This window comes from Aneurinibacillus danicus (assembly GCF_007991215.1).
GTDB lineage: Bacteria > Bacillota > Bacilli > Aneurinibacillales > Aneurinibacillaceae > Aneurinibacillus > Aneurinibacillus danicus.
Genome location: NZ_BJXX01000117.1, coordinates 1 through 45,691, shown reverse-complemented (window position 1 = coordinate 45,691; position 45,691 = coordinate 1). Strand labels below are relative to the sequence as shown.

At 45.8% G+C, this 45,691-nt stretch carries 51 protein-coding genes, 1 other RNA gene and 1 pseudogene; 32 read left to right on the top strand and 21 right to left on the bottom strand.

Features of this window, described 5'->3' with window-relative positions; all coding sequences use genetic code 11:
• A partial coding sequence (locus tag ADA01nite_RS12860) for a PAS domain S-box protein (protein ID WP_146810466.1) occupies positions 1 to 1,241 on the top strand: 1,241 nt, incomplete at its 5' end.
• A 99-nt stretch (positions 1,242 to 1,340) separates the two neighbouring features.
• Here the strand turns inward: ADA01nite_RS12860 and ADA01nite_RS12855 are convergent.
• Both ADA01nite_RS12855 and ADA01nite_RS12850 read right to left on the bottom strand, forming a co-directional pair.
• Positions 1,341 to 3,272, bottom strand: coding sequence for a heavy metal translocating P-type ATPase (locus tag ADA01nite_RS12855; RefSeq protein WP_146810464.1), 1,932 nt, complete (start codon positions 3,270 to 3,272; stop codon positions 1,341 to 1,343).
• A 578-nt stretch (positions 3,273 to 3,850) separates the two neighbouring features.
• The gene (locus ADA01nite_RS12850) at positions 3,851 to 4,285 is read right to left on the bottom strand and encodes a Dps family protein (RefSeq protein ID WP_146810461.1); all 435 of its coding nucleotides are present in this window, start codon (positions 4,283 to 4,285) and stop codon (positions 3,851 to 3,853) included.
• A gap of 231 nt (positions 4,286 to 4,516) precedes the next feature.
• Between ADA01nite_RS12850 and ADA01nite_RS12845 the strand changes: the two genes are divergently transcribed.
• Together ADA01nite_RS12845 and ADA01nite_RS12840 are read left to right on the top strand one after the other, a co-directional pair.
• The gene (locus ADA01nite_RS12845) at positions 4,517 to 5,134 is read left to right on the top strand and encodes a TetR/AcrR family transcriptional regulator (protein WP_146810459.1); all 618 of its coding nucleotides are present in this window, start codon (positions 4,517 to 4,519) and stop codon (positions 5,132 to 5,134) included.
• A gap of 109 nt (positions 5,135 to 5,243) precedes the next feature.
• Entirely contained in the window at positions 5,244 to 5,498 is a 255-nt protein-coding gene (locus tag ADA01nite_RS12840; RefSeq protein WP_146810456.1) for a DUF1507 family protein, read from the top strand.
• Between the two features lie 102 nt (positions 5,499 to 5,600).
• Here the strand turns inward: ADA01nite_RS12840 and ADA01nite_RS12835 are convergent, their stop codons facing one another.
• Positions 5,601 to 6,557 (bottom strand): ABC transporter substrate-binding protein, encoded by a 957-nt coding sequence (locus ADA01nite_RS12835; protein ID WP_146810472.1) that lies wholly within the window; start codon positions 6,555 to 6,557, stop codon positions 5,601 to 5,603.
• 246 nt (positions 6,558 to 6,803) lie between these two features.
• Between ADA01nite_RS12835 and ADA01nite_RS12830 the strand changes: the two genes are divergently transcribed.
• The 3 genes from ADA01nite_RS12830 to ADA01nite_RS12820 are packed head-to-tail and all read left to right on the top strand — an operon-like array spanning position 6,804 to position 9,666.
• Positions 6,804 to 7,814 (top strand): FecCD family ABC transporter permease, encoded by a 1,011-nt coding sequence (locus ADA01nite_RS12830; protein ID WP_146810453.1) that lies wholly within the window; start codon positions 6,804 to 6,806, stop codon positions 7,812 to 7,814.
• Complete coding sequence (locus tag ADA01nite_RS12825) at positions 7,811 to 8,848, top strand: FecCD family ABC transporter permease (protein ID WP_146810451.1); 1,038 nt, start codon at positions 7,811 to 7,813, stop codon at positions 8,846 to 8,848. The genes ADA01nite_RS12830 and ADA01nite_RS12825 overlap by 4 nt, the downstream gene beginning before the upstream one ends.
• A gap of 17 nt (positions 8,849 to 8,865) precedes the next feature.
• Positions 8,866 to 9,666 (top strand): ABC transporter ATP-binding protein, encoded by an 801-nt coding sequence (locus ADA01nite_RS12820; protein WP_146810450.1) that lies wholly within the window; start codon positions 8,866 to 8,868, stop codon positions 9,664 to 9,666.
• On the opposite strand, the gene ADA01nite_RS12815 is transcribed toward ADA01nite_RS12820, so the two are convergent.
• The 6 genes from ADA01nite_RS12815 to ADA01nite_RS12790 all read right to left on the bottom strand — a co-directional run bounded on the left by ADA01nite_RS12815 (position 9,645) and on the right by ADA01nite_RS12790 (position 16,103).
• A complete protein-coding gene (locus ADA01nite_RS12815) occupies positions 9,645 to 10,091 on the bottom strand; it encodes an ATP-binding protein (protein WP_170230268.1) in 447 nt (148 codons plus the stop codon). The two genes, ADA01nite_RS12820 and ADA01nite_RS12815, sit on opposite strands and share 22 nt — an antisense overlap.
• Positions 10,082 to 10,540: a LytS/YhcK type 5TM receptor domain-containing protein gene (locus ADA01nite_RS12810; protein ID WP_146810446.1), complete on the bottom strand. Its 459-nt coding sequence runs from the start codon at positions 10,538 to 10,540 to the stop codon at positions 10,082 to 10,084. The genes ADA01nite_RS12815 and ADA01nite_RS12810 overlap by 10 nt, the downstream gene beginning before the upstream one ends.
• Entirely contained in the window at positions 10,507 to 11,292 is a 786-nt protein-coding gene (locus ADA01nite_RS12805) for a class I SAM-dependent methyltransferase (RefSeq protein WP_146810444.1), read from the bottom strand. Before ADA01nite_RS12805 ends, ADA01nite_RS12810 begins: the two co-directional genes overlap by 34 nt.
• Positions 11,293 to 11,324: 32 nt before the next feature.
• A complete protein-coding gene (locus tag ADA01nite_RS12800; protein ID WP_246147327.1) occupies positions 11,325 to 12,743 on the bottom strand; it encodes an amidase in 1,419 nt (472 codons plus the stop codon).
• Positions 12,744 to 12,809: 66 nt separating this feature from the next.
• Complete coding sequence (locus ADA01nite_RS12795; protein WP_146810441.1) at positions 12,810 to 14,129, bottom strand: MFS transporter; 1,320 nt, start codon at positions 14,127 to 14,129, stop codon at positions 12,810 to 12,812.
• A 264-nt stretch (positions 14,130 to 14,393) separates the two neighbouring features.
• Positions 14,394 to 16,103 (bottom strand): sigma 54-interacting transcriptional regulator, encoded by a 1,710-nt coding sequence (locus ADA01nite_RS12790; protein WP_146810439.1) that lies wholly within the window; start codon positions 16,101 to 16,103, stop codon positions 14,394 to 14,396.
• A gap of 281 nt (positions 16,104 to 16,384) precedes the next feature.
• On the opposite strand from ADA01nite_RS12790, the pseudogene ADA01nite_RS12785 reads away from it, so the two are divergent.
• The 4 genes and pseudogenes from ADA01nite_RS12785 to ADA01nite_RS22610 all read left to right on the top strand — a co-directional run bounded on the left by ADA01nite_RS12785 (position 16,385) and on the right by ADA01nite_RS22610 (position 19,895).
• Positions 16,385 to 18,443 (top strand): annotated as a pseudogene (locus ADA01nite_RS12785) (molybdopterin oxidoreductase family protein).
• Positions 18,418 to 18,813: a hypothetical protein gene (locus ADA01nite_RS12780; protein ID WP_146810437.1), complete on the top strand. Its 396-nt coding sequence runs from the start codon at positions 18,418 to 18,420 to the stop codon at positions 18,811 to 18,813. The pseudogene ADA01nite_RS12785 and the gene ADA01nite_RS12780 overlap by 26 nt, the downstream one beginning before the upstream one ends.
• 299 nt (positions 18,814 to 19,112) lie before the next feature.
• On the top strand, positions 19,113 to 19,556 hold the full coding sequence (locus tag ADA01nite_RS12775; RefSeq protein ID WP_146810434.1) for a MarR family winged helix-turn-helix transcriptional regulator: 444 nt from the start codon (positions 19,113 to 19,115) through the stop codon (positions 19,554 to 19,556).
• A gap of 3 nt (positions 19,557 to 19,559) precedes the next feature.
• On the top strand, positions 19,560 to 19,895 hold the full coding sequence (locus tag ADA01nite_RS22610) for an MFS transporter (RefSeq protein ID WP_246147326.1): 336 nt from the start codon (positions 19,560 to 19,562) through the stop codon (positions 19,893 to 19,895).
• Between the two features lie 509 nt (positions 19,896 to 20,404).
• On the opposite strand, the gene ADA01nite_RS12765 is transcribed toward ADA01nite_RS22610, so the two are convergent.
• The gene (locus ADA01nite_RS12765) at positions 20,405 to 21,100 is read right to left on the bottom strand and encodes a helix-turn-helix domain-containing protein (RefSeq protein ID WP_170230267.1); all 696 of its coding nucleotides are present in this window, start codon (positions 21,098 to 21,100) and stop codon (positions 20,405 to 20,407) included.
• Positions 21,101 to 21,285: 185 nt separating this feature from the next.
• Between ADA01nite_RS12765 and ADA01nite_RS12760 the strand changes: the two genes are divergently transcribed.
• From ADA01nite_RS12760 to ADA01nite_RS12700, 14 genes are all read left to right on the top strand, one after another.
• Positions 21,286 to 21,600 carry a hypothetical protein gene (locus ADA01nite_RS12760; protein WP_146810430.1) on the top strand — a complete coding sequence of 105 codons (315 nt, stop codon included), beginning with the start codon at positions 21,286 to 21,288 and terminating at the stop codon, positions 21,598 to 21,600.
• A 145-nt stretch (positions 21,601 to 21,745) separates the two neighbouring features.
• Positions 21,746 to 23,857, top strand: coding sequence for a Mu transposase C-terminal domain-containing protein (locus ADA01nite_RS12755; protein WP_146810428.1), 2,112 nt, complete (start codon positions 21,746 to 21,748; stop codon positions 23,855 to 23,857).
• A gap of 20 nt (positions 23,858 to 23,877) precedes the next feature.
• Complete coding sequence (locus ADA01nite_RS12750) at positions 23,878 to 24,600, top strand: AAA family ATPase (RefSeq protein ID WP_146810426.1); 723 nt, start codon at positions 23,878 to 23,880, stop codon at positions 24,598 to 24,600.
• Positions 24,601 to 24,615: 15 nt separating this feature from the next.
• On the top strand, positions 24,616 to 24,861 hold the full coding sequence (locus tag ADA01nite_RS12745) for a hypothetical protein (protein ID WP_146810424.1): 246 nt from the start codon (positions 24,616 to 24,618) through the stop codon (positions 24,859 to 24,861).
• Positions 24,851 to 25,159: a hypothetical protein gene (locus ADA01nite_RS12740; RefSeq protein WP_146810421.1), complete on the top strand. Its 309-nt coding sequence runs from the start codon at positions 24,851 to 24,853 to the stop codon at positions 25,157 to 25,159. The genes ADA01nite_RS12745 and ADA01nite_RS12740 overlap by 11 nt, the downstream gene beginning before the upstream one ends.
• A gap of 13 nt (positions 25,160 to 25,172) precedes the next feature.
• Positions 25,173 to 25,316 (top strand): hypothetical protein, encoded by a 144-nt coding sequence (locus tag ADA01nite_RS22090; protein ID WP_170230266.1) that lies wholly within the window; start codon positions 25,173 to 25,175, stop codon positions 25,314 to 25,316.
• The gene (locus ADA01nite_RS12735) at positions 25,294 to 25,710 is read left to right on the top strand and encodes a phage protein GemA/Gp16 family protein (protein WP_146810419.1); all 417 of its coding nucleotides are present in this window, start codon (positions 25,294 to 25,296) and stop codon (positions 25,708 to 25,710) included. Before ADA01nite_RS22090 ends, ADA01nite_RS12735 begins: the two co-directional genes overlap by 23 nt.
• 157 nt (positions 25,711 to 25,867) lie before the next feature.
• Positions 25,868 to 26,188 carry a DUF6809 family protein gene (locus tag ADA01nite_RS12730; protein WP_146810417.1) on the top strand — a complete coding sequence of 107 codons (321 nt, stop codon included), beginning with the start codon at positions 25,868 to 25,870 and terminating at the stop codon, positions 26,186 to 26,188.
• A gap of 4 nt (positions 26,189 to 26,192) precedes the next feature.
• Entirely contained in the window at positions 26,193 to 26,777 is a 585-nt protein-coding gene (locus tag ADA01nite_RS12725; protein WP_146810415.1) for a hypothetical protein, read from the top strand.
• A gap of 30 nt (positions 26,778 to 26,807) precedes the next feature.
• Positions 26,808 to 27,140, top strand: coding sequence for a sigma factor-like helix-turn-helix DNA-binding protein (locus ADA01nite_RS12720; RefSeq protein ID WP_146810413.1), 333 nt, complete (start codon positions 26,808 to 26,810; stop codon positions 27,138 to 27,140).
• A gap of 116 nt (positions 27,141 to 27,256) precedes the next feature.
• Positions 27,257 to 27,571 (top strand): Mor transcription activator family protein, encoded by a 315-nt coding sequence (locus ADA01nite_RS12715; RefSeq protein ID WP_170230265.1) that lies wholly within the window; start codon positions 27,257 to 27,259, stop codon positions 27,569 to 27,571.
• 5 nt (positions 27,572 to 27,576) lie between these two features.
• Positions 27,577 to 28,197, top strand: a complete 621-nt coding sequence (locus ADA01nite_RS12710) for a hypothetical protein (RefSeq protein ID WP_146810410.1) — start codon at positions 27,577 to 27,579, stop codon at positions 28,195 to 28,197.
• 127 nt (positions 28,198 to 28,324) lie between these two features.
• Complete coding sequence (locus ADA01nite_RS12705) at positions 28,325 to 29,029, top strand: hypothetical protein (protein ID WP_146810409.1); 705 nt, start codon at positions 28,325 to 28,327, stop codon at positions 29,027 to 29,029.
• Between the two features lie 187 nt (positions 29,030 to 29,216).
• Positions 29,217 to 29,426, top strand: coding sequence for a hypothetical protein (locus ADA01nite_RS12700; protein WP_146810407.1), 210 nt, complete (start codon positions 29,217 to 29,219; stop codon positions 29,424 to 29,426).
• Here ADA01nite_RS12700 and ADA01nite_RS12695 read toward each other — a convergent pair.
• Positions 29,405 to 29,932: a hypothetical protein gene (locus ADA01nite_RS12695; protein WP_146810405.1), complete on the bottom strand. Its 528-nt coding sequence runs from the start codon at positions 29,930 to 29,932 to the stop codon at positions 29,405 to 29,407. The two genes, ADA01nite_RS12700 and ADA01nite_RS12695, sit on opposite strands and share 22 nt — an antisense overlap.
• 171 nt (positions 29,933 to 30,103) lie before the next feature.
• Here ADA01nite_RS12695 and ADA01nite_RS12690 point away from each other — a divergent pair.
• Together ADA01nite_RS12690 and ADA01nite_RS12685 are read left to right on the top strand one after the other, a co-directional pair.
• Positions 30,104 to 30,172, top strand: an RNA gene (locus ADA01nite_RS12690) — hammerhead ribozyme type II.
• A gap of 17 nt (positions 30,173 to 30,189) precedes the next feature.
• Complete coding sequence (locus tag ADA01nite_RS12685) at positions 30,190 to 30,546, top strand: hypothetical protein (protein WP_146810403.1); 357 nt, start codon at positions 30,190 to 30,192, stop codon at positions 30,544 to 30,546.
• 296 nt (positions 30,547 to 30,842) lie between these two features.
• Here ADA01nite_RS12685 and ADA01nite_RS12680 read toward each other — a convergent pair whose 3' ends face one another.
• The gene (locus ADA01nite_RS12680) at positions 30,843 to 32,138 is read right to left on the bottom strand and encodes an IS110 family RNA-guided transposase (protein WP_146810401.1); all 1,296 of its coding nucleotides are present in this window, start codon (positions 32,136 to 32,138) and stop codon (positions 30,843 to 30,845) included.
• A gap of 240 nt (positions 32,139 to 32,378) precedes the next feature.
• Between ADA01nite_RS12680 and ADA01nite_RS12675 the strand changes: the two genes are divergently transcribed.
• The 5 genes from ADA01nite_RS12675 (at position 32,379) to ADA01nite_RS23060 (ending at position 36,009) form a co-directional block, all read left to right on the top strand.
• Complete coding sequence (locus ADA01nite_RS12675; RefSeq protein ID WP_146810400.1) at positions 32,379 to 32,870, top strand: DNA-binding domain-containing protein; 492 nt, start codon at positions 32,379 to 32,381, stop codon at positions 32,868 to 32,870.
• Positions 32,848 to 33,927, top strand: a complete 1,080-nt coding sequence (locus ADA01nite_RS12670) for an MFS transporter (RefSeq protein WP_146810398.1) — start codon at positions 32,848 to 32,850, stop codon at positions 33,925 to 33,927. Before ADA01nite_RS12675 ends, ADA01nite_RS12670 begins: the two co-directional genes overlap by 23 nt.
• 167 nt (positions 33,928 to 34,094) lie before the next feature.
• Positions 34,095 to 34,922 (top strand): pirin family protein, encoded by an 828-nt coding sequence (locus tag ADA01nite_RS12665; RefSeq protein WP_146810396.1) that lies wholly within the window; start codon positions 34,095 to 34,097, stop codon positions 34,920 to 34,922.
• Positions 34,919 to 35,875, top strand: a complete 957-nt coding sequence (locus ADA01nite_RS12660; protein WP_146810394.1) for a bile acid:sodium symporter family protein — start codon at positions 34,919 to 34,921, stop codon at positions 35,873 to 35,875. The genes ADA01nite_RS12665 and ADA01nite_RS12660 overlap by 4 nt, the downstream gene beginning before the upstream one ends.
• Positions 35,876 to 35,892: 17 nt before the next feature.
• A complete protein-coding gene (locus tag ADA01nite_RS23060) occupies positions 35,893 to 36,009 on the top strand; it encodes a transposase (protein WP_371863558.1) in 117 nt (38 codons plus the stop codon).
• Here the strand turns inward: ADA01nite_RS23060 and ADA01nite_RS22085 are convergent.
• The 7 genes from ADA01nite_RS22085 to ADA01nite_RS12625 form a co-directional block, all read right to left on the bottom strand.
• The gene (locus ADA01nite_RS22085) at positions 35,993 to 36,202 is read right to left on the bottom strand and encodes a hypothetical protein (RefSeq protein ID WP_170230261.1); all 210 of its coding nucleotides are present in this window, start codon (positions 36,200 to 36,202) and stop codon (positions 35,993 to 35,995) included. The genes ADA01nite_RS23060 and ADA01nite_RS22085 overlap by 17 nt on opposite strands.
• Before the next feature lie 251 nt (positions 36,203 to 36,453).
• The gene (locus ADA01nite_RS12650; RefSeq protein WP_170230264.1) at positions 36,454 to 37,689 is read right to left on the bottom strand and encodes a methyl-accepting chemotaxis protein; all 1,236 of its coding nucleotides are present in this window, start codon (positions 37,687 to 37,689) and stop codon (positions 36,454 to 36,456) included.
• Between the two features lie 30 nt (positions 37,690 to 37,719).
• A complete protein-coding gene (locus ADA01nite_RS12645; protein ID WP_146810391.1) occupies positions 37,720 to 38,172 on the bottom strand; it encodes a chemotaxis protein CheW in 453 nt (150 codons plus the stop codon).
• 380 nt (positions 38,173 to 38,552) lie between these two features.
• Entirely contained in the window at positions 38,553 to 39,245 is a 693-nt protein-coding gene (locus ADA01nite_RS12640) for a copper amine oxidase N-terminal domain-containing protein (RefSeq protein ID WP_146810389.1), read from the bottom strand.
• A 46-nt stretch (positions 39,246 to 39,291) separates the two neighbouring features.
• A complete protein-coding gene (locus tag ADA01nite_RS12635) occupies positions 39,292 to 39,930 on the bottom strand; it encodes a YcnI family copper-binding membrane protein (RefSeq protein ID WP_146810387.1) in 639 nt (212 codons plus the stop codon).
• Positions 39,931 to 40,090: 160 nt separating this feature from the next.
• The gene (locus ADA01nite_RS12630; RefSeq protein WP_146810385.1) at positions 40,091 to 40,738 is read right to left on the bottom strand and encodes a response regulator; all 648 of its coding nucleotides are present in this window, start codon (positions 40,736 to 40,738) and stop codon (positions 40,091 to 40,093) included.
• A complete protein-coding gene (locus tag ADA01nite_RS12625) occupies positions 40,735 to 41,532 on the bottom strand; it encodes a sensor histidine kinase (RefSeq protein WP_146810383.1) in 798 nt (265 codons plus the stop codon). The genes ADA01nite_RS12630 and ADA01nite_RS12625 overlap by 4 nt, the downstream gene beginning before the upstream one ends.
• A gap of 239 nt (positions 41,533 to 41,771) precedes the next feature.
• Between ADA01nite_RS12625 and ADA01nite_RS12620 the strand changes: the two genes are divergently transcribed.
• Positions 41,772 to 42,314: a copper resistance CopC family protein gene (locus ADA01nite_RS12620; protein ID WP_170230263.1), complete on the top strand. Its 543-nt coding sequence runs from the start codon at positions 41,772 to 41,774 to the stop codon at positions 42,312 to 42,314.
• A gap of 126 nt (positions 42,315 to 42,440) precedes the next feature.
• On the opposite strand, the gene ADA01nite_RS12615 is transcribed toward ADA01nite_RS12620, so the two are convergent.
• Complete coding sequence (locus ADA01nite_RS12615; protein WP_170230262.1) at positions 42,441 to 44,198, bottom strand: CocE/NonD family hydrolase; 1,758 nt, start codon at positions 44,196 to 44,198, stop codon at positions 42,441 to 42,443.
• Between the two features lie 32 nt (positions 44,199 to 44,230).
• On the bottom strand, positions 44,231 to 45,691 hold a 1,461-nt coding region (locus ADA01nite_RS12610; protein ID WP_246147325.1), incomplete at its 5' end, for a sodium:solute symporter family protein.

The window sequence follows — 45,691 nt, the reverse complement described above, 5'->3', positions numbered from 1 at the left end:
TAGTGTCCGACAAATTTATTATGGAAATACTGGATCAGTCTGCGAATACGTATTTGATTAATGTTACCAAAGCACTCATATTTACGTTTATTACCGGAATTGTACTCTACATCGTAATTCGCCGGGATGTCATCTCCTCTCATCTCTCGAAACAGGCCTTAGAGGAGAAAGAAAAACAGTTGCGTGAAAGCGAGCAGCTGTACCGGCGGCTCGTAGAGCTCTCCCCTGACATGATTCTGGTCCATCAAGAAGGAAAATGTCTATTCATTAACACATCCGGTGCCCGCATGCTTGGCTATGATGACCCGCAGGAACTCATTGGTCAGTCGCTCTTCGATTATATCCATCCGGATTATCACGAAGGAGTCAAACAACGCATTCAAAAAATGATGAAAGAGAACATTTCCGCAGAGCCAGTTGAGGAAAAGCTCATTCATCGAGATGGCAGCATTCTTGACGTAGATGTGGCGGTCACACCGATTCAATACAACAAGCAGCCGGCCATAATGGGAGTGATTCGAGACATTACCGATCGCAAAAAGACCGAAGATGCGCTGCGCAAAGCCGACACCTTATCAATCGCCGGAAGCCTGGCGGCAGGGGTTGCGCATGAAATCCGCAACCCGTTAACCGTGCTGAAAGGATTCATCCAGCTGTTTAATCAGGAAGGAGACACACATTTTCCTTATTCGAAGATTATGCTGTCCGAGGTCGATCGTATCGAATTAATTATTAGCGACTTTTTGATGCTGGCCAAACCGCAGCATGTCCGTTTCAGCAAAAATTCTCTGCAGGAGATCGTCCAGCATACAATCAACCTCTTTGAAACGCAGGCCATTATGAAAAACGTCCGGATTATCCCCAATTACGGACCGGACCTGCCGCAGGTGGATTGCGAAGCTAATCAGCTAAAGCAGGTATTCATCAACATTTTAAAGAATGCGCTTGAAGCCATGCCCCAGGGAGGGAACATTCATGTTCGAGTTCTGCGCAAAGACGAAAAGCACATGCTCGTCCGCTTCTCCGATCAGGGTGTGGGGATCTCCCCGGAGAAAATTCAGCGGCTGGGTGAGCCCTTCTATACAACGAAAGAAAAAGGAACCGGGCTCGGTTTAATGGTAAGCTACAACATCATCAAAAACCACAAGGGCTATATTGAAGCATATAGCGAGCCCGGCGTTGGCACGACATTTGATATTATCCTGCCGATCTCTTCACAACAGAAAGCAGCAGAAGAATAAAAAAAGGAAAGAGAAGGAGAGGAAAGAAGAGCCCGGGAAGAAAAAGGCGTTCGCCTTTTTCCACATTGCACTCATCCCCTCATGGCTATTCTTTCTTTTTCATGAACTTTTCAGCAGACGCAGCCCATTTAAAATAACGAGAATGGTGCTTCCTTCATGTCCGATGACGCCGAGCGGGAGCGTCAGCGACTGCGCAAAGTTAGACAGGATAAGCAAAATGATGATGCCGAGCGAGAAGGCGATGTTTTGCTTGATAATCCGGCCCGCCTTTTTTCCCAGGCGAATCGCCACCGGAATTTTCGTCAGGTCATCATTCATCAGTACCAAATCAGCCGTATCAAGCGCTACGTCGCTGCCAGCATTCCCCATTGCGATACCGACCGAGGCGGTGGCCAGTGCAGGCGCATCATTGACCCCGTCACCAATCATCGCCACTTTGCCGTACTTCTCTTTCAACGCTTTCACGCTCTCGACTTTTTGCTGGGGAAGAAGCTCGGCATACACTTCGTCTACGCCTGCCTCGGCAGCCATCGCTTCGGCCGTTGACCGCTTATCCCCGGTAAGCATGACGACCGTAATTCCCAGCTCTCTTAACTGCGCCACTGTTTCTTTCGCTTCCGCGCGAAGCGTATCCTGCACTGCCAGCAGACCGGCAATTCCCCTGTCGTTTTGCGCGAAAATGACCGTCTTGCCTTCCGCTTCCAGACGTGAAAGCAAGCCGAACAGCTCTTTATTTTCGCTTGCCATGTCTACGAACGCTTCTTTTCCGACTTTCCATGTCTGGCCTTCAAATTCCGCCACGACGCCAAATCCTGTCACCGCCTGCAGATTCTGCGGACGTGCCAGCTGCCGGCCCGTATTTTGTGCCTTCTCGGTTATCGCCCGGCCAATCGGATGCTCGGAAAGACTTTCGATGGAACCGGTGATCCACAGCAGTTCTTCTTCACTATAATCCTGCAGCGGCACGATATCGGTCACCTGTGGACGACCCATGGTCAGCGTACCGGTTTTATCAAACGCAATCGCACGAACACCGGCTAAATTCTCTAGATGGGCCCCCCCTTTGAATAGCACCCCCCTGCGGGCACTATTCGAAATAGCAGACAGCATCGCCGGCATAATGGAAGCAACCAGCGCGCACGGAGATGCGACAACCAGAAATACCATCGCCCGGTACAGCGTCTCGGACCATGTCCAGCCCAGCGCATAGTGCGGTATCAGCATCAACAATAATGTGATACCGACGACCGTTTTGGCATACAGCCCTTCAAACCGTTCGATGAATTGCTGTGACGGCGGCATTTCGCTCTGGGCGTCCTGCACCAACTGAATGATTTTTGAAAACAGGCTGGATTCACTTTCGCTCCCGACCTCGATCAGAAGCGACCCTTCCCCGTTCAGTGTACCCGCAAATACGGTATCGTCCTTTTCCTTTTCTACCGGAATGGACTCACCGGTAATGGATGCCTGATTAACGGAAGAGACTCCTTCGCGAATCGTTCCGTCCGCCGGGATACGCTCGCCCGGTTTGACAATGATCAGATCGCCTACGCTCAGCTCTTCGATTTTGATGCGCGTCTCTACTCCGTCTTTATAGCGGAGGGCCGTCTCGGGTCTCAAATCCATCAGCGATTCGATATCACGGTAGCTGCGCGAGAGCGTGTAGCTTTCCAGCGCACCGCTCAGCGAGAAAATAAAGATTAAAATCGCCCCTTCAAACCAGTACCCGATGCTGGCCGCCCCGATGGCCGCCAACAACATGAGAAGGTTAACATCAAGCTCCCGCTCTTTGAACAGCGTGACAAGACCTTCTTTCGCTTTGGCATATCCTCCGATGAAGTATGCCAGCACATACAACACGAAAGACCACACTGTTCCGCTGCTCTGCGTCATCCACGCACCGAATGTCAGCACTCCGCATACGACTGCTGCGATGCCTTCCCCATGTCGTTTCAACGTCTGCTGCCAGTCCGTCCCGTTGTTCGGTTTCACCGATACAGCCGGCGCACATGTCGATTTTATTTCGTTCATTTCCGCTCACCTCTGATAATAAATCTCAATTTTTCTGCAGAAAGCACGAATGCTGCTATCGTAAACGACAGCAGCACACCCGATTTCTAATTAAGAATGATTTTCATTTTTTGTTCTAGGTTAATTTTTTTGCATATAGGCAATTCAATTATAATTATTATAATTTACTTTTACCCTATTGGGAAGTGGAAAAATTAAAAATAGGCGAATTTTCATTGACGCATCTTCTACACCACTTTATAATTGATGATAATAATTATTTTCAATTAAGGGGTGGATACCCGATGGATGTACACGTAATTGAAGCTGCTTTGTTTATGGTTCTGCTGATTTCTTCGCCGTTCTTGCTGTATTCATTCGCCAAGGCCGGGCATGAGGAGAAGCGATGAGAAAATATAAAGCCATCTTCCGTACATAAAAACGCTCTGGAATCCAGCTATGTTCCAGAGCGTTTCTTAACTGTTCTGTGAAAATCCTGAAATAAAGAAAGACGGAAGGAGAGAAAAAAGATCCAGGGAAGAAAAAGGCCGCTGCCTTTTTCTACGTTAAAATCCTCTCCTTATTCATTCCTCTGCATGTTATCCGAGGAATGAAGTAAGCATCCAGATATGTTTCTCAAGCGATGAGTGAATTGCAAGCAGCATATCCCCCGTCACTTCATCGTTCTCCTTGTCGGCTAATTCCATGCCTTCTTTCAGTTCTTTATTGATCTGTTCGAAATCATTGATGAGCGTTTGCACCATCTCACGTGCATCTTCTTTGTTCGTTGCTTCTTTTACCGAAGAGAGTTCAAGCGCCTCGCTCATCGTCGCTACCGGCGCGCCTTTTAAGGCCAGCAGGCGTTCAGCCAGCTCGTCGATATGAAGCGCCGCTTCGTTATAGAATTCTTCGAATTTCGCATGCAGCGTGAAGAACTGGCTTCCCTTCACATACCAGTGATAGTTGTGCAATTTTACGTACAGCACTGTCCAGTTGGCGATTTGTTGGTTCAATACTTCGGTAATGTTTTTCATTTTCCAACCTCCTGATATTGTTAATTTAGATATGTTGTTTATTTAAAATCATTATAATTAATTATACCAATTTTAGCAAATAAGTCAAGACACTAGAAGCAAAAATAACGGTAACAGTCGTAGTCTTACCTTAAAAATCAAAATTATAATCGCCTGTCTATATGGGTTTTCTTTTCTCACTACCCATGATATAACTGACTTACCAGTTATCTAAGTGAAAAGAGGACGATTATGAGCAAAAAACGAGGTCGGACAGAAAAAGGAGAAAAGAGCCGCCATCGTCTTATGGAGGCGGCGGCAGAAGAATTCGCCCGCAGTGGTTATCATGCGACCAAAGTCAGCGATATCGTGAAAGCGGCCGGCCTCACTCAGGCCGCGTTCTATTTGTATTTTCCGAGCAAAGAGGCGATACTTTCCGAGCTTGTAGCCGAATTTAAGCAGCAGTTGCGCGTATTCGGCGACTCCGGCAGCAATGTCACCGCGCTTGCTCCCTCTGACGTTCCTGCGAAGATGCGGCAAAACATTGAAGACGTGCTTACGTTTTTGCTAAAGAACCGCGAGCTTGTTCGTGTGGCACTGTACGAATCACCGGAAGCTACGGTGATTCATGAAGAGATTACAGGACTTATCCGTGAAAACGCCCGGAAGAATTGGCTGGCCGGCCATATCCGTGAAGGCCTTGCGCTTGATGTCGTCGCTGAATGCATATTTGCCACCATACACGCCTCCGCCGAACGCTGGCTGTTCAACGGAGAAAAAAGCGCGAAGCAGCTGGCGTCGGAAATCGCCGAAGTTCTGCAGTACGGCATGCTTGCCCATCGGCCGAAGAATGATCTCCCAAAAGCATAACGAAAGACTGCACATCTTCTCCTTTTTTGCTATACTCAAGATAAATGGCAAAAAAAATGACTTCCTTCTAAACAATGCAAGGATAGACAAGGAGAAGGTGGCTATTCCTATGAACGAAATAAAAGCACAAGCACTGCAACTGCTGAAAGCGGAAGCCGATAAAATCGAACACCTCATTGAGGTACAGCGCAGCAATCTGACAATGCCGAAATGCCCGCTGTATGAAGAAGTGCTCGATACGCAATTGTTCGGCCTTTCGCGCGTAATCGACTTTTTGACTCGCCTCGATTTGTTAAGCAAAGAAGAAGGAAAAGACATTTTGGACGAACTCGAAAAGCGGGTCTCAGCGAAAATCGGACAATAACCAAACAACCCAAACGCTGTACAATGCCGCGCAAAGCGATAAAAAGCGGGGAAACAAGTTGAGTGCTTGTTTCCCCGCTTTTGCTTTTTGCACTATCTAATATTACTGCTTTAAAAAGTATTTCTCCAAATCATCAAGCATCAGGTTGGCTGCTTTTATGCCGCCTGCCGTATTCCAGATAACATCATCCACTTTGTGGGCCTGCCCCTTCTTCACGACACTTAGATTCTTCCACAGCGGATCATTCGTCCACTCTTTCTCGGCTTGCGATGCCTGGCCGTCACCTGTTTCATATGTGAAATAGAATAGAATGTCGCCGTCCATTTCCGGGATACGTTCTTTCGTCACCTCATCGGCAAACTCATCTTTGTCCTGTGCAGCCGGACGGGCAAAGCCAATTTCATTAAGAATGATACCTGAGAATGTATCTTTGTAATAAATACGTGTTTTCCCTGTCATGAAACGGACAACGGATACTTTCGTGGAAAGCTTATCCCCGGCCTTTTGCTTGAAGTCAGCGATGCGCTTATCCCAATCAGCCAGCAATTTGTCACCTTCCGCCTTTTTGTTCAGCGCCTCGGCATACAGCTTGAAATTGTCCTTCCAGGCACCACGCAACTCTTCGCTAAATACAGTCGGTGCAATGGCGGAGAGCTGCTGATAAATTTTCTCTTGACGCATTTTATTGCCCAGAATCAAGTCCGGCTTCAACGCGGCAATTTTCTCCAGGTTCGGTTGATGTTCGTCTCCTACTACCGTTACACCTTCCATGTCTTTGGCGATATGCTTATAGAACGGTTCATCCGTCCCTGTCCACGATTTCACCGCACCGACCGGCTTTACGCCAAGCGCCAGCAACGCTTCCGTACCTTCATTGGTAAGAATAACCACTTTTTGCGGATGCTCCGGCACTTTTGTCTCTCCCATTGCATGTTTTACCGTGCGGGTCGCTTCTTCCTTCTTCGTCTCTTCCCCGCCTTTTTCAGAGACGGTTTGCTGTGAGCCGCATCCGGCGACAAATACTGCAAAAGCGAGCAGCATAGCCAGAAATGTAAACATATTTCTTTTCTTTCGTGCGTATGTAGCAAACACAGTTGTTCTCCCCTTTATTTTCATATTTGATAATGATTATCATTAACTTTTTTTATCCTATCTGCTCTGCTTCTTTTTGTCAATAGAATATGCTAAATAAGTGATAATGAATCTCAAAATCATTGACAGATCCCTTGGATGCCCGTAAACTTTATCAATGAATTGAAAAATAAATATACATCATATTAGATGAAGACGGAAGTAGGAAAAGGGATGAAAGTTTTACTGCCAAACATTCAATTAAAAATTGCAGGGCTTCTCATCGGCGCCATTCTTCTTGTGTCTGCGGTATACGCCAGTATCGTGTTTGGCGTCATCCACACAAGCTGGCGCACGCTGCTGGAAGCCTATACAAATTTTTCGGGAACGAACGAGCATATCGTCATTAGGGAAGCCCGGATTCCCCGGGCGCTGATTGCGGTCGCTGTCGGAATGTGCCTTGGTATCTGCGGGGTGCTCATCCAGGCGCTTACACGTAATCCGATGGCTGATGTCGGCATTCTTGGGATCAATGCCGGAGCATCGCTTGTCATTGTCATTGCCGTTGCCTTCTTTTCTGTCAGCACACTGACCGCGCTGACATGGATTGGCTTTTTCGGAGCGGCGTTAAGCGGAATCGCCGTTTATGCGCTCGGTTCGTTAGGCCGGGAAGGAGCAACGCCGCTTAAGCTTACGCTGGCAGGCGCGGCGATGTATGCGCTCGCTTCTTCGTTTACACAGGGCATTCTATTAATAAGGGAGTCAGCTATGGAAGAAGTGCTGTTCTGGTTGGCCGGATCAGTGGCCGGACGCAAACTGGACGTTCTCGTATCCGTGCTTCCTTATATGGCGGTGGCAATTGCGGCATCGTTCGTTATCGCCGGACCGATGAATACGCTACGGCTCGGAGAAGACGTAGCCAGAGGGGTCGGTCAGCGGACTGCGCTTGTCAAAGTAGCGGCAGGTCTTCTGATTGTCATACTGGCCGGCAGCTCCATCGCAGTCGCCGGACCCATTAGCTTTATTGGACTTATCATTCCGCACATCGCGCGTGCGATCGTTGGTATTGATATGCGCTGGATGGTAGCGTACAGCGCGCTGCTCGGTGCGATTTTGTTATTGCTTGCGGACATTGCGGCCCGTTTCGTGGCTATGCCGAAAGAGCTGCCGATCGGAGTTATGACCGCACTGCTCGGGGCGCCGTTCTTTATTTATGCGGCACGGAAAGGAGCGGCGCAGTCATGAGAAAGTATGTATATGTACGAGGCAAGAGGTGGCCGTTCTCTTTCCTGATCGACAAACGCGCCGTGATCATCACTCTACTATTTTTGCTGCTTACACTGGCATTATTTCTCCTGAGCGTAGGAATAGGAGATTTCTTTATTCAACCGACGGATGTAATGAAGACACTGCTCGGCATCGGAGCGGCTGAACATGCATTGATTATCCAGACGTTCCGCCTGCCGCGCGTGCTCACAGCCATACTGGTGGGGGCCTGCCTGGCAGTATCGGGAGCCATTCTTCAAGGAATGGTACGCAATCCGCTTGCCTCTCCCGACCTGCTCGGCATTACAGGCGGAGCATCTGTTGCAGCCATTGGATTCATCATGCTATTTCCTACAGCTTCTATTCAATGGCTCCCGGTATCGGCGCTGTTCGGCGCGGGAATCGTGACCGTACTTATCTATATGCTAGCCTGGAAAAAAGGCGTAAGCGCCCTGCGGCTTGTCCTTATTGGAGTAGGCATCCAATCGTGCATGTCGGCACTCACTACCCTGCTGCTGGTTACCAGTCCGATTTATCTGACAAGCAAAGCTATGGTGTGGCTAACAGGAAGCGTATACGGAACGAATTGGAACGATGTTCTTACCCTTCTGCCGTGGACGCTGGTGTTTATCCCAATGGCATTCCTTCTCGGACGGAACATCAACATCCAGCAATTGGGGGACGAGGTAGCCCAGGGCGTCGGACACCATGTGGAACGGCAGAGAGCTCTGCTGCTGTTCCTCTGTGTAGCGCTTGCGGGGGCAGCAGTTGCCATCGGCGGTGCGATCGGTTTTGTTGCCCTGCTTGCGCCGCAAATCGCGCGCAAGCTGGTCGGTCCTTCATTCGGTGCTTTGCTGCCGGTAGCGGCTCTGTCCGGTTCCTTTATCGTTGTCTGTGCCGACCTGATTGCCCGCGTCGCGCTCCCGCCGCTCGATTTGCCTGTCGGCATTTTCACATCGGCCATTGGCGCACCGTTCTTTATGTACTTACTGTATAAATACCGCAACCAATAGAAAGGGGTTATTGATATATGAAAACATTAGCGGCAGAAAAGCTGACCCTCGCTTATGGAAACCGTACCATTATCCGGGAACTGGATATAACGATTCCAGAGGGAAAAATCACCGTTTTTATCGGAAGCAATGGATGCGGCAAATCCACGCTGCTTCGTTCACTGGCCCGCCTGCTAAAGCCGTCTGCAGGCTCAATCATTCTGGACGGCCAAAGCATTTCCCGGCTGTCAACCAAGGAAGTGGCGCGACGTCTTGCGATTCTGCCGCAAACGACCGGTGCTCCCGAAGGACTGACCGTGCTGCAGCTTGTTAAACAGGGACGCTATCCTTATCAATCGTGGCTTCAACAATGGTCGAAAGAAGACGAAAAGACAGTCCAATGGGCGCTTGAAGTAACACGATTGACTGAACTTGCGGAACGCCCGGTTGACTCCCTGTCCGGCGGTCAGCGCCAGCGCGCCTGGATCGCGATGGTGCTGGCCCAGGGTACAAATGCGCTGTTGCTTGATGAGCCAACCACCTATCTGGATATGACGCACCAGATTGAAGTGCTCGATATCCTGGCCGATTTGAACCGCAGCGAAAAACGCACCATTGTCATGGTGCTGCACGACATCAACCTCGCCTGCCGGTATGCCGATCATATCGTCGCACTGCAGGATCAGAATGTGTATGCGGAAGGAAGACCGGAAGACATTATTACGGAACAGCTCGTTCGCTCCGTCTTCCATCTCGATTGCCGTATTATCAACGACCCGATTTACGGTACGCCGATGTGCGTCCCATACAGCAAACATCATAACCACCACGTTTTATAAGTACAGGCAAAAAGACGGAGCATCACGAAATGCGCTCCGTCTTTCTTTCCTTCTATTCGTAAACAAGGAAAACTCGCGAGCATCGGAAGAATAATAGAAAAATGAGTGCCCTTTCCCTTCTCGCTTCTCACTTCTACTCTGCCATTCCACGCCTCTACAATCCGATAGCACACCATTAAACCTAAGCCGGTCCCCTTTTCTTTCGTCGAATAGAAAGGATTGCCCAACCGCCTGACTTCTTCCGGGGTCATTCCTTTGCCTGTATCAATGATATCAATGACGATATGTTCTGCCCGGCGGAAAACCCGCACCGTCAGAACGCCTCCTTCAGTCATCGCTTCCACACCGTTTTTCATCATGTTAATCATGCACTGGGAGAACTTTGAACGGTTCAGTATAAGACACAGGTCCTCTTCTATTTCCATATTATTTCTACATTTTTCAGCAGCGCATACGATGTCATTACACCGGCCAGCTGAATCAGTGAATACTCGAACGAAAAGTGGAGAAATTTCATTTGCGTCTTCGCCTCTTCCTGCATGCTCAGCAGGCTTCCGAAAATAACAAGCGAGGAAGAAAGCAGCGCAAGCCACATAGCGATCTTGTGCCGTTTTTCCCTGTCCGATTTTTGAAAGCATGAAAACATAAAGACGACGAAGCATGTAACCACCGGATATATATACAATGTCGTGTAAAAACCGTCTCCCCCCAGATAGTACCTGTATAGAAGAAGGACCGCGAGCGCAAACAATCCTGCTTCATACCCACAGTATAATATAGTAATTATCAATGGGATGGAGCGCATATCAAAAAGTTTAATGTAGAAAAAGGCGCCTGACATCAGGCGCCCGATTTTTCCAGAAGAACCATCCACTCGTCTACCTGCAGCGACACGACCTTTCCATCCTGCATGTGTACGGAGAAGTACTCTTTTATTTCTTTTTCCGCTTCCGTCAGCAGCTTCTCCACCTTTTCGACCTGCTGCCCATCGCTTGCCGTACGCGCCGCCCATACTGGAAAGTCGTATGTCTTCCTGCGGAACGATGAACGGCGCTCCGTTAATCCCGATGCGGCAAACAGCGCGCCCCACTCCTCGATTGACAGGCAGCGCACATGGCTTTCATCTCTCATTTTTTCTACCTTGTTCATAAACAGCGCCAGTTTCTTATCCACCGGCGCAACATTGTCGATCATCAGGAACCGGCCACCCGGTTTGAGTACGCGGGCCACTTCCTGTACAAACCGCTCCGGTGCCGGGAAATGGTGCGGCGCAATCCGACATGTTACCGCATCGAATGTTGCGTCCAGAAACGGCAGCGCCTCCGCATCAGCCACCACATACCAGATGTTCGAATGTTTTGTCTTCAAATGCCCGGCTGCCTGTGCCAGCATCTGCGGCGTAAGATCGGTGGAGAATACATGCGCTACATGAGGAGCCAGCGTCCCGGCTACATGTCCTCCGCCTGTGGCCACATCAAGCGCCACCCAATCCGGTCGCGGCGCAAGCCACTCCACAAGCATAGCCAGATCACTGCCCTTTGCGTGCGACGCGCTCGTTACGTATTTCTCCGCGTTTTTTCCGAACTGCCGCTTCACCGTTTCTTTCCTATTGTCCTGCTCGTACATCCTATCCCTCCGCTTTTCAATTTATATCTGTCTTATCCTTCTTCAATCTCCCATTTTAGAGAAAAAATGCCCGCCGCATCTTCAAAAGCAGCACCGAACTGGTATAGTACCGCTTCGTCAAAAGACCGTCCGATTAACTGCAACCCAATCGGCAAACCTGTATCCGAAAAACCGCATGGAACAGACAGGCTAGGCAGACCAGTCAAACTGGTCGGACCTGTCAGGCGCAGTAAAGCAGAGCGCACCTGCTCCTTCCGTTTCTCCACTTGAATCTCCCGCTGTCCGATTTCAGGAGGCAGAATAGGAAGCGTTGGGGCTGCCAACACATCCACACGTTTAAAAATCTTGTTAAGCGATTCTGAAATATTCTGACGAATCTGCTGAGCTTTTACATATTCGTATCCTTTTGCTTCAGAGCTTAATACGAGGCGCTCCAGCACTTCCGGATGAAAATTCTCCGCTTCTTGTTCTATATGTTCTTCATGAACGGCATATGCCTCACTTTGCAGCGTCTTTAACTGCGCCCATGAAGCATGGGAAAGCGCAGGAATATCAACCGTCTCAAGCTCTGCCCCCATTCTCTGAAAGATGGTCAACGCTTCTTCCATTCGCTTTCTCACCTCATCAGAGAGAGAGTCAAAATAGAAAGTCGAAGGCACCCCTATCACTTTCCCTCTTACACTTTCTCCGATATGGCGTGTAAAATCTTCTTCTCCACGTTGAGCCGAGTATGAATCCTGCCGATCATATCCTGCTAACACATTTAATAGAAGGGCATTGTCTCTTATCGTTCTTGTCATTGGTCCAACATGATCCAGCGTGAATCCTAACGGATACACTCCATGCTTACTTACCCGCCCAAAAGTAGGCTTCATCCCTACGATTCCGCAGGCTGAAGAAGGAATCCGAATTGAGCCGCCGGTATCGGTACCTAGAGCGCCGAAACAAAGAGCGGACGCGACGGCTGCTGCAGAACCACTGCTTGAGCCGCCTGACATTTTATTTAAATCGTATGGATTTCGAACCGGTCCGAAATGAGAGACATCCCCTGTAGGACCATAGGCAAATTCATGTGTATTCAGCTTCCCGATAATAATAGCTCCTGTATCTTTCAATTTATGCACAACCGTTGCGTCAAAATCCGGAACAAAACGTTCATAGATTTTCGAACCCATGGTGGTTCTAATTCCCTTTGTATAAATTAAATCTTTCAGCCCGATTGGGACCCCGTGAAGAGGCCCTCTCCATTTCCCATTTGCGATTTCTGATTCTGCTTTTTTGGCGGAGTCCATTGCTTCTTCATAAGTTACCGTTATAAATGCATTGATTGCAGGATTTACCCTTTCAATTCGCTTCAAAAGCTGCTCCACAATCTCTACAGGCGATATTTCTCTGTGGCGAATTTTCGTTGATAAGGCTGAAATATCCAGCTTCAGAACATCCTGATTCAATACTCCATCTCTCCTCCCGTTTTTACCTCTAAAATCCTGAGTCTCCATGGAATTTGTACACATCTACTATGTTATCGGCTTCTCTCCGACTACTTTGTTTGTTCTTCCCGGATTTACAAATAACATAGCAATCATACCGACGGCAGAGGCTACAGCCGCAGCAATGAACATCGCTTTATATCCGCTGCTTGCTACAAGCGCTCCTGTTAACGTAGGTGCAACAATGGTAGCAATATTCGTAAAAAAGTGGGTAACTCCACCGAAGGTTCCGGCTTTGGAGGGCTCGGTATCAATAATAACCGTCCAATATACAGAATTCGGTAGAAAGTTAAAAGCATTGCCGATAGCCATAAGCGCAAGAACCGCTCCCACGCTATCCACGACAGGAATTAACATGAAACAAACGGCTGTAAAAAACAGGGACACTACAGCCAAACCGGATCTGGCAATTCGGAGATTTCCAGTTTTGCGGCGAAGGGCATCAGAGATTCTTCCACCAAGCAGTACCGTAACACAGGCACCAATCCAGGGAACCATTCCCAAATACCACAAAGAAGCCAGCTTAAAATTAAATGTATCCTGCAAATATTTCGGAGTCCACGTTAAAATCAAGAAATTTACGTATTGAAAAGCGAAATAGCCTATCGCGTTCATTACAAGCGTTGGATTCTTAAAAAAATGATACCAAGGGACAGGGACTTGCTTGGCTTCTGCCAAACTCGTCTCCGATTCCAATAAGTCCTCCTTTGAACGAATCTCGGCCAGCTCTGCCTTTGATACCCGAGGATGATCTTCCGGAAGATCCGTAAACATTTTGGACCAGACAATGACCCAGATTAATCCGATAATACCGAGAATCAAAAACATCGTTTTCCAATCTGTTACCGATAATAGTGCGACAGCAATCGGGGCGGTTAGCATGGCTCCAAGAGGAGTTCCCAGCAATCCGAGTGCGGTAGCAAACCCTTTTTCTTTCGGAGCAGCCCAGTTTGCCATCGTCTTGTTAATTGTTGAAAAGGTTGGTCCTTCAGCCAATCCAAACAGTATGCGGAATACCGCAAACCCTGTTAAAGCGGATCCACCGAACAGCGCCATCCCTATGTCTCCTGCATAAGCCGTTCCAATTTCGAAGAGGGACCAAGCTGTACCCGCCAACAGCCAAACGTATCTTGGTCCCTTCTTATCGGCAAGCATACCGCCGAACAATGCACCAAACATATATCCGTAGCCGAAATAGCCCAAAATCTCTCCCCATGATTTAGGATCTAATCCGAACTCATCGATAATGGATTTCTGTGCATAAGAAATCGCTCCCCGGTCCACATAATTAACGACGGTCATAAATACAATCATTGCCATAATCAAATAACGATACTTTCCATTCATGTTGCTTTTCACCAGCCTTTTATTTTTAGATAATTGGCAGCGGTTCCGTAAAAATGATAGCTTAAAATTCCAATAAACCTATGCCCTTGTCTTTATATAACATAGTGGTTTGAAATCTAACAATAGTAGATATATTAAAAATATATGCAATTATGCATAATTTTTACCTAGGGCAACATGATATCTTTACTTTTTTCTATGTCTAAATCCCAAAACAAGATCTTATGCATAAAAAAATAAAACCTATGCAATATTGCATAGGTTTTATTTTTTTATCACTTTGTTTAATTTTCTGCTTATCGTCGACTGATTTACTTCCAGAACTGCAGCGATTCTCGTTGTAGACTTATATTGCTTTTGTGCCAATGTTAACAGTTCCTTCTCCAGCAACTCTACCGCTTCTTTTAAAGGAATAATCGCGTTTACTTGTATGGCTTTTTGATTGTTCGTATTTCTATATACGTAATCAGGTATATACTCTCCGCTAATCCAATCGTCTTCAGCTGTCACCAGCAGCCTTTCCGTAAGATTCTGCAACTCGCGAACGTTACCAGGCCATTCATACTCCTGTAGAACCTTCAAAAGCTCTGGCTTAAACTTTTTTTCCATCCCGTATTTCTGATTCAATTTCTTCATGAAATGAACAACTAAGGGAATAATGTCTTCTTTTCGTTCACGAAGAGGTGGAATAGAAATTGGTACTACATTCAGTTGGTAATAGAAATCTTGTCTAAACTTTCCTGATTGAACTCTCTCTTCCAGATCATGCATCGTAGCGGCAATCACCCTTGGATTTACTTCAATTGGCTTTTTGCCGCCGACCCGCGTTATTCTTTTTTCCTGAATGGCGCGAAGCAACTTTACCTGCAAAGCTAGAGGAATTTCTTCAATTTCTTCTAAAAACAATGTTCCTTCATTCGCCATTTCAATAGAACCCAATTTCACTTCCTTTCCGTCTTCCCAGCCAAACAGCTCCGTTTCCAGAAACGTCTGGGGAATGGCGCCGCAATGAACCGTAATAAACGGCCCCTCATTTCGCCCGCTCCATTTATGGATATAAGAAGCAATCATTTCTTTTCCTGTTCCCGATTCCCCTACTAGAAGAACAGTAGAATCCACCTTGGCCACTTTCTGAGCAAGAGAAATCACCTTCTCCATCCTCTCACTTCGATAAATCATTTCTCCGTCAAACTCTTTTTTAGTGCGAAGGTCCATAATTTCCTTTCGGTACCCTTCAGTCAATTGTTTTAACATCTCGATTTCGGATTGAAGCTGGCTTACCTCTGTAATATCCCGGGATGCATTCACTACGCGAATAATGCGGTTCTCTTCGTCCTTTATAGGAGTGCCGACAACTTTTAACCGACGACCCGTCTTTGTCGTCTGTATCATTGAAACTTGTTCCTGCCTCTCCAGCACAAGACGGGTGACGGATGGATAGAAAACTCCCTCTCTCTCCAATTGGTACGTGCTTTTTCCGATTAACTCCTCTTCCTTATACCCCCATAACCTCTCACACGCCGAGCTTACCCGGAGTGTAATTCCGTTTCCGTCCGAAACGTAAATAACATCATACGAGATATCGAAAATGGCTTTTAAATCCAGACTTAAATTTTTGTATAAATCAAGTTCTTTGACTGTTTTCTCCAGAGTCGAAATATGTTGAAAGACCAAGACACTGCCTTCTGTGTTTTCCTGCTCGTAAAGTGGCAACCTCTGAGCTAAAAACGTCTCCTCTCCAATCGAGAAGTGAAAATTCTCTTCCATTTCCATTGGTGATTTTCCAGAAATAGATGAAAAAACATCTCCCAAGAATGAAAATCTCTTTTCTTCCGGTTCCAGCATAGAATATAAACGTTCAGAGGCAAAGCGATTCATGTAAAGAATTCGGTCACCCCCACTCAAGAATATAATCCCCAATGGAATCGAATCGAATAAATGGAAATGGGAAGGCTTCCTGGTTTCATTCCCCATAGTATCTCTCCTTCATAGCTGGTGAACTCATAGCAAGGTAACGATATTCAAAATTATCATATATCACCTTACACCTCATCCTATCTCTTTTCAAGATATCCTGTTTTTATGTATAAAAATGTACTAACAGGAAACCCTCTAACTAATTCTTATGATTATAGCTATTATTCTTTAGATACGATTTTAAAAAAGCGAAAATAATGGACATAGTAAGCGGGGTGTAGGTAAACGTGGGCCATGATACCTTTTCCTTTCATATCAATAATAAGGAATGCAAGGCGATTGCCGGGCAAAATATTCTGGATACTGCCAAAGCGCACGATTGTTACATACCGGACATTTGCTATCATTCTCAGTTAGGTGCCATTCAAACGTGCGATACATGTCTTGTCGAAGTAGACGGTGAGCTGGTACGGTCGTGTGCTACGCATGTATCACCGGGAATGCGTGTTACGACTGATTCAAATGCAGTAAAAGAAGCGCAATTAGAAGCGATGTCCCGTATCTTACGAAATCATGAATTGTACTGTACGGTTTGCGATAACAACAACGGGATCTGCACGTATTGCGGCGTAGGATGCAGTTTCGAAGTATGGACAAAGGATCGGCATATTTTAAGAATTGAACCGCAGGAGCATGCGCCGGTCAACGGCGTTTCCACATGCGTAAAAGGAAAATGGGGGTGGGATTTTGTAAATAGCGAAGAGAGATTGACAAAGCCTTTAATCCGAAAAGGAGATACGTTTGTTGAATCAACCTGGGATGAAGCCCTTACTCTCATTGCGGAAAAAATGTCCGGCATTAAAGACAAATACGGACCTGGCTCGATTGGCTATATTGCCTCATCGAAGTGCAGCAACGAAGAAAATTATCTCTTTCAGAAGTTTGCCCGCGCAATTATGCAGAGCAATAATGTGGATAACTGCTCGCGTTATTGCCAGTCCCCCGCCACTGCAGGACTGCTTCGCACGGTAGGAATCGGGGGAGATTCAGGAACGATACAGGATATCGCAAAGGCCGATCTGACGATTGTGATAGGCGCCAATCCGGCGGAATCCCACCCGGTTTTAGCCACCCGCATTAAGCGCGCCCATAAGCTGTACGGTCAAAAACTCATCGTGGCCGATTTACGCAAAAATGAACTGGCCGAGCGAGCCGATATATTTCTTCATCCGAATCCGGGTACCGACCTTATTTGGATATCCACAATTACGAAATACATTATCGACCAGGAATTCATAAAAAAAAACAGCAACGATGATTCACGAAGCAAAATCAATCTGTATCCTCTGGGCGATGGATGTGACTCAGCATATGGGTGCGACTGACACGAGCACAGCCATATCCAACCTGCTGTTGATTACCGGTAATTATGGGCGGCCTGGTACAGGAGCGTATCCATTACGCGGACATAACAATGTCCAGGGGGCCTGCGATTTTGGAACAATGCCCGCCTGGTTCCCGGGATATGAGCCAATACAGGATGATAAAGTACGAGCTCGCTATGAGCAAGCATGGGGAGTAAGTTTGCCGAAGGAACCGGGTTATGATAAACACCAGATGGTCGAAGGAATTCACATGGGAGCAAATTGGAATTATACGCATCCAAGCGAGATTATGGCAGAAGCCGCCCGTCTTGCTCCCGTGTTTGCGGGGGTAAGCTATGAGCGGCTTGAGGGCTGGAACAGCCTGATGTGGCCGGTCGCACCGGACGGCAAAGATACGCCTCTATTATATACGGATACGTTCGCCTTTCCTGACGGGAAAGCCAAACTATTCCCGGTTAACCGGACACCGCCATTCAAACCAGGAAAAGAATATGACCTGCGTTTAAACAACGGGCGAATACCGGAACATTTCCATGAAGGAAACATGACGTACAGGTCAGAAGGTATTCGTCACAAAGTGCCGTCTGTCTGGCTGGAGATATCTCCAGAACTGGCACAGGAGCGCAATATAAAAGATGGCGCGCTTGTACGTTTAACGTCCCCATATGGACAGGTGGAAGTACCGGTCCTCATTACGGACCGTGTTAAAGGGAATGAACTATACCTACCGATGAATACAAGAAAAGATAATGAGGCTGTAAATCGCTTGACAAGCAGTTACCATGATATCGTAACCCACACGCCAAACTTTAAGGAGATGGATGTACAACTGGAGATTCTTGAACCCGAAGGAGAAATTCCATTGCCGCGGCAGAATCACCGCTTTGGCAACCGTGTCCCGCAGGTTGGCGTAAAAGTTGAAGAAAAATGGAGCCGCCCGGGATACGTCCCTGTTGCGGATACAGTGACAAAAAAGGAGGGTGCTTATGGCAAGGGCAATTTCAGAGATTAAAAGGCAAATCCCAACCGAGGCTCAACAGCAGGCAGCATCCGTTGAGGAAATCTTAAAAGTTTTGAGCGATAACAAAAATTCAGTGATGGCGTTCCTTGATATTATCAAAGAGATGCATAAATCAGGGATTTTCGATATCCTGCAAGGACTTCTCAAAAACAAAAATGAAGTGGCCAAAATAGGCTTCGATTTCGTACAGGTAGCAGGCATCCCTTCTATGATGAAAAGCGGAATTGTCGCCATGCAGTTTTTACGCAACCTGGATCCGCTTAAAGTCCATATGCTGTTAAACGGACTCAATCAGGGTTTGAAGCACGAGATTTGGATGCTTCATTTTAAACCGGAAAGGGGGAGGCATCTGCGTGATTAAAGTATGCGAAATTTGCGGGGATCTGGAAAGGCAATCTGAAGAATCGGCAATCGGGATGGAGGACAAAAAACACCTTCATCTTTGCGAAATTTGCAGGCAAGAGCGCTCGCAGCCTTACGAGTAATGAGGATGGCTATCCAAAAGTAACATACCGTTTTCGTTATCGGTATGCTTGATTTCATGGTGTATTACAATGCCACGATAGCACGATGACATGCTTGTTGAATTTAAACCATTTGACACATGTAAATGCTTTGAATATAATTGCTATAGCAATTATATTCAAAGAAGGGATGTTATTGAAACTCGATGATTCTATCGGATTTATCCTAAATAATGCCGGACGGAAGGTAAGTCATCTTCTTTCGATACACTTCCACCCTTACGGCATTACTCTGGAACAATGGACTGTGTTAAATCGATTAGCGGAACAAGACGGCATCAACCAAAAAGAACTTTCTAAACGGGTAGGAAAAGATCAAACAAATGTAACAAGAATATTGGATCAATTAGAACGGAAAGGATTAGCCAGAAGAAAGCCAAACACAGAGGATAGAAGATCATTTTTAGCTGTAATAACAGATGAAGGAAATGCATTAAACCAGAAGCTCATCCCTATCGAACAAGAAGTGATAAAAACTGTACTCAGCGGTTTATCCAAAAATGAAATTGCTCAATTCAGAGAAATCCTAAGAAAGATAACGGAGACCGCAAACATGCAAATAGAAGGACTGGAGAGATAGAGATTGAAAAATCAACCATTATGGAACCGCAATTTTTTAGCTGTTTGTTTTAGCAGCTTTTTTTTGTTTATGACGTTTTATACCCTAGCCGTTACACTGCCTATGTTTGCCACAGATACGTTAAGAGTCGATGAAAAGCAGATTGGCCTGGTCATGACTGTTTTTGTCGTAGCTGCCGTACTCTTTCGCCCTTTAGCTGGCAAATGGGTGTTGTTTTGTAATACTAAAAATAATACATACCTCAATTTTTTTCCCGTTCCACCCCGTTATTCACCGTTATTTCTCGTTCCATCTACACCCCGAATAAACCCAATAAAATCAAGGCATGTGAGTGTGTGAGTGTGTAATCCGTGGGCATGTTTGAATGCAGCATGAAGGCTGAGATGTACGGGGCAGAAGGACATTATTATTCTCGAAATTGAAAAACCATCTCGAACAACCTCAAAACGCCGAGAATCCCTTATGTATCAAGGATTTCGGCGTTTTTTTGCGATATAAACAGGTGGGACGTCGCTCAATCCTCGAAATGCCGGATATGTTAATGCGAGAGCCATACATGACATCAAGGCTATATGCAGAAAACGCTGATACGACGCGGTTTTCAATAGTTTTCATTTTATTTGCAGGTGGATAAATTTGCGATTTCGGCAATAATAATGACTTGTTTAAGCTCAAAGCAATTGAACAAACGACAAGTTTCAAAGAATTTTGTTCAATTGCCCATGTACCAAGGGTTTTGAGCCTCATCTTGCACAAAAAAACTCAGACAATGTGCTTTACATTTTTTCCAGTTAATAAATGTAAATTTTACTTTTTGTTGCGCGTAAGACTCCCAAGATCACTTACAATCATCTATCTTCAGGCTCCCCTATAAATACTGGAAAAACTTCTTCCACTTGCTTTCTAATCCACTTTTTTTCTTTCTCATTAGCATTTCCCCATATTCTTTTAAGAGTAGCGATCAATTTCAAAAAATCATTTTCATCTTCTTCGGGAAATTCTTCTCTTCTCCTTTGAACAGCCATAACTAATGCTTCCGTCCCTTTTCCTGGAATACCTAGGAGTAAATAATCTATTGTAGTCTCCAGTGTCTCCGAAAGGGCAACTAACTGATCTACGGATGGAAGTGTTTTTCCTTTCTCAATTTCCGAAATAGAACTCTGAGATAAGTTTAAGCTTTGAGCTAATTGTTTTTGTGAAAGGCCTTTTGCTTTCCGAGAAAGCTTAGTCCGCTCTCCAATTTTATCAGAATATTTCTGAACTTCACTTTCAGTTAAGTCAGTCAACCTTGATATGATTGTTTCTTTTGATTTGAATGCCTGAACTTGAGTTATCAGATCCTGGACGTTTCCTTTAACCAATAACTCCGCACTGATACCAAATCCTACGCAAACTCTAATTAAAGTCTGCACAGTAGGTTTTATCCTTTCGGTTTCCAAACTACTCAAATTACTTCTGGACATGTTTAACAGTCTGGCGAAGGCATCTTGACCATAGTCCAAGTATTGTCTCAAAATTACAAATTTCGCTTCTTGATACTGCATGGAAACCGCTCCTTTTATCGACTTTAAAAACAAAGACGACTCCAATTCCAATAAAATGTGCATAATAATGTTTACAAGACTGTAATATCGATATATAATATTAACAAAAGCTTCTATGCCTTTATTATATCGAAACCACTGTCATTTTAAACCCACTACCTACAAAAAAAAGAGGAGAGGATGTAATGACGGGGCAACAGTCGCATGAGTTAATTTTGAATCAACTGTCAGATTTACAAAAGGAGGTGAAAAACATTCGATTAACTTTCGTCGGTGGCGGTAACATTCCCGGCATTCACGACAATCAACTAAAAATTAAACGTCTTGGCTCACGACCATCCAAAATTGAACGTCTTGGGGCCTCTGAGCGTGTAGTTGATATGTACAACCAAGGATACACCCTTCGGGAAATTGCTGATGCAATCTCTTCAAATCAAATTCGTGTTTCGCATGTGTCTGTACGAAATTTCATTCAAAAGGTCAGAAATGCTTCATCATGAAAATGTCCACTAGGAAGGTGATAAAAAAGAAAGAGTGCCCCCCACCTGCCAGTGTAAGCACTCTCTCAAACAGAATTTTTCGCACCTTCATTTCCCCTCTATTGTAAATGGAAAAGATTTTTTTGTGAAGAGGGTGACAGTAAAAGTGATAAAAACATATATCCCGCTCGATGATGCTGCACGTTACGAGGGTGTTGGTTACTACACTTTGTATAGAAAGATTTCTCGCAATCCCGAAGCCTATGATGTGAAAAGGGAACCAGCGGAAAACGGCGGGAAGGAGCGTATATTCGTCGCAGTATCCTGCCTATCGGTCAAGGCGCAGCGTGCCTACAACGCCGATCTTGACCCCGGCAAAGATGTCCGGGAGGCCATTATCCACTCGCGAACATCGGACACGCCGCCGTGGTACATGGAAGTAGACCCTGCTGATTTCGTACTCCAGCACCGGGACAAATATCACAAGGCGCTCGATCTGAAAGACCTGATTGAGGAATACACCAAGGAATGGCATTTAGCGGAACACAGCAGCGAACGGCGGCAGCTTGCGATCCAATACGCCAAACGTGCCGGATTCAGCGAATCACACTTCTACAAGAAGGTGCAGGATTACCGCGAGGGTTTGGCATGGGCGCTAAAAAGAGCGCAGGAAGACGGAGCCGATCATTCGTATCTGGCGGTCTTGGCGCTCTGTCCCGAGCCGCGAGAGAAAAACAAGTTCCCGTCGCTCACGCCCGAAATGAAAGCTTTTCTTGAAAACAAATGCTTCGACGAGGACTTATCCAAGAATAATGTTCCCATGACGCTCATTTACGACATGTTTAAGCGGGAGGCCGACGTGAAGGGATGGATCATCCCCTCCTATCATGCCGTGCGGCGTTATCTCAATCTGGTCAAGCGAAAGTATCGCAGCGCCAAGTATTTGGCGGAGCATGGCAAAAAGGAATGGAAGCGGAACATGATGCCGAAAGGCCGACGCGACACCAAATCACTGAAAGTCATGGAATGGGTAATGGGCGACGCTCATGCTTTCGACCTCTGGGTAGAAGTGACGCGCGCCAACGGAAAGAAAACGGCGATCAAGCCGTGCCTGGTCGGCTGGATGGATGTTCGCTCCCGCGCTCTGGTCGGCTACAGCCTATGCGAGGTACCGGATGCGCTCGAAATCAAAAAGAGTATCATCAACATGATTTACCCGAAGGCCGATCCAGACGTTCCCTTCGAAGGCGTGCCGCTGAACATCCTGATCGACAACGGCAAGGAGTTCACCGCCGAATCGTTAGGAGGTCGGAAACGCGTCGAGCGAGTCTATGTGGAAAGCGACATACAAGGCTTTTACCGGGAAATCGGCATCGCCGATGATTGGCGCTCGTTGCCGTTTCAACCCTGGGACAAAGCGCAGATCGAGCGTTTCTTCGGCACGATCTGTACGCGCTTCTCCAAGCGTTTCCGCTCATACACCGGAACGCTCACAGGCTCCAAGACGGCGGGGAAAATCAAAAAGGACATCAAGAAGATGCTCGACAAGGGCGAATTGCCTACCTTCGAGCAGTTTGCCGAAGAATTCGCCCAATGGCTCAAGGAAGACTACCACGTTCGCGAGCATGGCGGCTTGAAGGAGCAGGGCGATGAGTGGCTGACGCCGATTGAAGTCTACCTGAACGCCGAGCGTTACATCAAAGCAGCGCCGCCGAAAGACTTTTCCGACAAGCTGCGACTGGAACGGGAAATCGCGCACGTCTACAATACCGGAATTCTGCGGAACAAGCACCGGTACTATCATCCCGCATTGCGAAACTACATCGGCGAAAAAGTCGAGATTCGGTATGACCGCCATAACGTCGCGGTGCTCCATGTCTATGATCGGGAAACCAATCTGGAGATTTGCGAGGCCGTTTGTGACGAACTGCTTCAATTTGAAAATGGCGTGGACAGCAAGAAGCTGCGGCAACTTCATAAAGAGAAGCAAAACCGGGCGCTGAGCGAGACGGAGCAGGAGTTAGACCTGTTGCAATTGCCGTATGAGGAGCGGATCAACCTCGCCCATGATAAACCGTCGGTCGGCCCCAAACTGAAAGAAGGCAATCCGAGCGTCACCAGCTTGCCGACAAACAAAGCCTACCGTCAGGAACGCGCCCATCAGCGTACAGAGAAACAGCGCGAACGCGAAGAAGACAGGATTCGAGAAGAATATATGAAGCAACAGGCAAAGGAAGCGCTCGCCAGAATTGCCCAAGCCAATGCAAGCAACGAATAAATGCCTAGGAGGAATGCGAAATGCCGGAAATTTATTTGCTCAAACCGGAAAACGCCTTGCTGGAAACCAAAGATGCCTGCGACGTATTGGCCGCATGCAGCGACTGCCAAACCAATCGCAAGCTGGGTGTCGTGATCGGCCCATCCGGGTACGGAAAGAGCCATGTATTGAAGCAATACGCGCAAGCCAAGCATGTGTACTATATCGAAATCAAAGAAGGGATGGGCGTCAAAGACATCCTTCGGGCCATCGAACTGCAACTGGATATTTACCCTTACGGTGCGCCTGTCTATGAACGGATTCTGATGATTCAATCGCGATTTCGGGAGCATAAAGATTCCCTGTTGATCGTGGACGAAGCGGATAAGCTCATTGCCCCCTACTCACTCAAGAAGATGGAAATATTGCGCGGGATGTACGACTCCGGAAGCGTGGGCATCGTGATTGCCGGGGAACCCGGATTGGAAAGGATGCTCAAAAAGCAAATGGAGCGCTTCGCCAATCGGGTAGGATGCTACGTTCGCTTAACGGGTTTGACGCGCAAAGAGGTCGAGAAATACGTGAGCGGCTATGTGGTTGAGCCCGAAGCAATGGAAGAGCTTGTCGATCGGGCAACCAACAAGCGAAACGGCTGCTTCCGGTTGCTGGCCCGAACAATGAACAACGTGTCCAAACTGGTGAAGCCGGGCGAACCCGTGACACTCGACGTGATTAAAGCAGCCAGCAGCATGATGATGTTGTGAGAGGAGAGAACCGCCATGACGAAAACGCTGATCAAAGAATTTGTCCATACGCGGGTTGGGGATATCCTCCTCTCCCCTTCCGCCTTTCGCCGGATTTACGAGGAAGAGAAAGCGGCAGGCAATAACGTGACTTGGCTCCCCGGACTGGTACTGATGCAGCTTGAGGACGGCGAAGTGCATCATGTCTGGAAGGACGGCAACATTGTCGTTCAAATCTATGCGTATACCGACCAGAAGGAGGCGCTTCGACATGTGGTTTGATCACTATGATACGGATTGGGAAATCAATCTGCTCGCATTCGACGAGGACGGAAGACGCCCCGAAGACTTGTTTGACGGTTTCTATCGAACCGCTCACCGAGAAGGACGAGAGTGTGCGCAATTCACCATCATGCCAAAGAACTCAAATTTGTGTATCGTGCAGATTCGTATTTTCCCGGACGGAAAAATAACCATCGAAAGCCACCCGAGCGTGTTTATTCGTATTCTGTGGAACAAAAAGCAGATCATGATCACTTGCGCCGAATGGGAGGATACAGGAGATCGATTCTATATCTGAGGAGGAACCCGGCATGAATCAGCTAAGCGACCTTTTCACCCTTCAAGAAAGCATGGCTATCTTGTTCGACGCCGATGCCGTTGATCGGCGGGACTGGTTGGAACGCATCACCCCGGCAGAATTGGAGTGGTACTATGCGAACGGATACATCCAATAAAACGCCGCCGCAACTGCTCAAGAAAATATGGGCGTTGGCGAAGGAAGTCGGCATGGATGAGGATAGCGTGAGGGCGATCACGCAACGCATGACCGGGCAGGATCGTCTGTCGGCCCTAAGCAAGGCAGAAGCCTGCCTGATCATCGACGCCATCAACGTGTATGCGGGAAAAGCAAAGTCCAGGCCGAGGAGTCGCATTTCCAAGGGGCAGCATTGGAAGATCAAGCAATTGGAAAAGGAGTTGGGATGGGCGGACGACCCCGCCCATTTGCGAAACTTTATTCGCAAATATTACAAGGTCGATCATATCGATTGGTTGACGCCGAAACGCGCCTCCGATCTGATCGAATCTTTAAAGAATGTACTGGCCCGACAGCAAAATAAGCACGGCTGAAAAAACGCTCTCTACGCCCTTTTTTATCCGGGCGGGTATAAAACCATTCTTCCGTCCGTAGAGGGCCGTTATCACGCGTGATAACGCGGTTTCCGAACGTGCTGGCTGGATGGTCAGGCTAGAAGTTCAAATGTTCAGGGGAAGGAGACATTCTCGCATGGAAACGGCAATGGAATTTTTCAATAGACAAAAGGCGGATATCTTGATCGCGATCTGCAATCACATCGAGCAGCGGCTGCTGTCCGAAGCTCCCTATCAAGCTTTGAAGAAAAAATTCAGTCAAACCTATGATCGAATCGAGGCGGCGCTGCCAGCAGAGCAAAAGCAACTTCTGGATGAACTGTATGTGGCCGAAGCGCAAATCGATGACTTGTTCAAAGAAGCGTTGTTTCTCCGTGGTATGCAATATGGCGCAAATTTGGCGGCGTTGCTTCGTTTTCCAGAAGCCTTGGACTATCCACACATTGAAAGGGCGTGAGAGTATGGGTATTAACTGGAATCATTTGATCTATGATGCGCGCGAGGAAGCCCAAACGCTGGCATGTCAAGGCGATCGGTATAAACAAGCCGCTGCGGAAGTGAGCAGTCTTGAACATGAAGTGAAGACCTTGCTGCCAGATGACAAGCGGCATCTGTTGACGAGACTGTCCGACGCGGATACGACCATGCATGCGGAATACGAACGGGCGTTGTATATGGTCGGCGTGCAGCACGGTTACGAGTTGGCGAAATTCTTGAACTGTCAAACGCTCGCACGAGCGATTCAAACGGAAAATCTCACGAATACACCGTCTGAAATTTCAGCCGAAGATGTGATGTTTGCCATGGACGAGCAAATTAATACCTGCCTGCAAAGAGATCAGGCATACACGACAGCCAGCCAACGAGCAATGGAATTGTTCGATACGATAAAACGCGATCTCCCAGCCGACAAGGTGAAATTACTCCTCGAATTGGACAACGCATTCGCAGAGAAAGAAGCGGAGAAAACAAAAATTTACTATGCTGTCGGTTTGCGTCACGGCAATGGATTAAAACGGCTCCTTTCTCCCGCCGCGACTTCTTGAGGATATTGACACAAAGGAGGGACGCGGAACTTGGGAAATCTGAGGGATGAGTCATGCCGCGAGGCGGAACGGTGGATTCAAGCCTATCCCCAATGGAAGAAGAACCTGCCGCGCTCCCGAGATTTGTTCAATTATCACGAGTTTGACCGTGTAGAGAGAATCGAGCAGGTGCTTCGGGAACTGGGCGAAGAAGAACGGAAGCTGCTGGAGATGATCCAGCAGGGAAAGTCTTATGTTGCGATCAGCATGGCCTTGCATATGAGCGAGGCGACGGTATGGCGGGCAAAAGTCCGATTGATGAAAAAATTATCCGAAGGCTTCGGCATTGTTCCGTCACAGACGAAAGAGAGGGCGATGATCTAACCCTCTCTTTTTTTGTTTTCATATTGAAGGTCGGGGCGCACGAATATGTCATACAATCGATTACAGAAACGGACGCATTGCACTTCAAAATAAAATAAGTCGAGGTGAGCAAACAGGTGTACGAAATTGATTTCAGCCCGGTCATCAAGGAATCACAGCCCGACGACTTACCGAGACCATATAACGACATCGCTCGGGTGATCGGAATTGAGAATGCGTTGAAGCTGGCGTTTCATTTTGGCGGCACTTATCAATATTTGCCGAAGTACAGCAAGGCGACAATAACACTTCTCAAACGTCTGATGCCAATCGAGTTTAAAAGAGGGTTGGACTATAAGGATATTGCCCGGAAGTTTGGTGTATCCGAATCGTTGGTGCGAGTGAGTCTCTCTGACAATAAATACAATTTGCAAAGCAAAGGAGCGAAATAAGAACGATGTTTACCGTACAACCGAACAAAAAGCTGGAGGAATTATACGCGCTGGACAAGCGGATCGCGGAGCAGCGGAACGCCTGGAACGATCGGCAAAGCGAACTGAATCAACAGATCGCTTCTTTGAAAGATCAATTGCATGAATGCCTCCTGCGAGAAGGCAAAGGGGAAGCTTCCAACTATAACGAAGTGGAACGCCAGTTGAAGATTGCCGAAGCCCAATTGAAAGAGTTGAAGCGGCAAATGGCCGCCGCCGAACCGGAATGGCAGGAGCTTGAACTCGAACTGCTGCAAGCTGCTGAAAAAGAAGCCCAGTCGTTTATAGACAACGAATGCGCGAAAGAACATGAGCGGATCGTTCAGGAACTGCTTCATCTCAAGGTGCAATACAACGAGCTTCTGAAAGAACTGGGCCGTGTTTATGGCGTGGCATGGATGAAACACGAAGAACGAGAGGACATTTTGATGCGCAAGGACCCGGGCCGGGAACGTCAGCGCGGAGGTTCTTATACCCGCTTTGAGCTTCGCCCATCGTCCGAATACTTCATTACAGGCATGGAAGTATACGGCTCGGATAAACCGTTCTACGATGGTTATCGCGAAGCCCGCGGCTTGAACGGTTAAGGGTTGCACAATGAAATGGTATGAGATTTTTCGTTCTGGCCGTTATGAACCGCAGGGGAGCTTTACAGAGAACGAACTCCAACAGATCGTAAACAATTACGATCCAGTTCAGTTCAAAGCGCCCATCGTGATCGGCCATCCCCAAGAAGAAAAACATGTTTACGGCTGGATCAGCGGTTTGAAGCGAGTCGGCGGGAAGCTGCTGGCGACCTTCGCCGATGTGACGCCCGAATTTGCCTCTGCCGTCAATGCCGGACGTTATAAAAAGGTTTCGGTTCGGCTGCGGAACACAGATCGCGGATGGACGCTCCGACATGTCGGGTTCCTTGGCGCGGCGGCTCCCGCTGTTGAGGGATTGCAACCAATTGAATTTGCCGAACACGGCAGCGTATACGTTGACCTTGATTTTATCGGAGAAGAGAGGAGGGAACCGGGATTGTCGAACGAGGAATGGAACGAGCGGCTGCGAAAAGCGTTGCAACGCGAACGCGAGATAGCGGCATTTATCGCTGCTCACGAGGGAAAGCTTCCCCCTGCCCTTCGGCATGGGTTGGCTGAGTTTATGTCAGCCTTGCCCGACGAACGAACGGTCGAATTTTCGTCCGATGGCGAGCGCGTTCGAATGTCGCCGCTTGATTTTTTCAAAAATCTCATATTGGAACTCATGGAACGGGGCGGATTTCTCCCCGTTGACGAAAAAGAACAGCTCGGACTTGTCGCAGGCGACCGAATTGATACGGAGCGGCTGGAACTTCATCAAAAGGCGAAAGAGTTCGCTGAACGAAATTTTTGCAGCTACGAGGAAGCGGTCTGGGCCATCACATCGCGTTAATGATGCGGAGGACGCCCCTGATCGGGGCGTCGTTGGGTCATGCTTCCTCTGCCTGTTGATAGCAGGATGAGAAAGGCAGGTGAGAACATTGTTCCAAGCAATTCGGATGCATTTTCGCCGCCAGAAAGCAAAATGTTCTCCGCAGCCTGCGAACATTGAGGCCGTTTATTACAGGCGGATTCGCTGGATGACTTGGATCAGCTTGCTCTATTTGTTTACGGCAACGATCGCTTTCTGCTTGAACATCCTCGATATTGAGCAAGCGATCTCCCAACGCCAGGAATTGCGAAAAAGCCAGCAACTCAATCAACGCTATGAGCAGTTGATCGAAAAACAGAACCGCGAACTGCAAGTTTTGCGGGAATGGGTGGAACGTCATTCGGTGCCGCTGAAATGAGCGAAAAGTTCCCGTAGGACGAACGTAAACTTTTCCTGAATAGCCGGTAACAATTCCGGGTGGTTTTTGAGCAAGGAGTCCGTCGTGCCGATAATGGTGAACAATGCGCTGATCAGGGTCGCCCAAACTACGACGCTTTGCATTGAATCGGGACGATTTGCTTGAAGCGTCGAGGGCCATTCCTTTTCAATTGCCGGCACGTAGCTTTCCAGTTCAAGCGCAACCTCACGAAGTGGTTCTTGAATTGATTGCGGCAGTTCGACTTCCTCGTCATCATCAATGGGGAGCCGGATGATCTGCTCCAGCGCACGCCCCCATTCGTTTAAGCCTGGCGGGAGGCTTTGGAGCGCCATACGGATTTGCTCCACCTTCCATTGCTGCGCGCGGGCCGCCTCAATTAAGGGGATTTGCCATCCGGAGATCGAAAGCGGTTGTCCATCTGGAAGTCGAGGGATTCGTTCCATCAATCGCTGAATCCGCCGAATGTTATCAAAATGGTCATGCATCTGCTTCCCTCCCTTCTTTCTGCTAGATGAGTCAGGACAATTCTCTGTATTCGACAAAAGGGAGAAAACCCCTACAAAGAGTGGGGACGATTGTTCAAAACTTGCAAACGGAAGAGAAACAGGCGAGCCGCAATACGGATGAACTGAAAGAGGCGTGTTGCAAGCGTAAATAGCCGAAACGCTCCTGATCGGAGCGTCGCGGAGGGATTGGCCTCCCCCGCCTGATGATGGCAGGCCAGAAAGGTGGTGAACAAGCTGTGAATCGCGAACAACTTCGCGCCTTGGCCAAGGAATATACAAGACATCAAGGCGGCGTGTTTAACCTGCAAGGCGATGACGCTGAGACTTGCCTCCTGATTGACATCATTGCCCGGCTGCTTGTTGATTGCCAAGTGAGCGTAGGTCGCGCAATGTACATTTTGGATGAGGCCAAGAAGGACATTGCCAATCACTCCGTATGCAATATAGAAGCTGGGGATGTCGAGTCGCTGTGTCGACGGCCATCCATTTCCTCCCACTATTATTTAATGTTTTCTCGCGTTTTCTCACTCGTTTTTAGATTTTCAACCATCGACCATCCTGAAAGATGGAGAAGTCATGTAGCTATGACATAATTTTCTGGAGGAGCCGGAGGCGGGAATAGAGGTTGGGACGCTGTTCCCAATCTATGGATGAGTCGTATGACCGCACTCTGGATATCCACTCTATTCCCCCGACGGCTTACCCTCCTATGTCACGCTGGGTCTTAGCCCTTACATTCCTTCGTTCTGCCTCTCGAGGTGTGGACGCCGTTTCCTTGCTCCTTTACTGGGTCGTTGCCCTTATGGAAATAGATCCTACGGCTGCTCCGTGCTTCAATTGTCGTTGGTTTATTTTAAGTTCTGTGTGAGAAACGTGAAAATGGTTTGAATTAAGCTGCCATCTGTAACTGGGCCTGACGTACCGGCCCCAGAACATCGGATGGCTGGTACGGAATGCGTTTGGTGCCTAGCGTGTACAATACTCGGATTAATTTACCACAGAGCGCCACAATGGATTGCTTCTTTTTCAGCGGGTTGTGACTTCGCTTCGTGAAGTACTGGTGCAACGCCTTAAACTCGGCGTTCTTCGCCACCATCGGCATCACCGCTCGGAACAACAAAGCCCGAAGCCTGGATCTGCCACGCTTTGTAATCGTCGATTTGCCTTTCTTCTTGCCAGAGCTGTTTTCTTTTAGATTTAAGCCAGCGAGCCGAATAATCTGCTGGCCGTGGTCGTAACCACTAAGGTCCCCGACTTCAGCCAGGAAGCCGGCGAGCGTCACGATGGCAACACCAGGGATGGTCAGCATTTCTTTCGTTCCCGGAATTTGAGCTAACAAACGCTCCACTTCCATCATGATGTCCTCAAGCTGCTTGGCGAACATCTCGTATTGCTCCAGAAGAGTCTTCAGCTCAATTTTCGCTGCTGCCAGTCCTTGTTTAAGGCCGATGGAGGTTCTCGCCGTTTCAAGCAACTGCGACGCTCGTTTGGGACCGACGGCGCGCTTTACGTCTTCTTTCCAACGACGCACGATTGCGCCCACACCTAGCGCCACAATCTCGCTCGGAGTCGGGAATTCACTCAGCGTAATCAGCGAAGCCTTGCCCTCCCAGTCCTTAAACACCTGGCCATACTCCGGAAAGAAGCGGTCTAACCAATTCTGAATGCGGCGCTGGACTTGGCCGAAGTTAACCATGACCTTCTCCCGAAGATTCATCAGGATCCGAAGATCTGCGTAGACGTTCATCGGCAATTTAGGCTCGCTGTATTTCCCATTGCGCACCAGATCGGCGATAACCTTGGCGTCTTTGTAATCGTTCTTGGTCGGTGAGTTGTCCTCAAGCTCTTTGCTCTTGTTTACGTGATGCGGGTTAACAACGACGACTCTTACGCCTTCACGCTGCAGATATTCAGCCAGTGGAAACCAGTAGTGTCCGGTGGGCTCGATCCCCAAGACGATTTCCGTCTTGTGATGTCGCCGCTGAAGCTCCTTCATCCACGTTACAAGTTTCGTTAAGCCTTGATGGTCATTGCCGAACACGCAGTCTTTACCGAGCTCGATTCCGCGGAAATCGACGGCTCTGGCGACATGTGTTTTCTTGGCAATGTCGGCTCCGACAACAAGAGTTGATTCGGTAATTTGTTGAATTCGTTGATTCTGTTTCCTGGCGTGTTTATACTTCATTGTAGAGTGCCTCCTGCGCTGGGATTTGTTCTTTGGTCGGAACGTTCCCCAGTATACAGAAGGTACTTTTTTCATTCAAACCTCGAATTCATTCATTACAGGAATGGCTCCATTACCCAATTAAAGACCCTTTGGGAATTGGACGAGCGTTAAAACCGTACGTCTGACCGCTAGAATATTAAAACAAAAAGTCTCACAAAAAAAAGATGGGCAAACAACTGAATGGAGGTGTACTAGGTATTGAATCGGGGGGGCTCAAAGAAGGCACGGAAACCGATTGCAACAGCGGTTTATGATAAGTTTGGGGAGAGAGCATACCAAAATCTAATGAGACGGCTGGAACTGGTACAGAAGGCCATTGCGCTCGAACTTGAAAGATGTACGTATGACAAAAAGTGCATCCTTGCCATGTCCGCAGGCGTCTCTGTCCAGACTTTATACCGCTGGACGGATATCTATAAAAAATATGGTCTACTTGGCCTAATCCCCAAGAAAATGCGTGATGAATTGAAGTATGGCAAACAGGCAAAACAATTTCGCAGCATGGATAGGCGTGCAGTGGAGTATATTGTATCCATGTATCAGCAATCACCCCCTCCCTCCGTTCTCTCTATCTATAAAAAACTTCTCATTGTCGCTGAAGAGAAGGGTTGGAGAATTGGAAGCGTCAGTACGTGCTATCGAATTATACGGCAATTAGCGTCCTCAAATGGCCCTAATTTGGATTCCTAGCCGATCAAAATTTCCAGTTTTCCCGTTGCTATTATTTTTTTGCTTGCAAATCATTATTTTATTCGTTACCGCTCAACAATGGGTTGATGAACTCAATAGAAAAAAACTCGTATTTATTTCATTAGCTCTCTTTATGGTTTGTACTATTCTGTATATAGAAATCAACAGCTTTTCCGCTCTGCTTGCCCTGCGTTTTCTTCACGGTGTCGCATTCGGGATTGCCACGACTGCAACGGGAACGATTGTACTTGACCTTATTCCTGATCATCGCAAAGGGGAAGGCATCGGCTACTTTAGCCTTTTTATGAGTTTGGCAATGGTTATCGGTCCTTTTGTAGGCCTTACGATTATAACAAATTACGGTGCTTTTATTTTGTTTACGGCATGCATCATTTTCGCTTTATTATCCTTTCTTTGTGCAATCATGGCTAGAATTCCGAAACGCACGATTGAAAAGAAGACGGAACAGGCATCGGGTTGGAAGACATTTATTGAACCGAAAGCTATTCCGATATCATTATCGGGCAGCCTTTTGGCTTTTTCATACGGAGCCATCACAACGTTTATCTCTGTTTATGCGAAAGAATTAGGAATGGAGCAGATTGCAAGCTATTTCTTCGTCGTTTTTGCCACGATGATTGTATTGCCAAGGCCGATTACCGGAAAGCTATTTGACCGATTAGGCGAGAATGCTCTCGTATATCCCGGTATCTTCCTCTTTACTGTGGGCATGATCGGATTAAGCCAGGCACAAACGCCATTTGTCTTTTTAGTAGCAGGCGGATTAATCGGATTGGGATATGGTGTACTTCTCCCCAGTTTCCAGGCGATTGCCGTTAAATCGGCGCCAAGTCATCGGAGAGGGCTGGCAACGGCGACTTACTTCGTGCTTTTTGATTCCGGCTACGGATTAGGATCTTATGTCCTCGGTATTGTTGCTTCGGAAACAAACTATCATACGATGTATTTCATTGGAGGTTTAATCGTTGCCTGTACCGCTGTGATTTATTATGCCTTGCATCACAAGAAAACAGTTTTGAGTAAAGCTCATTTATAAGGGATACGATATCGGCATCCTTTTTTTTATTTGCAATTTCTCTTCGCATTTTTTGTATCACAAAAAACAAAGCAAAAAAAGAGCGCTTTATTTATACGATATGCGTTTATTATTTTATAGTTAGATACTATAATATAATTAGTGAAAAAACGAATGGAGGTTTCCGTATGAAAGGAAGAGACATTGCCCGTGTTTGGACGGTTCATCATAAACAACAAAGCCCAATCCATAAAGTCGGCCAGATTCTTGAGCCCGGAAATTGGAAAGAATACGACCCGTTTTTGTTTCTTGCGGAAGACTGGTTCCAGCATGGCGTGTTCGATTTTCATCCCCACCGCGGCATCGAAACGGTAACGTATGTCATTGAAGGGACGCTTGAACATTACGATAATTATGGCGGGGAAGATCAATTAGAACCAGGAGACGCACAATGGATGACAGCCGGACGCGGAGTCATTCATAAAGAAACGGCAGCTGTCGGAAATACCGTGCATAGTTTGCAATTATGGGTCAATCTCCCGCGTTCGAAAAAGATGATAGAGCCCCGCTATCAAAACCTGCGCGCAAAGGATATGCCGGTACGCCATGAAGAAGGCGCCGTCATTCGTGTCTTCTCCGGATCATCTGCTGGGGTTACCGCAAGCACATTAAATCACGTTCCGGTAACTATGGTAGAAATGCAGCTGGAGCCGGGAGTTACCGTGACTCAAGATCTTCCCGGAAGCTATAACGGGTTCATTTATATCCTTGAGGGCAGCGGATATTTCGGCACCAACGAAACCGAGGGAAAGAAAAATCAGGCATTGTTGCTCGGCCCTGGTAATCATTCAAAAGAAAGTGAAATAGCCATTCGTGCTAAAGAGAAGCTTCGCCTCCTGCTCTATGCCGGCGAGCCTGTTAAAGAGCCTGTTGTTGCATATGGACCGTTCGTCATGAATACGGAAGAGGAAATCAGACAAGCAATCGCTGATTACCGTGAGGGGAAGTTTAAATGAAGCTGCTTAATGAATTTATTTCTAGAAGGTTGCCCCTGCTAACTGTATTAATGGCTATTGGCACATATCTTTCACCCGTTTATTGGAAAGTTGCCCCATGGTTTCCAAGCTTACTTCTGGGTGTAGTAATTTTTTGCACGGGACTATCGATGAATATAGAAGCCATTAAAGAGATTCGAACAAAAAAGCGAGAGCTGGTTTTAGCAACCCTATTAAAGTGGACACTTACTGTCTTTATTTCGATTGGGCTCGCCTACCTTTTCTTCTGGTCCAAACCGGAAATTGCAGCAGGTCTGATTTTATCAGGAACGGTCCCAAGCGCCACTGCAGCAACGATCTATACTTTTCTGGCAGGTGGAAACGCATCACTGGTGATCGCCGCTTCTTTACTGGATGTAGTTATTAGCCCTATTGTTACTCCTCTTTCGATGATGGGGATTTCCAGCACACAAGTAACCATTTCAATCTTTAGCTTATTACAATCGTTTCTGTTTATTGTTGTACTCCCCTTAAGCATTGGTCTATTTATTCAACGGGTTCTTCCTCAGTCTACGTCTTATTCAAAGACTGTTACGAAACTCGGATCTTCCGTATCCCTGTTGCTAATTATTCATACGATTGTAGGAAGCGGAAAGGAAGCCATTTCTTCAGAAATACGATTGCTTCCTCTCATCGCGATTGCGACGTTCATTCAAGTTGTGCTTCCGATGGCGGCTGCTTATTTCATCGCCAAAAAGCTTAAGGTTAGTGAACCAGATGCTCGTGCTATATTGTTTCAGGTTGGACTGTGCAATACAGCCCTTGCTGCGATAGTAGCTTTTAGGTTTATAGGCGAGCTTGGGGCGATTGCACCTATCCTGAATATGATTTTTAATCTATCACTAGGCGCTTTTATCTCAAACCACTTCGCTAAAATCGGAACCACAGACGGCTCATTCCCGTTAGTGCAATAAAAGCAAAAAAGAGGTGAATGCAGACGATGGCGACTTTTTTGCCACCGTATTCGCCTGACCTGAATCCAATAGAGCGAATATGGAAATGGCTAAAAGAAGCCGTTATTTTTAACCTTACTATAGTTTCGGAATGATTCCTACTCTTTTATGTTCGTAACCGTACTTTTCTAAATACGCATGTTTTTCTTCCGAATTTATTGGACGCCATGCATAACATAAATGCTCAGGGTTGTTTATCCAAAAGTGATTAAAACAGCAGAATTTTCTCATACATCCTTCATCTTTTGCCCACCAACAATTTTCACATTTTCTGTATTCTTTTATCATTCGTATCTCCTTTTTACACTATGAATATAGTGTATAACTTAATCGTTTTTATCTTGCAATAATAGGAATTTAATCCCGGTTCAGAAGTGGGGAGGCCTGATAACACGCATTCTATTACCCTATAGAGAAGCCGCCCGGTTCTGGGCGGCTCGATTTTTGTTGTATGATGTCAAAACAAAATAGACAATCCAGATGAGACTGACTGTACTTGCTTAAAAAAGTTCCTGCCAAAACGGCGGGCCTTTGCTTTTTTATTTTGTTATAAAGTGACCAACCAATGTTTGTAATTCTTTGGTTAAAATTCCTAATCGCGAAGAAGAATTTTTTAATTCACCAGCAGTTGCCGATTGTTCTTCAACTGCCGCATTCGCCTGCTGAGCCGCAGCCGCAATTTGTTGTGCGCTATTCGCAATAAATTCCACCGATTTTGTAATCTCTTCAATAACCGCCGATTGCTGTTCAACAGCAGCAGCAACCTGGGATGAATTTGCATCAATCTCTTTTGTACTGTTCATAATGATAGTTAATGCTTCTTTGGCCTTTGTTGCTAATTCTTGACCACCCATAACTTCATTTCTAATTCTTGAAATAACATCCACCGCTTGTTGAGTATCCTTTTGATTATCGGTCACAATCTTTACAATGTTTTGAGCTGCATTTCCACTCTCTTCTGCCAATTTCCTTACTTCTCCTGCAACAACAGCAAAACCACGTCCATGTTCACCCGCTCGTGCCGCTTCAATCGCTGCATTAAGAGCCAATAAATTGGTTTGTTCCGACATATGCGTGATCATTGCCACCATTTCTGAGATTTGTTTTGACCCTTCCTCCAACTTTCCAATTATCCCCTCTAACAATTGCGTACTGTCTGCAATCAAGTCTAAGCGATTGCTTACATTCTCAACAGCATTTACCCCGTCTTCTGAGGTTGTTATTGCTTGGGTTGCTACCGCACTGGCTTGTTGGGTTGAAGCTGCAATTTCCTCGATAGAAGCACTCATTTCTTCAAAAGCGGCTTGAAGTTCTTCGATATTTGCGTTTTGTTCTTGCGTATTAGAAGAAGCCTGTTCTAAACTTGCTGCTAATTCTTGCGTTGTCGTTTCTGATATATTTGCTACTTCAGACAAAGCCCCTGCTGTTTCTTTGATTTCGTTTGTATCACTTTGAATCTTTACTGCTAAATTACGTAAACTTTCCGTCATCCCATTGATAGTTGTAGCCAAAATTCCAATAATCCCCTTTGCCTTCACAGCCACTTCTTGCGTTAAATCGCCTTCCAGTACGGCCTGTGAACGCTCGGTTAATTCCATAATTGGCTTTATGATGATATTTCTAAAAATCATAAAACCACCAATAGACAACAACAAAACAATAACAAATCCGTAAAAATGATTGGTAATCCAAAAACTTAATATGATAGGTAGTGTTCCAATAATCATAAATACAATAAAAGCCATAATATTTAAAATATAATTTTTATCCTTCATCTTTCCCTTTCCCTTCATTCCCGTTATTCATCAAATTCTTTGTAGCAATTCTTTTAAATTTGTTATATTTTCTAATAATTTATCAATGTCCAACAAGATTAACAAATCTTCGTTTAACTTTGAAACCCCCAAAATAAACGAGATGTCTTCGTAATCGAGATTTGGTCTTTGAATGGTATGAGCGGAAATGTTCAACACATCCGTGGCCGCATCCACTACTAATCCAATAGGTTGTTCATCTACTTTCACTGTTATGATTCGAGTACTATTCATTTCCTCAGAATCGTCATATTCTAATAAGAATTGGCGTAAATCAATAAGAGGAATTACTTCTCCTCGTAACTCTAAAACCCCCCTCATATACGATGGCAATCTCGGTAAAACCGTGACAGATGCCATCCTATCAATGGAGAACACTCGGTTAATGTCTATGCCAAATTTTACGTTCCCCACGCTAAAAATAATCGCTTTAAAATCCTCCATCTGTCATCCCTTCCTCTTTATAAATTAAAAAGCTGGATACCCTGATAAGGAATATCCAGCTTAAAATATTGGTAGTTCGGCTATCACAATTTTTTTAACTTTACGTCGCTACCTTCTGCTGATTTTCCCCTATCATTGAATGGTTCATTTGAATTCAGTCTACTCATACCACTCTCTTCCAATAAAAGAAAATTCAATTAACTACTATGTGATTCAAGAACTAACAAAATGGACTTTTTGTTAGATTCCCTAATAATTTACTTCTATATAAAAATTGCTTATTGGAAGCAACAACGAAACGGAAATTTTATAAGGTGGAAAAATAAAAAGCACCGCAAGCTTTAGCTACACGGTGCTTTTTGTATCAGAACTTCTAACAGTTAGTGTGTGTGATTTTTTTGTTCATCTTGCTGTGCGGGAGAATATACGATAGAGACGGTAGACACAAGTTTATGGTTTTCATCCAGGGCGTACTCCGCATGATTGTTTGCATTCAATGTCACCGTTATATCATGAGAGCCAGGCTCAAGGCCATCTAAGTGATACCATGGGCCATACATACGCGCCACTTTTACTCCATCTACGTACAAGTGAGCATGCCCCTGATTCGGCGTAGCGGCGCGATTTACATTTTCAGGAGCCCATGTCCAATTGGAAGTTTCCACATGTACATTAAATCCACTCTTTGCATCTGGTTTGACTTCAAGTTTGACTGACGGAGCAGGAGTTCCAGCCGGGTGTAGATAGATTTCATGATGATGAGCGTTTATTGTACCATTACTTATGGTAACGATTTGTTCTTTCGGTTCCCACTCTACCTGTTTCCCGAGTGATTCTGCCAAATCACGAATGGGCACCAGGGTATGTCCGTCAATGATTCGTGCAGGCACTTTCCCTGCTAACTCTTTACCATTCACAAATACTCGAACACCTTTAGAAGCGTGAGAAGCAGTCACCAGGCTGTCAGGAGCTGGTGAAGATGTCTTTTTTACAGTGTGAGCACCGACTACGCTACTATTTACTAATTGCACAAAAATGACTCCTACAACGATAAGGCCAATCCATTTTCTCATAAGGTTTTACTCCTTCCTAACTTGATGAACACAGGATGATGTCTCTTTACGTTCTTTTTCGTAATGATACCACTATAGCAACGATTCCTAGCACTAATGCAACGAGAGAAATATACAGGGGAAGATTGGATGTATTGTCTGTTTGCCCACTCGTTTCGCTTGTATTTTCTTTCGTTGGACTTGTTGCATGATGGCTATGATGGTCTGTTTGTGTATTTTCTTGTTTGGGATGTACCTTTGTAACAGATGCCGGGGAGTCAGAATCCTCTGCACCAACCCATTCTACTACACTCCCATCTTTATACGTTTGTACTGCTTTCCAAACGATTTCCTTTGCGGTGTCGCTTACCTTTCCTTGCATATTGAATTGCTCAAATTCTGTGGCACCTATCCCATTTCCTGTGGCAATCCATGTAACGCTTGTGATTTTATCATTTGCATCTTTCGTTATCTCATATTTCCAACCTGGTTTTGGTTCAAAGCGCGAAACCTTTACGTCATTGGAGAACGTTACTTGTACTTTCGTTGTTGGAATCTCTTTTTCCGTAGGTACACGGACAGTAAATACTTCGTATGCTCCTTGTGTCGTTTCCTCCGGTAATACGACAACATGAGCACTCGCTACGTTAGCAAAAACAAACAGAAGTAAAAAGCATGATAAAAATACCTTTGCTACTTGTTTCATAAATTTTGTCCTCTCTATGTCTTGATATAATAAAATGGGGTAAATGAAGCCTTACGGTATTTATTTTAGATCTGCAATAAGAATCGGAAAATGACTCGAACGGGTCATCTTGGCACCTATATATTCTACTTTGTCTGCATAATATTCTTTATTAGGAAATCTAGTCCGCTGCCAGACCATGACGAACAGCATAAGCGGCTAGCTGCACACGGTTATCAAGGTGAAGTTTTTCTAACAAGTTTTTTATATGATTCTTTACGGTGTTTTCCGCAATGACAAGACGATGAGCAATTTGTTTATTTGTCTCACCCGCTGCAACCCAGAAAAGTATCTCGCGTTCTCGCGCAGTCAAAGAGCTTAGACCCGGTTCATCAGAGGTGCTCCCTGTACGAAAACGATACAATAACCGACTGGCTATTTCTCGAGATACTTCTGTATTGTCTCCAAGCAAAGCATGTAGGTACGTTATCCAGTCGCCGGGCTCCATGTTTTTTAGTAAATATCCTTGCGCACCGAATTGAATGGCGGTAAACAAATCTTTCACATCATCCGAAACAGTTAACATGACAACATGGATTCGAGGATAGGTCATTCTAATTTTCCGAACCGCTTCCAGCCCGTTTACTCCAGGCATATTAATATCGAGAAGAAGTAAATGGGGCTGCAGTTCTCTACAAAGCTCAAACGCTTCCTGCCCATCTGTGGCTTCCCCTACAATAACAAAGGATTCATCTCCCTCTAACACACTTCGAATGCCTTCCCGTGCCAGTGGATGGTCATCCGCAATCACAACGCTATATTGCTTCATTTTTGCCTCTCCTTTGTCACAATCACTTCTGTTCCACACGTCTCTCGATTAGAAAGATGAAAGCTTGCCCCAAGTTCTTTTGCGCGTTCCTTCATCATGAAAATCCCATATTTCTTTACCGGTATCGCAGCGCTTTCGATCCCACAACCATTATCAACAATCTTCAGTCGCCACCCATCTTCTCCTCCTTTCAATTCAATGGTTACATTAGAAGCTCCGGAGTGCTTGCGAATATTCGCAAACGCTTCTTGAATAATCGCAAAGATTTGTATCTCCTCTTTTGGCGTGAATAATGCAGCAGGAAGTTCAATTTCTTCTTCTACGTCAATACCCGTTACTGAACTCCATTCAGAAAGCCACTTTGTAAGCCGGGAGGTCAGTGTCCCCCCCTCTTCGGGTAAAGAACGCAGATTAAAAATAGCCTGACGCACATGGTTATCAATCATGGAAACAGCACGAGAAGCATCCTCGATATGACCCTGCCTGAGTTTAATATTGAGAAAGAAAAGGGACTGGGCGATACCATCATGAAGCTCACGAGCAAGCCGCTCCCTTTCTTCATACACAGCCCGTCTTGCCTGTTCCTGAGCGAGTCGTTCATTCGTTGTGCGGATAATATGGAATGCCCAGAAAGAAAACAAAAGGGAAAGAACAAACGTAAGAACCGTAATATACACATTTCCTGTTTCCATCGATAAGTGCTCAAGCAGGAACTCATGGCGAATATACTCAAACCCTCCAATTAGTAACGTAGGTAAAACAACGGTAAGCACTTGCAAAAGACGATAAGACATAGAAGCCCTCTCCCTTACATAGTAATCTCTAAATATCCTTCTACTTCTATACATATATATCATAACCAATTACTGCATGGGTTAAGATAGCTCATGTGGGCTATGGTTATGTCGGGAAATCTGCGATATATATAAAATGCCACTTCTTAGGTGGCGTTAGATGAATGGAATCGTTTAGTTATTCGTATAATGGGATAGGAAATTCGCAAAATATAGAGAGAAATAAGGAGTTGGATGTCATGAAAAAGAGGATACTTTTTTTGCTTTTTTCCTTTATGCTCATAACGACACAAGTATTTGCTCATTCTGGTTTGAAAAGCAGTTCACCTAAAAACGGGGAGGTGGTAACCCACCCCATCCAAGAAATTACGATACAATTTAGCGGAAATATTGAACGCGGAAGCAAGATAGAAATAAAAAATGAGCAAGGGGACAGCGTTCCGGTACGTAGTATCGATACGGAAGGGAAGGTATTAAAGGCAACGTTAGACAAGCCGTTACCAAACGGCAGCTATAAAGTTCGTTGGATGAACATTGGAGAAGACGGTCATCCGCTCAGAGGGAATCTTTCTTTTCAGGTGAAAGTTCCGCAAGGAGAGCAGGCGGGAGAAAGACGAGCGCCGTCTAAGGAAGATACACAGCCAGCGCCCGAACAATCAAATACGGATCATCAAAATGAGGAACAACAGCAAGAGAATTCCGCTTTTATGATTGGCTTTATTATCATTGGTATCTTAATCATTGGATCGCTTATCTTCCTGTTTCAGAAAATGAAAAAATAACGATAGTGTCCGATTTCATTAATTTTATGAACTAAAGCAGCCGTTTCAGATTCGGAACGGCTTTCAAGCTGAAACCCTGCCTTTTAAAAGGCAGGGTTTCATGTTTAATCCTAAATCAAATGAAGATTACACTTCCTCAACAGGAATGATTGGAAGAATCACATGTGAGGGATATTTCTCGTTATGATAAACGGTTTGTTTCGCGGGCTTCGTTTCACCGCTATCTTTCATCGTTTTCCCTGTATTCGGATTTGCGTCAAAACGCGGGAAATTACTGGAGGATATTTCAACCCTTATACAGTGGCCCGGAAGAAAAACGTTACTGGTCGCCCACAAATCAATCTCATACTCAACCACTTCCCCATTTAAATCCGCCTCAGGTTTGTAGCCGTTTCGATATCTAGCACGAACGATTCCATCGGTTAAATTATAAGCCGTTCCGTCAGGCAAGACATCTACCAGCTTCGCAGTAAAATCGGTATCTTTCGCATCCGTTGCTGCCCAAAGCTTCACTTTAACGTGCCCCGTCACTTCCAGTGGCGCTTTCAAAGGTTCCGAAGTATAGACCAGGACATCCTCTCTTTCCTCAATACGCCTTTGATCACGCGGTCCCATCGTATTCACGCCATCATATAATGTAGCTCCTCCATGAGTCGGAACCGGGTTTTTAGGATCATATACGAATCGGTCGACCGTCTCATCCCCCGGTTTTTCCGTTGATAACCTTCCGTCGCCGAATCGTGTATTGGCTCCGCCTTCACTGTGGAAGTAGTATGGCACGTATTTTGTGCGGGCAAGCGGCCACTCATATTCATCACGCCACTTATTCATTCCCATTACAAAGATTTTAACCGGCGCTTCTTCGGTAATATTCGTATCCTTTCCTTTTAGCCAATAATCAAACCAGCGCAGATGAAGATGGGTGAGATCTTCGCGCAGATCGATCCAGTCCCCGGATGAATGAACCCCGAATGACCGTTCACCGAGACCAGTACGGAAGTCTCCGTGTCCCCAGGGTCCGATAATTATTTTTTGATAATGTTTTGCCTTACCGTCCGCTTTCTTTTTCATTTCCGTGTAGTTTTGAATCGTGGAGTTCAAAAAACAATCGTACCATCCTCCGACATGATAGGCCGGAACATTGAATCGATCATACTTATCGACGATACTTGTTTTCTTCCAAACATCATCTTCCAAGTTACGGTTCATAAAATCAAAGAAAAACTCCGCGACACCAAGCTCTTCTATAGGCGGCCAATCCTTGATCGGTGCATATCGGTACCACTCATCAATATGATTCATACTGTTCGCCATTTTTTTTATCGCTTCAGCATAAGACTTTGCATCCCTGTGTTTTCTCCTTAAAAGATCCGGTACAATGGATTCAAGCGTCCACGTTTCCATAAGTCCCAATCCCAAGGCACCATTTTGGTAAAAACCACCATCCCTCTGGTCGTTCAATGTCATAGCCGGGAAAATTGCATGCAAATGCGGCGGGCGCTCGGCAGCTGCCAGCAATTGCGTGAATCCATAGTAAGATAGACCGAACATTCCGACTTTTCCAGAAGAATAAGGCAATGAGGCCGCCCATTCTACCGTATCATAACCGTCTTCAGCTTCATATGTGAATGGATGAAATTCCCCTTCAGAATGATAACGGCCCCGAACATCCTGGATGATGACAACATAGCCATTGCTGACAAGGCGGTTTGTGTCAAGGTAGCGGTGTGAATAAAAGGGCAAATCTTTGCCATAAGGAAGTCGTGTCAATAATACGGGAAATTCCCCTTCCTGATTCGGTCGATAAATATTGGCATACAACACTGTCCCGTCTCGCATCGTACATGGAACATTTTTTTCTATCAAGATTTGTGTTATCTCCAAATTATTCGCCCCTCTGTTTTTTCCGTATCGTTTTATTCAAAAGTAACTCTTTTCTCAATATCCGCTTTCACCTTTGCTGTACTAGTAACAGCACTAACTAGTAACATAACTACTATATTAATCGTAATCGCTACTATACCAATATCAAGATCCTTTATAAACTGTGGAAATTTAGGAAACAAGGTACCCATAGTCATATTGGTAATTGTTACATAAGCAACCGTGGCTACACCAGCTATTATCCCGGCAGAAGCACCCAGTTTGGTAACAGGGTTTTTCTTCCATAAACTAAAAAGTAAAGATGGAAATAATTGTAATACAAAACTATAAGCCATGATTAGCAATGCAACCATTGTGTTTCCACCATAAAAAGTAAAAAATAAAGAAGTTAACGCAACGACAGGTACGAAAATACGAGTTAATCGCGCAAGTTGTTCGTTGGTTGTATTCGGTTTCATAGCCTTATAAATATTTTTTGATAAAATCGTAGACGCTGTTAGCAGTAACATGGAACAGGGGATAAGCGCCGCCAACAAACCTGCAGCTCCTATGACCCCTACAAACCATGGGTCAAATGTTGCTTTTGCTATTTTAAATAAGGCTAAATCTGACTCTGCTCCTTTTAAATTCGGTATTTGTAAAAGAGCAGTGAATCCGATAAACAGTATAAACACTAAAACAATTTGGTAAATTGGTAAAATGGCTGCATTCTTGCGCAATGCCCCTTCATCCTTTGATGATAAACTTGCACCAAAGCAATGTGGCCACATATACTGTCCCAAAGCAATGATTAAACATGTAGAAATGTACCAGGATATACTAAGCCCTTCGTCAGGCAGTAATAAAAATCCCGGCTTTGCAGCATCTAATGTTTCAAACATCGGCTTGATGCCACCGTAATAGTGATAGGGTAGATAAATACCTAGAAATAGAATAACGATGAGCATGAGAAGATCTTTTAAAACGGCTGTCCATGCCGAGCCATGAATCCCGGATACATAAACAAATATCGTAACTGCGATCATACCTATCCATACGGCTAAAGTCGGTGAAATTTTTCCATAAGAAGCTTCTGATACAATGATTTGAAATCCCTTTAACTGTAGAACGATATATGGAATCATAGAAACGACACCAACAATTGCCACTAATAATCCCAACGTCTTACTGTCATATTTCTTCGCAAAAAAATCAGATTGTGTAAGTAAGCCATGTTTTTTTGCGTAACGCCAAATAGGAGGTAAAATCCAGTACGGTACAATATAAGTTAGCGCACAAAATATATAGATGGCAGGGCCCCCCATTCTGTATGCTCCTCCACTTGCACCTAAAAACACAAAGGTTGAAAACATTTCTCCTGCCATTAGTACAAACATGATTAATGAACCGAAGTTACGATTAGCAACTGCCCATTGTTCTAGCTGCATTTCCTGCCCTTTACGAGCACGAATACCTAAATAGAAAGCAACTAAAAAAGTAATTGTTATAATTAA

Bases quoted from the DNA above. Each gene is read 5' to 3' on its own strand.
- ADA01nite_RS12855 (WP_146810464.1), bottom strand. From the start codon at position 3,272: ATGAACGAAATAAAATCGACATGTGCGCCGGCTGTATCGGTGAAACCG.
- ADA01nite_RS12850 (WP_146810461.1), bottom strand. From the start codon at position 4,285: ATGAAAAACATTACCGAAGTATTGAACCAACAAATCGCCAACTGGACA.
- ADA01nite_RS12845 (WP_146810459.1), top strand. From the start codon at position 4,517: ATGAGCAAAAAACGAGGTCGGACAGAAAAAGGAGAAAAGAGCCGCCAT.
- ADA01nite_RS12840 (WP_146810456.1), top strand. From the start codon at position 5,244: ATGAACGAAATAAAAGCACAAGCACTGCAACTGCTGAAAGCGGAAGCC.
- ADA01nite_RS12835 (WP_146810472.1), bottom strand. From the start codon at position 6,557: ATGTTTACATTTCTGGCTATGCTGCTCGCTTTTGCAGTATTTGTCGCC.
- ADA01nite_RS12830 (WP_146810453.1), top strand. From the start codon at position 6,804: ATGAAAGTTTTACTGCCAAACATTCAATTAAAAATTGCAGGGCTTCTC.
- ADA01nite_RS12825 (WP_146810451.1), top strand. From the start codon at position 7,811: ATGAGAAAGTATGTATATGTACGAGGCAAGAGGTGGCCGTTCTCTTTC.
- ADA01nite_RS12820 (WP_146810450.1), top strand. From the start codon at position 8,866: ATGAAAACATTAGCGGCAGAAAAGCTGACCCTCGCTTATGGAAACCGT.
- ADA01nite_RS12815 (WP_170230268.1), bottom strand. From the start codon at position 10,091: ATGGAAATAGAAGAGGACCTGTGTCTTATACTGAACCGTTCAAAGTTC.
- ADA01nite_RS12805 (WP_146810444.1), bottom strand. From the start codon at position 11,292: ATGTACGAGCAGGACAATAGGAAAGAAACGGTGAAGCGGCAGTTCGGA.
- ADA01nite_RS12795 (WP_146810441.1), bottom strand. From the start codon at position 14,129: ATGAATGGAAAGTATCGTTATTTGATTATGGCAATGATTGTATTTATG.
- ADA01nite_RS12790 (WP_146810439.1), bottom strand. From the start codon at position 16,103: ATGGGGAATGAAACCAGGAAGCCTTCCCATTTCCATTTATTCGATTCG.
- ADA01nite_RS12780 (WP_146810437.1), top strand. From the start codon at position 18,418: ATGGCAAGGGCAATTTCAGAGATTAAAAGGCAAATCCCAACCGAGGCT.
- ADA01nite_RS12765 (WP_170230267.1), bottom strand. From the start codon at position 21,100: ATGCAGTATCAAGAAGCGAAATTTGTAATTTTGAGACAATACTTGGAC.
- ADA01nite_RS12760 (WP_146810430.1), top strand. From the start codon at position 21,286: ATGACGGGGCAACAGTCGCATGAGTTAATTTTGAATCAACTGTCAGAT.
- ADA01nite_RS12750 (WP_146810426.1), top strand. From the start codon at position 23,878: ATGCCGGAAATTTATTTGCTCAAACCGGAAAACGCCTTGCTGGAAACC.
- ADA01nite_RS12745 (WP_146810424.1), top strand. From the start codon at position 24,616: ATGACGAAAACGCTGATCAAAGAATTTGTCCATACGCGGGTTGGGGAT.
- ADA01nite_RS12740 (WP_146810421.1), top strand. From the start codon at position 24,851: ATGTGGTTTGATCACTATGATACGGATTGGGAAATCAATCTGCTCGCA.
- ADA01nite_RS22090 (WP_170230266.1), top strand. From the start codon at position 25,173: ATGAATCAGCTAAGCGACCTTTTCACCCTTCAAGAAAGCATGGCTATC.
- ADA01nite_RS12735 (WP_146810419.1), top strand. From the start codon at position 25,294: ATGCGAACGGATACATCCAATAAAACGCCGCCGCAACTGCTCAAGAAA.
- ADA01nite_RS12730 (WP_146810417.1), top strand. From the start codon at position 25,868: ATGGAAACGGCAATGGAATTTTTCAATAGACAAAAGGCGGATATCTTG.
- ADA01nite_RS12725 (WP_146810415.1), top strand. From the start codon at position 26,193: ATGGGTATTAACTGGAATCATTTGATCTATGATGCGCGCGAGGAAGCC.
- ADA01nite_RS12710 (WP_146810410.1), top strand. From the start codon at position 27,577: ATGTTTACCGTACAACCGAACAAAAAGCTGGAGGAATTATACGCGCTG.
- ADA01nite_RS12700 (WP_146810407.1), top strand. From the start codon at position 29,217: ATGACTTGGATCAGCTTGCTCTATTTGTTTACGGCAACGATCGCTTTC.
- ADA01nite_RS12695 (WP_146810405.1), bottom strand. From the start codon at position 29,932: ATGCATGACCATTTTGATAACATTCGGCGGATTCAGCGATTGATGGAA.
- ADA01nite_RS12680 (WP_146810401.1), bottom strand. From the start codon at position 32,138: ATGAAGTATAAACACGCCAGGAAACAGAATCAACGAATTCAACAAATT.
- ADA01nite_RS12670 (WP_146810398.1), top strand. From the start codon at position 32,848: ATGGCCCTAATTTGGATTCCTAGCCGATCAAAATTTCCAGTTTTCCCG.
- ADA01nite_RS12665 (WP_146810396.1), top strand. From the start codon at position 34,095: ATGAAAGGAAGAGACATTGCCCGTGTTTGGACGGTTCATCATAAACAA.
- ADA01nite_RS12660 (WP_146810394.1), top strand. From the start codon at position 34,919: ATGAAGCTGCTTAATGAATTTATTTCTAGAAGGTTGCCCCTGCTAACT.
- ADA01nite_RS23060 (WP_371863558.1), top strand. From the start codon at position 35,893: ATGCAGACGATGGCGACTTTTTTGCCACCGTATTCGCCTGACCTGAAT.
- ADA01nite_RS22085 (WP_170230261.1), bottom strand. From the start codon at position 36,202: ATGATAAAAGAATACAGAAAATGTGAAAATTGTTGGTGGGCAAAAGAT.
- ADA01nite_RS12650 (WP_170230264.1), bottom strand. From the start codon at position 37,689: ATGAAGGATAAAAATTATATTTTAAATATTATGGCTTTTATTGTATTT.
- ADA01nite_RS12645 (WP_146810391.1), bottom strand. From the start codon at position 38,172: ATGGAGGATTTTAAAGCGATTATTTTTAGCGTGGGGAACGTAAAATTT.
- ADA01nite_RS12640 (WP_146810389.1), bottom strand. From the start codon at position 39,245: ATGAGAAAATGGATTGGCCTTATCGTTGTAGGAGTCATTTTTGTGCAA.
- ADA01nite_RS12635 (WP_146810387.1), bottom strand. From the start codon at position 39,930: ATGAAACAAGTAGCAAAGGTATTTTTATCATGCTTTTTACTTCTGTTT.
- ADA01nite_RS12630 (WP_146810385.1), bottom strand. From the start codon at position 40,738: ATGAAGCAATATAGCGTTGTGATTGCGGATGACCATCCACTGGCACGG.
- ADA01nite_RS12625 (WP_146810383.1), bottom strand. From the start codon at position 41,532: ATGTCTTATCGTCTTTTGCAAGTGCTTACCGTTGTTTTACCTACGTTA.
- ADA01nite_RS12620 (WP_170230263.1), top strand. From the start codon at position 41,772: ATGAAAAAGAGGATACTTTTTTTGCTTTTTTCCTTTATGCTCATAACG.